Origin of the sequence: Streptomyces albireticuli, from assembly GCF_002192455.1 — a bacterium.
In the GTDB taxonomy this organism is placed as follows: Bacteria; Actinomycetota; Actinomycetes; order Streptomycetales; family Streptomycetaceae; genus Streptomyces; species Streptomyces albireticuli_B.
The window spans coordinates 453,608-511,278 of record NZ_CP021744.1 but is presented as its reverse complement, the minus strand read 5'-3'; the positions used below and the strand labels follow the sequence as shown (position 1 = coordinate 511,278).

The 57,671-nt window shown below is 73.3% G+C and carries 46 protein-coding genes (1 of these 46 cut by a window edge); 34 read left to right on the top strand and 12 right to left on the bottom strand.

Translation table 11 applies throughout. The annotated features are described in order from the left end of the window. The first annotated feature begins 477 nt into the window (after positions 1-477). From SMD11_RS02240 to SMD11_RS02150, 19 genes are all read left to right on the top strand, one after another. Positions 478-2,331, top strand: coding sequence for a phage tail sheath C-terminal domain-containing protein (locus SMD11_RS02240; protein WP_087924794.1), 1,854 nt, complete (start codon positions 478-480; stop codon positions 2,329-2,331). Positions 2,332-2,338: 7 nt separating this feature from the next. Continuing rightward, positions 2,339-2,863 (top strand): phage tail protein, encoded by a 525-nt coding sequence (locus SMD11_RS02235; RefSeq protein ID WP_087924793.1) that lies wholly within the window; start codon positions 2,339-2,341, stop codon positions 2,861-2,863. 11 nt (positions 2,864-2,874) lie between these two features. Continuing rightward, positions 2,875-3,612: a hypothetical protein gene (locus SMD11_RS02230; RefSeq protein ID WP_087924792.1), complete on the top strand. Its 738-nt coding sequence runs from the start codon at positions 2,875-2,877 to the stop codon at positions 3,610-3,612. Continuing rightward, positions 3,605-4,348, top strand: coding sequence for a hypothetical protein (locus tag SMD11_RS02225; protein ID WP_159395186.1), 744 nt, complete (start codon positions 3,605-3,607; stop codon positions 4,346-4,348). Before SMD11_RS02230 ends, SMD11_RS02225 begins: the two co-directional genes overlap by 8 nt. Beyond that, positions 4,345-5,619: a DUF4255 domain-containing protein gene (locus SMD11_RS36145; protein WP_087924790.1), complete on the top strand. Its 1,275-nt coding sequence runs from the start codon at positions 4,345-4,347 to the stop codon at positions 5,617-5,619. Before SMD11_RS02225 ends, SMD11_RS36145 begins: the two co-directional genes overlap by 4 nt. A gap of 48 nt (positions 5,620-5,667) precedes the next feature. Next, on the top strand, positions 5,668-7,626 hold the full coding sequence (locus SMD11_RS02215; protein WP_087924789.1) for an ATP-binding protein: 1,959 nt from the start codon (positions 5,668-5,670) through the stop codon (positions 7,624-7,626). Then, a complete protein-coding gene (locus SMD11_RS02210) occupies positions 7,617-7,928 on the top strand; it encodes a hypothetical protein (protein WP_087924788.1) in 312 nt (103 codons plus the stop codon). Before SMD11_RS02215 ends, SMD11_RS02210 begins: the two co-directional genes overlap by 10 nt. Beyond that, positions 7,925-14,053 carry an eCIS core domain-containing protein gene (locus SMD11_RS02205; protein ID WP_087924787.1) on the top strand — a complete coding sequence of 2,043 codons (6,129 nt, stop codon included), beginning with the start codon at positions 7,925-7,927 and terminating at the stop codon, positions 14,051-14,053. The genes SMD11_RS02210 and SMD11_RS02205 overlap by 4 nt, the downstream gene beginning before the upstream one ends. Positions 14,054-14,085: 32 nt before the next feature. Continuing rightward, the gene (locus tag SMD11_RS02200) at positions 14,086-14,769 is read left to right on the top strand and encodes a hypothetical protein (RefSeq protein WP_087924786.1); all 684 of its coding nucleotides are present in this window, start codon (positions 14,086-14,088) and stop codon (positions 14,767-14,769) included. Continuing rightward, positions 14,766-15,416, top strand: coding sequence for a hypothetical protein (locus SMD11_RS02195; protein ID WP_087924785.1), 651 nt, complete (start codon positions 14,766-14,768; stop codon positions 15,414-15,416). The genes SMD11_RS02200 and SMD11_RS02195 overlap by 4 nt, the downstream gene beginning before the upstream one ends. Then, on the top strand, positions 15,416-15,775 hold the full coding sequence (locus SMD11_RS02190; RefSeq protein WP_087924784.1) for a hypothetical protein: 360 nt from the start codon (positions 15,416-15,418) through the stop codon (positions 15,773-15,775). The genes SMD11_RS02195 and SMD11_RS02190 overlap by 1 nt, the downstream gene beginning before the upstream one ends. After that, entirely contained in the window at positions 15,768-16,910 is a 1,143-nt protein-coding gene (locus SMD11_RS02185) for a hypothetical protein (RefSeq protein WP_087924783.1), read from the top strand. The genes SMD11_RS02190 and SMD11_RS02185 overlap by 8 nt, the downstream gene beginning before the upstream one ends. Before the next feature lie 38 nt (positions 16,911-16,948). Beyond that, complete coding sequence (locus tag SMD11_RS02180) at positions 16,949-17,464, top strand: phage baseplate assembly protein V (RefSeq protein ID WP_087924782.1); 516 nt, start codon at positions 16,949-16,951, stop codon at positions 17,462-17,464. Positions 17,465-17,477: 13 nt separating this feature from the next. Then, positions 17,478-17,810 carry a hypothetical protein gene (locus tag SMD11_RS02175; protein ID WP_087924781.1) on the top strand — a complete coding sequence of 111 codons (333 nt, stop codon included), beginning with the start codon at positions 17,478-17,480 and terminating at the stop codon, positions 17,808-17,810. Then, positions 17,807-18,226, top strand: a complete 420-nt coding sequence (locus tag SMD11_RS02170) for a GPW/gp25 family protein (protein WP_087924780.1) — start codon at positions 17,807-17,809, stop codon at positions 18,224-18,226. The genes SMD11_RS02175 and SMD11_RS02170 overlap by 4 nt, the downstream gene beginning before the upstream one ends. Continuing rightward, positions 18,223-21,438 carry a putative baseplate assembly protein gene (locus SMD11_RS02165; protein WP_234365853.1) on the top strand — a complete coding sequence of 1,072 codons (3,216 nt, stop codon included), beginning with the start codon at positions 18,223-18,225 and terminating at the stop codon, positions 21,436-21,438. Before SMD11_RS02170 ends, SMD11_RS02165 begins: the two co-directional genes overlap by 4 nt. Continuing rightward, positions 21,435-25,343 (top strand): putative baseplate assembly protein, encoded by a 3,909-nt coding sequence (locus SMD11_RS02160; protein WP_087924779.1) that lies wholly within the window; start codon positions 21,435-21,437, stop codon positions 25,341-25,343. The genes SMD11_RS02165 and SMD11_RS02160 overlap by 4 nt, the downstream gene beginning before the upstream one ends. Beyond that, a complete protein-coding gene (locus SMD11_RS02155; RefSeq protein WP_087924778.1) occupies positions 25,340-27,556 on the top strand; it encodes a hypothetical protein in 2,217 nt (738 codons plus the stop codon). The genes SMD11_RS02160 and SMD11_RS02155 overlap by 4 nt, the downstream gene beginning before the upstream one ends. A gap of 113 nt (positions 27,557-27,669) precedes the next feature. Beyond that, positions 27,670-29,145, top strand: coding sequence for a DUF6519 domain-containing protein (locus tag SMD11_RS02150; RefSeq protein WP_087924777.1), 1,476 nt, complete (start codon positions 27,670-27,672; stop codon positions 29,143-29,145). Between the two features lie 93 nt (positions 29,146-29,238). On the opposite strand, the gene SMD11_RS02145 is transcribed toward SMD11_RS02150, so the two are convergent. Then, complete coding sequence (locus SMD11_RS02145) at positions 29,239-30,789, bottom strand: MFS transporter (RefSeq protein WP_107421920.1); 1,551 nt, start codon at positions 30,787-30,789, stop codon at positions 29,239-29,241. Between the two features lie 178 nt (positions 30,790-30,967). Between SMD11_RS02145 and SMD11_RS02140 the strand changes: the two genes are divergently transcribed. Beyond that, on the top strand, positions 30,968-31,960 hold the full coding sequence (locus tag SMD11_RS02140) for an Lrp/AsnC family transcriptional regulator (RefSeq protein ID WP_234365852.1): 993 nt from the start codon (positions 30,968-30,970) through the stop codon (positions 31,958-31,960). Between the two features lie 22 nt (positions 31,961-31,982). On the opposite strand, the gene SMD11_RS02135 is transcribed toward SMD11_RS02140, so the two are convergent. Beyond that, positions 31,983-32,642: a hypothetical protein gene (locus tag SMD11_RS02135; protein ID WP_159395185.1), complete on the bottom strand. Its 660-nt coding sequence runs from the start codon at positions 32,640-32,642 to the stop codon at positions 31,983-31,985. 180 nt (positions 32,643-32,822) lie between these two features. Here SMD11_RS02135 and SMD11_RS02130 point away from each other — a divergent pair, with 180 nt between their 5' ends. Together SMD11_RS02130 and SMD11_RS02125 are read left to right on the top strand one after the other, a co-directional pair. Continuing rightward, complete coding sequence (locus SMD11_RS02130) at positions 32,823-33,659, top strand: EamA family transporter (protein ID WP_087924774.1); 837 nt, start codon at positions 32,823-32,825, stop codon at positions 33,657-33,659. Positions 33,660-33,737: 78 nt separating this feature from the next. Then, entirely contained in the window at positions 33,738-34,394 is a 657-nt protein-coding gene (locus SMD11_RS02125) for an FMN-binding negative transcriptional regulator (protein ID WP_087924773.1), read from the top strand. A gap of 26 nt (positions 34,395-34,420) precedes the next feature. Here the strand turns inward: SMD11_RS02125 and SMD11_RS02120 are convergent, their stop codons facing one another. After that, positions 34,421-35,533, bottom strand: coding sequence for a PP2C family protein-serine/threonine phosphatase (locus SMD11_RS02120; protein WP_234365851.1), 1,113 nt, complete (start codon positions 35,531-35,533; stop codon positions 34,421-34,423). A gap of 264 nt (positions 35,534-35,797) precedes the next feature. On the opposite strand from SMD11_RS02120, the gene SMD11_RS02115 reads away from it, so the two are divergent. Further along, the gene (locus tag SMD11_RS02115; RefSeq protein ID WP_087924771.1) at positions 35,798-36,238 is read left to right on the top strand and encodes a hypothetical protein; all 441 of its coding nucleotides are present in this window, start codon (positions 35,798-35,800) and stop codon (positions 36,236-36,238) included. Positions 36,239-36,341: 103 nt separating this feature from the next. On the opposite strand, the gene rsgA is transcribed toward SMD11_RS02115, so the two are convergent. Further along, complete coding sequence (rsgA, locus tag SMD11_RS02110; protein WP_199843782.1) at positions 36,342-37,376, bottom strand: ribosome small subunit-dependent GTPase A; 1,035 nt, start codon at positions 37,374-37,376, stop codon at positions 36,342-36,344. Positions 37,377-37,618: 242 nt separating this feature from the next. Continuing rightward, positions 37,619-39,136 (bottom strand): glycine betaine/L-proline transporter ProP, encoded by a 1,518-nt coding sequence (gene proP, locus SMD11_RS02105; RefSeq protein WP_087930238.1) that lies wholly within the window; start codon positions 39,134-39,136, stop codon positions 37,619-37,621. Between the two features lie 341 nt (positions 39,137-39,477). Here proP and SMD11_RS02100 point away from each other — a divergent pair, with 341 nt between their 5' ends. Beyond that, positions 39,478-40,287: a DUF899 family protein gene (locus SMD11_RS02100; protein ID WP_087924769.1), complete on the top strand. Its 810-nt coding sequence runs from the start codon at positions 39,478-39,480 to the stop codon at positions 40,285-40,287. Between the two features lie 98 nt (positions 40,288-40,385). Here SMD11_RS02100 and SMD11_RS02095 read toward each other — a convergent pair whose 3' ends face one another. Next, positions 40,386-41,081 (bottom strand): hypothetical protein, encoded by a 696-nt coding sequence (locus SMD11_RS02095; protein ID WP_234365850.1) that lies wholly within the window; start codon positions 41,079-41,081, stop codon positions 40,386-40,388. Positions 41,082-41,252: 171 nt separating this feature from the next. Here SMD11_RS02095 and SMD11_RS02090 point away from each other — a divergent pair, with 171 nt between their 5' ends. Together SMD11_RS02090 and SMD11_RS02085 are read left to right on the top strand one after the other, a co-directional pair. Beyond that, a complete protein-coding gene (locus SMD11_RS02090; protein WP_087924768.1) occupies positions 41,253-42,572 on the top strand; it encodes an aldehyde dehydrogenase family protein in 1,320 nt (439 codons plus the stop codon). 228 nt (positions 42,573-42,800) lie between these two features. After that, positions 42,801-43,562, top strand: coding sequence for a trypsin-like peptidase domain-containing protein (locus tag SMD11_RS02085; RefSeq protein ID WP_087924767.1), 762 nt, complete (start codon positions 42,801-42,803; stop codon positions 43,560-43,562). A 158-nt stretch (positions 43,563-43,720) separates the two neighbouring features. On the opposite strand, the gene SMD11_RS02080 is transcribed toward SMD11_RS02085, so the two are convergent. Both SMD11_RS02080 and SMD11_RS02075 read right to left on the bottom strand, forming a co-directional pair. Next, positions 43,721-44,050 (bottom strand): peptidase inhibitor family I36 protein, encoded by a 330-nt coding sequence (locus tag SMD11_RS02080; protein WP_324614676.1) that lies wholly within the window; start codon positions 44,048-44,050, stop codon positions 43,721-43,723. Further along, positions 44,047-44,598, bottom strand: a complete 552-nt coding sequence (locus tag SMD11_RS02075; protein WP_087924766.1) for a hypothetical protein — start codon at positions 44,596-44,598, stop codon at positions 44,047-44,049. The genes SMD11_RS02080 and SMD11_RS02075 overlap by 4 nt, the downstream gene beginning before the upstream one ends. Before the next feature lie 417 nt (positions 44,599-45,015). Between SMD11_RS02075 and SMD11_RS02070 the strand changes: the two genes are divergently transcribed. Both SMD11_RS02070 and SMD11_RS02065 read left to right on the top strand, forming a co-directional pair. Next, positions 45,016-46,533 carry a serine/threonine-protein kinase gene (locus SMD11_RS02070; protein WP_087924765.1) on the top strand — a complete coding sequence of 506 codons (1,518 nt, stop codon included), beginning with the start codon at positions 45,016-45,018 and terminating at the stop codon, positions 46,531-46,533. A gap of 329 nt (positions 46,534-46,862) precedes the next feature. Next, positions 46,863-47,510 (top strand): DUF4360 domain-containing protein, encoded by a 648-nt coding sequence (locus SMD11_RS02065; RefSeq protein ID WP_087924764.1) that lies wholly within the window; start codon positions 46,863-46,865, stop codon positions 47,508-47,510. 31 nt (positions 47,511-47,541) lie between these two features. On the opposite strand, the gene SMD11_RS02060 is transcribed toward SMD11_RS02065, so the two are convergent. After that, positions 47,542-48,276, bottom strand: coding sequence for a DUF4097 family beta strand repeat-containing protein (locus SMD11_RS02060; protein WP_087924763.1), 735 nt, complete (start codon positions 48,274-48,276; stop codon positions 47,542-47,544). 145 nt (positions 48,277-48,421) lie between these two features. Continuing rightward, the gene (locus SMD11_RS02055; RefSeq protein WP_087924762.1) at positions 48,422-49,234 is read right to left on the bottom strand and encodes an aminoglycoside N(3)-acetyltransferase; all 813 of its coding nucleotides are present in this window, start codon (positions 49,232-49,234) and stop codon (positions 48,422-48,424) included. A gap of 162 nt (positions 49,235-49,396) precedes the next feature. Between SMD11_RS02055 and SMD11_RS02050 the strand changes: the two genes are divergently transcribed. From SMD11_RS02050 to SMD11_RS02030, 5 genes are all read left to right on the top strand, one after another. After that, positions 49,397-50,656: a DUF1266 domain-containing protein gene (locus tag SMD11_RS02050; protein ID WP_087924761.1), complete on the top strand. Its 1,260-nt coding sequence runs from the start codon at positions 49,397-49,399 to the stop codon at positions 50,654-50,656. A gap of 51 nt (positions 50,657-50,707) precedes the next feature. Continuing rightward, positions 50,708-51,475, top strand: coding sequence for an SDR family NAD(P)-dependent oxidoreductase (locus tag SMD11_RS02045; protein ID WP_087924760.1), 768 nt, complete (start codon positions 50,708-50,710; stop codon positions 51,473-51,475). A gap of 26 nt (positions 51,476-51,501) precedes the next feature. Next, positions 51,502-51,873: a MerR family transcriptional regulator gene (locus SMD11_RS02040; protein WP_199843781.1), complete on the top strand. Its 372-nt coding sequence runs from the start codon at positions 51,502-51,504 to the stop codon at positions 51,871-51,873. 173 nt (positions 51,874-52,046) lie between these two features. Next, positions 52,047-54,065 carry a nuclease-related domain-containing DEAD/DEAH box helicase gene (locus SMD11_RS02035; RefSeq protein WP_234365849.1) on the top strand — a complete coding sequence of 673 codons (2,019 nt, stop codon included), beginning with the start codon at positions 52,047-52,049 and terminating at the stop codon, positions 54,063-54,065. A 156-nt stretch (positions 54,066-54,221) separates the two neighbouring features. Next, complete coding sequence (locus tag SMD11_RS02030; RefSeq protein WP_087924757.1) at positions 54,222-55,001, top strand: SDR family oxidoreductase; 780 nt, start codon at positions 54,222-54,224, stop codon at positions 54,999-55,001. A gap of 75 nt (positions 55,002-55,076) precedes the next feature. Here SMD11_RS02030 and SMD11_RS02025 read toward each other — a convergent pair whose 3' ends face one another. After that, positions 55,077-56,081: an L-histidine N(alpha)-methyltransferase gene (locus SMD11_RS02025; RefSeq protein ID WP_087924756.1), complete on the bottom strand. Its 1,005-nt coding sequence runs from the start codon at positions 56,079-56,081 to the stop codon at positions 55,077-55,079. Positions 56,082-56,193: 112 nt separating this feature from the next. Next, positions 56,194-57,123, bottom strand: coding sequence for a hypothetical protein (locus SMD11_RS02020; RefSeq protein ID WP_087924755.1), 930 nt, complete (start codon positions 57,121-57,123; stop codon positions 56,194-56,196). 321 nt (positions 57,124-57,444) lie between these two features. Between SMD11_RS02020 and SMD11_RS02015 the strand changes: the two genes are divergently transcribed. After that, a protein-coding gene (locus tag SMD11_RS02015; protein ID WP_087924754.1) for a carboxylesterase/lipase family protein crosses the window boundary here: on the top strand, positions 57,445-57,671 show its beginning. The gene runs 1,330 nt beyond the window's last position; 227 of the gene's 1,557 nt are visible here — the first part of the coding sequence; it begins with the start codon at positions 57,445-57,447; its stop codon lies beyond the right edge, outside the window.

Sequence of the window (57,671 nt, the reverse complement as noted above, 5' to 3'; positions counted from 1 at the left end):
CCGGCGTGGGTGCCCGTCCTCCGCGCGCGCGGTGTCGCCCACCACCCGGCGCGCTTCCTGTCGCGGGCGCGGGGGTAGCCGGGGTGTGAGGGGTCGATTTCACGACGGCCGAAAAACCCGTCCCGGCTCCCGCGTCGTCCGCGCAGGGATCGGAATTTGGATTTCCGTATTCATGGATCGGCTGTCGCGGAAGTGGATCTACTTCCTCAACTGATCTTCCTGGAAGGTGACTTGACGAATATGCGGGTCTTTCCAGGATCTTGACGTGGCGTTCGTATTCGGCTCATGATGGGCGCGCGCAAAGGCGCCAGGAGTCACAAGCGGGTGCTTGAGTCCCTCGCGGCATGGAGTCGCGAGGTTTATGACGGGGAACGTCCCATTTCGCATTCGCGTGCGCAATTGCGTATGGCGCGACGAGGCCTTATGAAGGTCACCTCCCCTTCATATCTCTTGACGTCTGGAGGAAATGGAGGGTCAATGCCGGTGCAACCGACCTATCCCGGCGTCTACATCGAAGAACTTCCCAGCAGCGTCCGTACCATCACGGCGGTCACCACGTCCGTGGCCGCCTTCCTCGGGCACACCCGCCGGGGTCCGGTCAACCGGCCGGTCACCCTCACCAGCTTCGCGGACTACGAGCGCCGGTTCGGCGGTCTGGCCTCGGACAGCGCGGTCAGCTACGCCGTCCAGCAGTTCTTCCTCAACGGAGGATCGGTCGCGGTCGTCGTGCGGGTGGGTGCCGCGGGCTCGGGGAAATCCGCCTCCGTGACGCTGGCGTCGAACGAGACCGAGACGGCCGCCTCGGCGCTGGTTCTGGCCGCGAAGGAGCCCGGGAAGTGGGGGGATCAGCTGCGCGTCGCCGTCGACTACGACACGCAGAAACCCAAGGAGACGTTCAACCTGCACGTCTTCGACAGCTCCGGCGGGGCGCGGGAGTCCTTCACCGGGGTCTCCATGGACCCGGGACACGCCCGTTACGTCGAAGCCCTGGTGAATTCCGCCTCGTCGTTGGTCCAGGTGGCCTCGGTGGCGGGCCGCGGCCGACCCAATCCCGTCGGCACGGTCTCCAAGGCGTTCGGGGCACAGCTTCCCGACCTGGCCGTGGCGGTCGACGTCAAGATCGGCGCCGTCAAGTACACCTTCAAGATCTATGAAGGGCCGGCCGACGGCGCGGAGCAGCCGAAGAGCGTGGCCCAGCTCGCCCTCCTGCTGGAGCGGAAACTGCGGGCCCTGCCCGACGCCCCGGGCAAGCGCGCGTTCGCGGGCACCCGGGTCACCGCCTTCGGGCAGCGGCTCCAGGTCGTCGCGGGCTCGGTCGACCAGGACGACGTGGTCCGCTTCAGCGGCGACGCGGCGGGCTCGCTCGGCCTGGAGGACTTCGCCCGGCCGCCGGTCTTCGAGCTCAAGGACGGTGTGGACGCGGGCCCGCCGGGACCGGCCGACCTGATCGGCAGCGAGGCCGCGAAGACCGGCATCAACGCCCTGCGCGACGTCCAGGACGTCAACCTCCTGCTCCTGCCCGAGGTCGCCGCCTACGCCGGCCCGGACGACGCCGCCACCGTCCTGTCCGCCGCCGCGGCCCTGTGCCAGGAGAAGCGGATGTTCCTGGTCGCCGACGCGCCCGCCGCGTGGCGCAGCCTCGACGCGGCGCGGGCCGGCCTGGCCACCTTCGAGTCCGTCCCGGGCACCCACGCGGCCCTGTACTTCCCGCACCTGGAGATGGTCGACCTGGTCACCGGGCGGCTGCGGGCCTTCCCGCCCTCGGGCGCCGTCGCCGGGGTCATGGCCCGCACGGACAGCGAGCGCGGCGTGTGGAAGGCACCCGCGGGCACCGAGTCCCGGCTCTACGGGGTGCGGGCGCTCACCGTCCCGATGACCGACCGGGAGAACGGGCTGCTCAATCCCGTGGGGCTCAACTGCCTCCGGTCCTTCCCCGTCGTCGGTCCCGTGATCTGGGGCGCGCGGACACTGGCCGGGGCCGACGTCCTCGCCTCCCAGTGGAAGTACGTGCCGGTCAGACGGCTCGCGCTGATGCTGGAGGAGAGTCTCTACCGCGGCACCAAGTGGGTCGTCTTCGAACCCAACGACGAGCGTCTGTGGGCGCAGATCCGGCTCAACATCGGCGCGTTCATGCACACGCTCTTCCAACAGGGCGCGTTCCAGGGCACGGCGGCGCGCGAGGCGTATTTCGTCAAGTGCGACAAGGACACCACCACGCAGGACGACATCAACCGCGGTGTGGTCAACGTGGTGGTCGGATTCGCGCCGCTCAAGCCCGCGGAGTTCGTGATCGTCAAGATCGAGCAGATGGCCGGACAGATCGAGGTATAGGAGCTCCATGGCCGAGTTCACGGTCAACGCGCAGCGGTTCGACCCGTACAAGAACTTCAAGTTCCTGGTCGTCTGGGACGGGCGCGTCGTCGCAGGCGTCAGCAAGATCAGTCCACTCAAGCGCACCACCGAGGTGGTCAAGCACCGCAACGGCGGTGACGCCAGCTCCCCGCGCAAGTCGCCGGGGCGCACCGAGTTCGAGGCCGTCACGCTGGAGCGCGGCGTCACCCACGACACCGAGTTCGACCGCTGGGCGAACAAGGTGTGGATGGTCGGCGCCGGCCGCGGCTCCGAGGTCTCGCTGGCCGACTTCCGCAAGGACATCGTCATCCAGGTGCTCAACGAGGCGGGCCAGGTCGCGGTCTCCCACAAGCTCTACCGCGCCTGGATCAGCGAGTACCAGATCGTCGGGGAACTGGACGCCAACGCCAACGCGGTGGCGATCCAGAGCCTCAAGCTCGAATGCGAGGGCTGGGAGCGGGACTACGAGGTCCCGGAGCCCGAGGAGCCCTCGTACCAGCAGCCGGCCTAGGCCGGTCACGGATGGAACACCTGGAGGCCGGGGCGCTGCTCGCCGCGTGGGAGGCGGGCCTCGCGTCCGACGACCGTGGGCGCGCCCTCCTCCTGCACGGCCTCGCCCGCCCCGGGGCCGGGGCCGGGGAACTGCTCTCGGTCCCGGTGGGGCGGCGCGACGCCGAACTGTTCGCCGTACGGCGGGCGCTGTTCGGCGCGGAACTGGAGGTGCGCGCGGACTGCGCCGAGTGCGGGGAGGAGATGGAGTTCTCGTTCGACGCGGCGGGGCTGGGCACGGACGGGCCGGGAGCGACGCAGGACGGAACGGTCCGCATCGAAGAGGGCGAGTGGACGGTCGAGTTCAGGCTGCCCACCCCCGACGACCTCGCCGCCGCCGGGACCGTACCGGGCGACCGGGCCAGGGCGGCGCTGCTGGCCCGCTGCGTCGTCCGGGCCGAGCGCGGCGGCGGCCCCGTAACCGGCCCCGACCTGCCCGAGCCGGTGCAGCGACGGATCGCCGCGGCCTCCGAGGCGTCCGACCCGCTGGCCGACGTGACGCTCAACGTCGCCTGCCCGGCCTGCGGGAAGGCCACCCGGGCCGAACTGGACATCGCCTCCTACCTGTGGGCCGAGCTCGACGCCTGGGCCCGCGACACCCTCCTGGACGTCCACCTGCTCGCCACCGCGTACGGCTGGAGCGAACCGGAGATCCTGGCGCTCAGCCCGCTGCGGCGCCGCTACTACCTGGAGCTGTGTGCGGATGCCTGACTTCTTCGACCGCCTCCTGGCGCGCCACGCGCCGGCCCGCGGGGACGCGCCCACCGGCGTGACGCGGCTGCGGCCCCGCCTGCCGGGACCGTTCGAACGGATCGGGACGACGGGGTTCGACGGTCCGGAGCCGTCCGGTGCCCGGACCGCCCCGGCCGCGGGTCCGACGACCCGCACCGCCGAGTCCGGCCTGCGGCCCGCCGCGTCGCGTCCCGCGCCGCCACCGGCTCCCACAGCGCTCGGCCCCGCTGTGGCCCCGGCACGGGAACACTCACCGGCGGCCGTGACGCGGCTGCTGCCCGCGCGGCCCGTACTGGCGGTCCCGGCAGTGCCGCCCTTGCTCGCGTCCCGACCCGAGCGCGATGCCGGGCGGAGCCGGCGCCAGGACGCCCGTCTCGCCGACCCGGCCGAGCGACGCCCCGCCCGTAGGGCCGCCCGCCCCACCGAGCTCCCCGCCCGTACCGCCGGCAAGGCCCCCGCCGCGGCCGTGCCCCAGGCACGTCCCCGGCAGCCCGAACGCGCTGCCGCGGCCGCCCCGGCAGCCGAGAGACGCCGTCGGCACCAAGCGCCCGAGCGGGTGGTACGGGTCAGCATCGGCCGGCTGGAGGTCAACGGGGAGCGGCGGCCGCTCCCCACGAAGCCGGCCGGGCGAGGCGCGCCCGACGGCGGCGGCCGGCCCCGGCCGGCCCTGACCCTCGATCAGTACCTGACCCGGGGGAACGGTGGTGGCGCGTGAGCAACTCCCTGGCCGTCGCCACCGTCACCGAGGCCCTGCGGCTGCTGATCGCGCACTCCGTCGCGCCCGACGTCCCGTTCGCCGTCGACGTCGCGGCCCGCAAACCGCCCGCCGAGCCGCCGACCCAGCCCACCATCACCGTCTTCCTCCACCAAGTCACCCCCAACGGCTCGCTGCGCGGCCATGACCTGCCCACCCGCAGCGGCGACGGCACCCTGCTCAGGAAGCCGATCGCCCCCCTCGACCTGCACTACCTGATCAGCTTCTACGGCGACGAACGCGAACTCGTCGCCCAGCGGATGCTCGGCTCGGTGGTCCGCACCCTGCACGAAGTTCCCTCCCTGCCGAAGGAATTGATCGAGGAGGCGGCGCGGTCCCCCTTCCTGGCCGGCACCGATCTGGCGTCCTCACCGCTGCGGGTGCGGTTCACGCCGACCAAAACGGATGTCGACGAGATGTCCAAGCTCTGGTCCACGATGATCCAGACGCCCTTCGCGACGTCCCTCACGTACCAGGGCACCGCCGTGTTCATCGAAGGCAACGAGGACCCGGTGGCGGGCAAACCGGTGCTCAAGCGCACGGTACGGGCCATCCCCACCAGACAGCCCCTCGTCGACCGCGTCCTCTCCCGCCCGGCCGGATCACCGCCCGGCACCGAACCGGTGGAAGGCCCGGTCCCGGCCGGCCATGAACTCGTCGTCCTCGGCGCCGGGCTGCGCGCCGACCGGGTGACGGCCCGGGTGGGCGGTCTGGACGTGCCCTTGCCGGCGGGCCGGGTGCGCGACGACCGGGCGGTCGTCGACGTACCGCCGGCGCTGCCACCCGGGGTCCACACGGTGCAACTGCTGCACGGACTGGAGCTCGGAATCCCCCCGAAGCCGCACTGGGCACTGGAATCCAACGCGGCGGTCTTCGCCCGTCGCCCCGGGATCACCGGAACCATCCGCGTGGAGGACGCCACCGGGACCGACGCCGTCGACGCGGTCCTGGTGCTCGACCTGGACATGCCGGTCCGCACGGATCAGCGGGTACTGCTGCTGCTCGACGAGAAGCGGCCTCCGTCGGACCGGCCGGCTGCCGGATACCAGTTCCGGGCCCCGTTCCCGCTGGGCGAGCGGCCCGACCCGAGCGTCGTCCGGATCCGGATCAGGGGAGTGCGCCCCGCCGTCTATCTGGTCCGGGTCCAGGTGGACGGGGTGCAGAGCGCCCTGACGCTGTCCGCGGAGGGGACGTTCGACGCACCCGCGGTCGACCTGTCCGACACGAACTGACGAGACCGGGAACTGGACACGATGGCCGGAGGAGAGGGGGTGAGGCCGATGGGCCGGTACGAGGAGACCCATCAGCGGGCCCTGGCCGCAGCCGTCCGGGAGGTGCTGGACCGTCTGGACGCGCACGCCTCGCCGTCGTCGGAGCCCACCCCGGCGGAGGCCGGTGGTGGGCCGGCGCGCCCGGCCGTTCAGGCGGACCGGCCGGAGACCGCCCTGGAGACCGTGGTGTCCTGCTTCTGTCTCAGCCCTTTCGAGCGCGATGTGCTGGTCCTCGCCGCCGCCGCCGAGACCGACCCCACCACCGGGCCCCGCTGTGCCGCCGCCTGCGGTGACCCGGCCCGGGCCCATCCCACGTTCGCCCTGGCGCTCGCGGCCCTGGACGACCCTCACTGGAGCGCCCTCACCCCGGTCGGACCGCTGCGGCGCTGGCGGCTGGTCGAGCTCGCCGACGAGACCGCGCCGACCACTTCCCGGTTGCGCGTCGACGAGCGCATCCTGCACTTCCTTGTCGGAGTGCCCTACCTGGACACCCGGCTGCACGGGCTGGTCCGACGCCGGGCCGCGAAAGAGGACGAACTCCCTCCCGCTCATCTGACGGCCGCCGACCGCGTCACCGGGGCCTGGGGCGCCGCCGACGTCGAAGGACCTCCCCAGGTCGAGCTCGTCGGCGCCGACCGGGAGACCCGGTGGGACGTCGCCGCGGCCGCCGCCGAACAAGCGGGCCTCGCCCTGTACACCGCGTCGGCCGACGACCTGCCCGCCGAGCCCGCCGAGCGGGACGGCCTCGCCAGGCTCTGGCAACGCGAGGCCATCCTCCTCCCGGCCGCCCTGCTGGTGGAGACCGGAGACCAGCAGGCCGGTGAGCGGCAGGGCGAACGGCGGGCCGTGGTGGAGGCGTTCCTCGCGGAGCTGGCCGTGCCACTGATCCTCTCCAGCGACGACCCCCGGCCCGGCGGATGGTCCGTACGCGACCGGGTCACCGTCGAAGCGCTCACCCCTCAGGAACAGCTACGGCTGTGGACCGGCGCCCTCAAAGGGGTCGAAGGGGTGCGGGAACAGGACATGCGTGACCTGGTCGCCCAGTTCTCGCTGCCCGCCCACGTCATCCGCGCCGCGGGCGCGGCCGTACGCCGGGCCCCCGGGGGCGACGCCAAACGGCTGGCCTGGACGGCGGGCCTCGCCGAGGCGCGGATGTCCCTGGACGAGCTCGGCCGCAGGATCGAGCCCCGGGCGAACTGGGGCGACCTGGTGCTCGGGGAACGGCAACGCGACGTGCTCCAGGAAGCGGTCGCCCACGTCCGGCAGCGGGCCACCGTCTACCAGGAGTGGGGGTTCGAAGCGGTGCTGCGCCGCGGACTCGGGGTGACCGCCCTGTTCGCCGGGGGCTCCGGAACGGGCAAGACCCTCGCCGCCGAGGTGATCGCCGGCGAGCTGGGCGTCGATCTCTTCGTCATCGACCTGTCCCAGGTGGTCAGCAAGTACATCGGCGAGACCGAGAAGAACCTGCGCCGCGTCTTCGACGCCGCCGAACGGGGCGGGGCGCTGCTGCTGTTCGACGAGGCCGACGCGTTGTTCGGCAAGCGGAGCGACGTCAAGGACAGTCATGACCGCTACGCCAACCTCGAGGTCAGCTACCTGCTGATGAGGATGGAGGCCTACCGGGGCCTGGCCGTGCTGACCACCAACATGAAACAGGCGCTCGACCCGGCGTTCATGCGCCGCATCCGCTTCGTCGTGGACTTCCCGTTCCCCGGGGTCCCGGAGCGGGCCGAGATCTGGCGGCGGGTCGTCCCCGAGCAGACACCCAGCGAGGGCCTGGACGCCGACCGCCTGGCCCAGCTCACGGTGGCGGGCGGCTCGATCAGGAACATCGCACTGGCCGCGGCGTTCCTGGCCGCGGAGGAGGGTACCGCGTTGCGCATGCGGCACATGCTGGCAGCCGCGCGCACCGAGTACCTCAAGCTGGAGCGCTCGCTGACCCCCTCGGAGGTACGCGGATGGGTGTGACGGATTCCGGGCGCGTCGACATCGAGATCGGTGAGCTGGTCCTGACCGGCTTCGACCATCTCGACCACGACCTGGTCACCGAGGTCTTCCGGCGCGAACTCCACCGGCTGGTCCAGGACCGCGGCGTCCCGGTCGCCGGGGACACCGACCTGGCGGTGGACCTGGTCCGCGACCTGCCGCCGTTGCCCGCCACGGCGTCTCCGCACCGGCTGGGCACGGCGCTGGCCCGGGCGGTGCACACCGGTCTGACACGCGGCGGCGCGGGGCCGGACCGGGCCGCGGACAGGGGGAGGCGGACATGAGCGGGACACGGACGCACCGCCAGGAGACCGCGCGGGACGCGAAGGACGCCACCGGCCGGCAGCGTGGTCGCAAGGCCCGGGCGCCCAAGGCCCGCCGGCCCGAGCCCAAGGAGATCATCACCGGCGCCGGGCAGCCCCTCGACCTCGGCCTGCGCCGGGAGATGGAGGAGCGCCTGGGCCATGACTTCGAGCGGGTGCGGGTCCACACCGACCGGGACGCGGCGGCTCTCACCGACCTGCTCGGCGCCGACGCGGTGACGGTGGGCGAGGACATCTTCTTCGCCGAGGGGCGGTTCCGGCCGGGCACGGAGGACGGGCGGCGGCTGGTCGCGCACGAACTGCTGCACACCGTCCAGGCGCCCCATGCGCTGGGCGCCCTGCGGGCGGGCCGTGACCTCGGGGCCGTCAGTCTGCCCCGGGACCCGGTGGAGGTCCAGGCGGAGGACGGCGCACGGTCCGGGCGACGGCCCGAGGTGAGCCGGAGCGCCACCCCCGGCTGGCTGCGGTACGCCCGGGTCAGGGCCGACCAGTTCCGTACCGAACAGCTCGATCCGGCGACGCTGGTGGACCGGCTGGCGGCGGGCATCCTGCGCTCGCTGCGCGGCGACCCCACGGACTCCTCGGGGCGGGTGCGGCTGCAACTGGCCGGCTTCGCTCCACAACTTCAGGACGCCGTGCTGGAACGGCTCGCCCTGCGGCTGCCCTCCTCCGATCATCAGCGGGTGCTCGAACTGGTCCAGGAGGCCGAGACCTCCCCGGAGGGGAAGGCGTCGGGTGGTGCCCCGGAATCACTGGGCACCGCCGACGAGACCCTGTCGGACGAGCGGCGGAGCGAGCAGGACGACCAGCGGGCCGAGAACGAGCGGCAGGAGCGATCGCAGTCCGAGGAGCGAGAAGCCGGACAGCGGGAACGGCAGGACCCGGAGGAGCCACGGGACGCCGAGAGCGAGCGGGAGCGTCGCGACCGGGAGAGGCCGGGCGACGAACGGGCCGAGCGGGAGCGGGACCGGCAACGCGAGGCGGAACAGGAGCGGGCCCGGGACCGGGAGACCTCGGACGAGGACCGGCAGAAGGAGGCCGATCCGCGGCAGCGCCCTCCGGCGGAGGACCAGGACGGCAGCGCCGCCGAAGGGGAGCGGGCGCGGCGGAGCGAACAGTCACAGGCACAACAAGCGGCGCCTCCCGCCATGGCCGCGGTGGGTGCCGCACGGCCGCCGGGTGAACCGGGCGCTGTGGCACCGGTGTCCCGGTTCGCCGTCGTCGGAGCCGTCCGTACCGCCCCGGCGGCCGGTGCGAAGGCGGGGCACGAGAAGGTCGACGAGAACACCGTCGAGACCGTGGCCCTGGACCCCGCCGGCCCCTTGGCCAAGCACGGCCTCGCCAAGCAGGACGACTGTTCCGAGGAGCCGTCCCGCGAGGAGGAACCGCTGGGCATGGAGCCCGGCGCCCGGGACGAAGTACCGCTCCCCCCGGTCGAGACCGGCACAGCGGAGGAGGACGAGGAGCCGGCGCAGCCGGAGCCGCAGCAGGCACCCGCCCCCGCCGAGGAGACTCTGTCCGGCGACAAGCAGCCGGCCTCGCCGGACCCCGACCGGACGGACTGGGACGGTCCCGGCCCGGCTCCGGCCGTTCCCGACCCGGAGCCCGCCGAGACCTCGCCCGGCGACGCGGACGCGGAGGCCGAGGCCGACGCGAGCCCGGACGCCGGTGAGCGGAGCACCGCCGAAGCACCGTCGCAACAGCGTCCCGAACCCGAACCCGGGCCTCGGCAGGCCGACGACGAACTGTCCGACCGGGGGCTGGAGGACACCGTTCCGCCGGCCGGGAGCACGTGCGCCGACCCCGCGGCCCGCTCCGCACTGGCCGCCCCCGAGCCGGCGCCGGAACCCGCGGTCGCCCAGGCTCCCGAACCCGAGGAGACCGGAGAGGGCGGAGAGGCGCCGGAGGCCGAAGAACCTCTGGCGGCCTCACGGACAGCGGGTGGTGGGGCCTCCCTCGACGCGGGGCCGGGAGCGCCGGCCGGAGGGACCCCCGGTGGTGACGGTCCGGAACAGGTCGGCACCGACCCGGTCGGCGCGTCCGGCGGACTGGAGTCCGAGGCGGACGCCGACGCCGGGGCCACCGCATCCATGCCCGCCGACGCCTCCTTGGAGGACGGGGGTGGCGGCTGCGAGGGAACACCGGATGCCGCGCCCGGCGCCGCGATGGGTGGCGCCGCGCCCCGCGTCGGCGGGGGAGGCGGGGGCGGTGGGGCGCCCGCGGCACCGGCCAAGCGGGAACCGCCCGCTCCCGATGTGTCGCAGGCGGCGCCGGAGGCCGGGCTGACCACGCTGGCCAAACTCAAGCCGCACCAGGCGCGGTCGGCTCTGGGCGGGGTCAACCGGTCGGTGGGCCGTACGGTCGGCCGGGAGCGCTCCGCGGTCGAGGACAAGCCGCCCAGGATGCGGCGGCCCTCAGGTGCCCCGGGAACCCTGCACGGCCCCGCGAGGGTCGCGGCCCCCGGCGAGTACTCCAAGGACGCGGTGGGCAGGGTCGACGCCCCGCAAGGCCGTACCCCCGATGTCGAGGGCGGCACGGTGCCGAGCGGTGAGAACCCGGCCGAGAAGGTGGAGGAACCGGGCTGGTTCGACGTCGCCATGGGCATCCTGGGCAAGATCGCCAGCGCGTTCGTCTCGATGGACGACCTGACCGAGTCGCTGAGCGGGATGCCCACCCGGGACAAGTCGCTGAACACCACCGTGGGCAAGGCGTCCAAGGTCCCGGTCACGGAGGACGCCGACCCGGGGCGCACGGACCGGCAGCGCACCAACCTGACCGACAAGGGCCGGGAGCTGAGGACGGCGGGCCGGGAGGACGCGGCCAGGCCCATGGGCGAGGACCGGATCTTCCCCGACGTGCCCGAGGAGACGCTCACCGGCGAGGTCCCGAGGGGACACGGGCAGGAGCGCGGAGGAGCGGGCGCCGGGGGCGCCCCGGCCGGCCAGGTCCCGGTGGAGGCGGCGTCGGTGGTGGCGGAGCAGGAGAAGGGGCCCGAGATCCAGGCCGGGTTCGGCCGGGGCAAGGAGGCAATGGGCACCGAGCGCCGGACGAAGGACACCGGTTTCGAGGAGTCGCAGGCCCAGCACCGCAAGGACGTGGACGCCGAGATCGCCGCCGACACCGAGGCCCAGGCGGGAGAGCGCGGGCAGGCGGTGTCGGCGGTCTCCCAGGCCCGGGAGCAGTGGCAGCGGGAGCAGGACGACAAACTCGCCGAGATCGACGGCAAGACCGGCACGGAGCATGAGAAGGCCCGTAAGGACATCGAGGACAAGCGGACCAAGACCGACGCCGACGTCGAGAAGCGCACCAAGGACGACAACGACAGGATCGGGAGTGAGCGGGAGAAGGCCGAGAAGGGCGCCGAGGCCAAGCGCGACGAGGGTAAGAAGGAATCGGGGAACTGGCTGAGCCGGGCGGTCGACTGGGTCAAGGACCAGTTCACCAAGCTCAAGAACGCCATCGTCGACCTGTTCAACGCCGCCCGTCGTGCGGTCACCGGCATCATCAACGAGTTCAAGAAGGCCGCTTTCGACCTCATCGACGGCGCCCGGAAGTTCATCGTCGGGGCGATCAACGTCTTCGCGGACGTCCTGATCGGCTTCGGGAACGTCCTCCTGGCCGCGTTCCCCGAGGCCAGGGACAAATGGCGGAACTTCATCAACAACAAGCGCGACGCTGCCATCAACAAGGTCAACGAGTACGCCGACCGGTTGAAGAAGCGTGTGGGTGAGCTGCTCGACAAGCTCGGCAAGGCGCTGACCGCACTGCTCGACGTGCTGGAGGCCGGCCTCCTCGCGGCCGTGAGCATCGTCGAGAACGCCGTCGTCGACGCGCTGAAGTTCGCCGAGTTCGCGCTGAACACCCTCGGGGAGTTCGCGGCCATAGCGATGGACATCGCCAGTGACCCCGGTGGCTGGATCGGCAAGCTCAAGGAATCCGCCGTCGACGGCGCGAAGAACCACCTCTTCAACGAGGTCCAGCGTGCGGTGAAGGCATGGTTCGACCAGAAGGTCCAGGAGATCGTCGGCGTCCCCAAGCACATGTTCGACGTCCTGCTGAAGGGCTGTCTGACCGTCGCCAAGATCGGCCGGATGGCCTGGGAAGCGGTGGTGGCCAACCTGCCGCTGATCATCGGCGAGCTGGTCATCGAGAAGGTGGTGGCGAGATTGATCCCGGGCGCGGGCTGGGTCCTGGCCATCATCGACGGCATCAAGACCGCCTGGGGCGCCCTCCAGGCGATCCTCTCCGCGATGAACCTCGTGCTGGGCTACCTGAAGGCGGTCAAGGCGGGCAAGGCGGGCCCGCTCTTCGCGAAGGCGGTCGCCGCCGGTGTCGTGGCCCTGCTCGAAATGCTCTACCAGTGGCTGCTCAGCGGCATAGCCAAGTACGTGAAGAAGGTGACCTCCAAGCTGAAGGGCCTGGCGGGCCGGCTTCTCAAGGGCTTCAAGGGCGGTCGCCCGGCCGCGCGCAAGGGGCAGGGCCTCCGGGTCAACCAGGTCCGCAGGGACCTCCGGGGGGCGGGCGAGGCCATCCGCGACCCCAGGTCCACCGTCCCCGGGGCCAAGCCCCGGCCCGGCCGGCCGAAACCGCCGCGCTTGAGGCCGCCGCGCCTGAGGCCGTCGCGGCCGAAGCCCGCGCGCCCGGCGGCCCAGCGCCCCACGAGGCCGGCCAGGCCGAAGGCGCCGCCGAAGCCGAAGCAGAGGCCGAGGCGTTCGGGGTTGCCGTCGAAGTTCACCCTCCAGCGGGTCAAACAGCGGGCGAAGCGCGCTCTCGGAAAAGTGAAAGCCGGACTGAGGTCACTGGGCGGACGGCTGCGCAACAGCAGGATCGGCCGCGCCTTCCGGGAGAACGCGGCCCGGTTGAGGGACATGCTGAAGCGGCAGCGGGACGCGTTGCGGCGGCGCTGGGAGAAGCTGACGGGGAAGGGGAAGGGGAAGGACAAGGACAAGCCGAAGCCGCCCGGCGAGACCATGACGGATCTCGATCTGCCGAAGGCGAATTTCCGCGGCGACGACCGAGTGATGCACACGCTCCTGTTCGATTCCCGGGGACGCGGCGCGCATCTGGTCGTCCACAGCAGCCCGACGGGGGTGGCGCGGTTCCTCCGGGAGTGGAAGCAGGACATCGGTGCCCTGGAGCCCGGCACGAAGGCATCGGATCAAATGGCCGCCTGGCGTGCGGCCTATGCCGCCTACCGCAACGCGAAGAGCATCCAATCGCGACTTCCGCGCAAGATCCCCAAGGGAGGCGGCGGAACCAAATGGGCGGACGACGTCATGGCGCTCCGCTCGCAGTTGAACATTCTGGCCCATTCACTGGCGCTTCGGGAGCACGGTGCGGAGAAGCCGCCGTTGCCTCCGACGATCCTGCCCGCCTTCGCGGACGGCGTCCGGGCCCCGCGCTACACCAAGGCGTCGTACATCCAGCCGAAGACGCCCCTGGGAGAGACGTCCGACAAGGCGAAGGACGGCAATCCGCTGGGGTGGAAAGCAATCCAGGCCGCCTCGCTCTCCGGTCCCCCTGAGCGCTGGTTGCGCATGCACCTCCTTCCGGAGCGGATCGGCGGCAAGGCAACAGGGTCCAACCTGGTGCCGGCGCCACTCGCCGTGAACAACCACTTCAAGGACAAGGTGGAACTGGCCGCCGACGAGGCGAGGTCGAAGCCGAGCATCGAGGACATGATCTGGTACCGCGTCGCCGTCAGCTTCTGGCCGACGCCCGGGCACTATCCGCAATCCATCCTGGCCATGTGGGGCGGCTACCGGGTGAACGCCGGCAAGTGGGAGGAGAAGAAGCCCTCCAAGTCGCGGACCTATGGCGAGGCCGTTCATCAGCCGGGCGCGGGGGATCCGAGGCTCAACGTGACCACCGCCGCCGACTCCGAGATCGCGGCCAAGTTGATGACCACGCCCGGATTCGCGCGGCGGATCATCCAGCTCCGGCCGTTCCTCAACGTCGGCCAGGTCGTCACCAAGCTCCAGTCCTACGAGGCGTCGAAGCCTTCCGGTGTTCAGCCCTTGCCGGATTTCCAGACGGTCATCGACCGCATCAATGATCTGATCGCGAAGAAGGACCTCATCGTCTAGGGAAAGTGCCCCCTTGAGGGAGAAGGGTTGACGTGAACGATCTCACGCAGTGCGAAAGGGGGCTGGTGGCCATGCTCGACGAACTGAGAGCCTGCCCACCGGTCGATCTTCACCGCGACGACCTGTGGCCTGCCGATGAGAGCTTCGGCGACGCCGACACCGTGTTCGGCAGGGTCGCGGAGTGGTACGGCGTGACGCTGGACCCGGCGCTCAAACGGTGCTTCTTCCGGTTCTCGGGCATCATGGCCCACTGGTCCGCGGACGCGGACGGCCGGGAACTGTCCGGCGAGTTCACTCTCGGCGACCTCCTCTCCCTGGTGGCTGACCAACCGCCTGACCTCGGTGTCGAGTACGGCTCGGATTTCGAGCGCGAACTGGAACCCCAGCTCCGGGTCATGGACGACACACGGTTCACCGGTACCGGAAAGCTCACCGCGTTGCGGATCCAGCCCGGCACTCCCAATCCCGAACTGTGGTTCTTCGACGTCTCACGGGGCTTCTTCAAGCTGGATGTCGACTACTGCGGATACCTGGCGGCATTGCCTCTCACCAAGGGCGTCCACGGCTGGCAGTACCTGTTCGCCGACGTCCGCCTCGGGGACCAGGAATTCAGCGGTGTGCTCGCCGACATGAGGAACATGCTCGACGTCCTCCCCAGGCTCTTCCCCGACCACGACTACACCGCCCTCACCGACCGATTGGCCCAGCGCCTATGACCCGCTACGCGGATCTCCCCAAACCCATCCGCTCCGGAATCGTCATCATCGATCCGCAGCGCGGAACCCCGCGCGGCATCATCGTGCTCCAGTTCAACCCGGACACCCTGGAGCGCTCGCTCGCCCCCAACGCGGCCGGTGCGGACGGTGCCGGGGACCGGACCGAGGTGCTGCGGCTGAAGGGGCCGGCCACGGAGACCTGGAAGTTCACGGCCGAGATCGATGCCACGGACCAGCTGGAGCTGCCCTGGTCCGACGGGATCGCTCCACAGCTGGCCGCCCTGGAGACGCTGCTGCACCCGCCGAGCGCGGTGCTGAGGGCGAAGGAACTGCTGGCGTCCTTCGGGACCTTGGAGATATCCCCGGTGGAGGCACCATTGACGCTGTTCACCTGGGGAAGCAAACGGGTCATGCCCGTGCGCCTGACCGAGCTGACCATCACGGAGCAGGCGTTCGATGCCGAGCTCAATCCGATACGCGCCTCGGTGGGCATCGGGCTGCGGGTGCTGACCGTCAACGATCTGCCCACCGGGCACCGGGGCGCGGAGCTGTACCTGGCGCACCTGGCGAACAAGGAGCAGCTGACCGGGACGGCGACCTCCGGCAGCCGTAGGGTCCTCGGGCTCGGGAACGCGGGGGGTTTCTGATGACGAACGGCAGTGACGCTCCCCTCGAAGCGATCCCGGCCCCCACCTCCTACCCCCGCTCCAGCCGCTACCACGACACCCCCGTAGCCCTGCACGTGGACCCCGACGGCCGGCAGACCCCTTACCTCAAGCGGCGCCTGCTGCCCGACCCCGCGCGGCTGGGGACCCTCGCCGAGCACACCGTCAGCGTCGGTGACCGCCCGGACCTGCTCGCGCACCACTACCTCGGCAGCGCCGACCAGTGGTGGCAGATCGCCGACGCCAACCCCGTCGTCGACCCCAGGGAGCTGACCGCGACCCCCGGCCGCAGGCTGCGGATCGCGCTGCCGGCGGGCGTACCCGGAGCCGTGGATGGCTGACGCCCCGGTCACCACGGGACCGATCCGGCTGACCCTGATGATGGGGCGCCGGATCCCCGTGCCCGTGCCGCAGCCCGTCACCGACGCCCTGCTGTCCGCCCAGGTCACCGTGGCCAGCGGGCAGCGCAGCGGGTTCCAGCTGGCGTTCGACCTGTCGAAGGGCGGGCTGATCAACACCGCTCTGCTGCCCGCCGGGTTCTTCGACCCCGAGACCAGGGTCGTGCTCGTCGTCACCGTCCAGGGCACCCCGACCGTCCTCATGGACGGCGTGCTCATCCGTCAGGAGGTCGGCATCAGCAACCAGCCCGGCCAGTCCACCCTCACCGTCACCGGCGAGGACCTGACGGTGCTGATGGACCTGGAGGACCGTACCGGTGACTCCTTCCCGGCGCTGTCGCCCGCCGGCCGGGTCGCGGTGATCCTCACGCGCTACGCCTCCTACGGCGTCACGCCGCTGGTCGTTCCCGAGCTGATCCCGCAGATGTCGCTGCCCACACACCGCAACGAGGCCCAGAACGGCACCGACCTCGGCTACATCAGCGAGCTGGCGAAGGCCAACGGCTATGTGTTCTACCTCGACCCGGGGCCCGTGCCCGGCATGAGCCGGGCCTACTGGGGGCCGGAGGTGCGGCTCGGCGTGCCCCAGCACGCCCTCAACGTGAACATGGACGCCCTGTCCAACGTCGATCAGCTCACCTTCGCCTTCGACGGCACCGCACGCGAGGAGCCGAGCGCCCGGGTGCAGATCCCCACCACCAAGCTCTCGACCTTGCTGCCCCTGCCCGAACTGAGCATCCTGCGGCCCCCGCTGGCCCTCAAGCCCGCGCCCGCGCTGAAGAAGACGAAGGTCAAGGACGCCGCCAAGAAGGAGACCGCGCCGGCCCTGGCCGAGACCCTCGCCAAGGCCATGGAGTCGGCCGACGCCGTCTCCGGCTCCGGACAGCTCGACGTCGTCCGCTACGGCCACGTCCTGCGGCCCCGCGAGCTCGTGGGCGTACGCGGGGCGGGGATCACCTACGACGGCCTCTACTTCGTCAAGAGCGTCACCCACAACCTCCAGCGAGGCGCCTACACCCAGAACTTCACCCTCGCCCGCGAGGGACTGATCTCCCGCACGCCCGTCGTGCGCCCGTAACCCCGCAGAGCGAGAGCCCCCAGCACAGGAGCAGACGCATGGCCACTGAACCCACCCGCTACCTCGGGAAGTACCGGGGCACCGTGGTGAACAACACCGATCCCGAGCGGAGGGGCCGCATCACGGCGCTGGTGACGGACGTCCTCGGTGACAAGCCGTCCAACTGGGCCATGCCCTGCTTCCCGGTGGCCGGCCGGGGGATGGGGCACTACGCGGTGCCACCGGTCGGGTCCGGGGTGTGGATGGAGTTCGAGCAGGGCAACCCCAGCGACCCGATCTGGTCCGGCTGCTATTACGGGCACGAGAGCGAACTGCCCCCGCAGGCGCTCACCGGCCTGCCCGTCGCCCCCAACCACGTCATGCGGACGACGCTGGGCCGGCGCACGCTGGTCCTCTCCGACGACCCGGTCACCGGCATCACCCTCAAGTCCGCGACGGGCGCCTCGATCGTGATCAACGACTCCGGGATCGAGATCGACAACGGCCAGGGAGCGAAGATCACGCTCATCGGCCCGACCGTGACCATCAACCAGGACGCCCTGAGCGTGACCTGAGAGGAGGGTTCCCTTGTCCGGCAATCTCTTGCACGTCAACGCGACGGTCACCTGCCCGCACGGGGCGCGGGCCACGATCCTGCCCGCGCAGACCAGGGTGATCGTCGGCGGCAACCCCGCCGCCTCCGTGGCCGACCTCGACACGGTCACCGGCTGCCCGTTCCCGCCGTCCGGCCCGCCGCACCCCTGCGTGACGATCCGCTGGGTGGCGCCCTCCACCCGGATCAGGATCAACGGCTCGCCGGCCGTCCTGCGCTCCTCCACGGGGCTGTGCCTGGCCGCCGACCAGGCACCCCAGGGGCCGCCCAACGTGTCCGTGGTCCAGCAGCGGGTGGTGGGCCGGTGACCGGGGCGCGCGGGAACCCCGGCCTCCGGACGCCCGGATCCGGGCCGCGCCGGACCGACATCGCCTTCCCGTTCCGGATCGGCACCCGGGGCCGTACCGCGGACGCCGGCTACGACGACCACGTCCGCGACATGATCGAGCAACTGCTGTTCACCAGCCCCGGCGAGCGCGTGACGCGCCCCGACTTCGGCTGCGGGCTGCTCGACCTGGTCTTCGCCCCCAACAGTCCCGAGCTGGCCTCCGCGCTCCGGCTGACCGTGCAGGCGGCCCTCCAGCGCTGGCTCGGCGACGTGATCGAGGTGGAGTCGCTCGACGTGGTGAGCGAGGAGAACGTGGTGCGGGTGCACCTGGTCTACGTGGTGCGCCGGACCGGCTCGCACCGCGTCGAGGAGTTCGAAGGACGGGGAGCGGCGTGACAGGCGGGACAACGGCGCAGAACTGCGCCACGGAACGCAGACGGGACGACGTCCGGGCCGCCGACCTCAACGGGCTCGACGGCATCGAGGTGAGCGACGACGGCCGCACCCTCACCGTCACCTTCCTCGGCAAGGCGCCCTCACCGTGCCACATAGGCCCGCGGAACATCCGCGTCGACGGCGGCCGCCGCGTCACCGGCATCCGCGCCGTCGCGGTCACGGTGGAGACCGAGGAGGACCCCGAGCTCGACGACCGGATGCTGGTCACCGTCGACAAGGCCGGCGACACCTCCCACTACACCCTGGCGGTCGTCGAGGCCGACGCGTACGGGCGGCCGGGCGACCGGCCGTACCGCGGCTTCGACCCGCGCTACCACCGGGCCGGGTTCGCCTTCGGCCCGGCCTGCCCCACCCCCTTCGACTGCCGCGACGAGGAGACCTGCCCGCCGGAGCCGGGGCCGCGCCCGGTCATCGACTACACCGCGCGCGACTACGACAGCCTGCGGCGCCTCGCCCTGGACCGGATGACGCTCACCACCCCCGACTGGGCCGAGCGGCACGTCCCGGACCTCGGCGTCACACTCGTCGAGCTCCTCGCCCACACCGCCGACCAGATCAGCTACCAGCAGGACGCGGTGGCCACCGAGGCGTACCTCGACACCGCGCGCCGCCGGGTCTCCGTACGCCGCCACGCCCGGCTCGTCGACTACCCCATGCACGACGGCTGCAACGCCCGCGCGTACGTGGCCCTGGAGGTGGACACCGCCCTGACGCTGGAGCCGGGCACCTTCCGGTTCGCCGCCGTGGACATCAGCGGACTCGAACCGCAGGAACGCCCCGACCTCGGCACCGTGATCCCCGACGAGGAACTGGACACGATCGCCGAGACCGCCCTCGTGGAGGTCTTCGAACCCCTCGACCGGTGCGACCTCGACCTGCGCCCCGCGCACAACGCCGTCCGCCTGTGGACCTGGGGCGACGAGGACTGCTACCTCCCGAAGGGAGCGACCGGGGCCACCCTGCGCGACGCATGGGTGTGCCCGGACGAGGGCGCCGAGGGTACGGACGGTGGCCAGGAAGAGGAGGAACGGGAGCGCGTCCTCGCCCTGTGCCCCGGCGACATCCTCCTCATCGAGGAGGTCCTCGGCCCGCGCACCGGCGCCCCCGCCGACGCCGACCCCGCACACCGCCAGGCCGTCCGGCTCACCTCCGTCACCCCCCTCGTGGACGAGCTGTACGACCAGCCCGTCGTCGAGGTGACCTGGGCCGCGGCCGATGCCCTCACCTTCCCGGTGTGCCTCTCCAGCCGGGCCGGCACCGACTGCGCGCCGCTCACCGACGTCAGCCTCGCCCGGGCCAACGTCGTCCTCGTCGACCACGGCCGCTCGCTCACCCACTGCTGCGGCGAACCCGAGTACGTCACGGTGCCGCCCGCCCCCGTCACCGTCCCCGGGTGCGAACCGCCCGGCTTCGGCTGCGGCGACCGGGCGGAGACCACCGGGTCCGCCGCCGCCGTCCACGACATGCTCGACCGGGCCCGCGAGGGGTACCAGCTGGAGCCCGGCCAGGTCCGCGAGCTCCACCGCCTGGTGGGCGAGGCGGCCGTGGCCCGCGCCGGACTCGACATCCACCTGGCCTCCGGCGCCGGCGACGAGGAGCGGGTGGTGCCGCCCGGCGCCGACGCGCAGGCCGCCGCCCTGGAGACCCTGCTCGCCCAGACGTCCTACCCGGGGCTCCCGGCGCGCTTCCGGCCCGTACTGCCGTACGCGCCCGTCACCCAGGCCGCCCCCTACCCGGCGCCCGCACGGGTCGCCGCGAGCCAGGCCGACCTGCTCGCCACCGTCCCCGAGCGGCTGCGCGTCCGCCTGGAGGAGCTGTGGGCGCAGGCCCACGACGGCGAGGAGCTGACACCGGACCAGGTGGCCGAGCTGACCGTCGTCTTCGGCGCCCGCACCCTGGACCGGTTCCACCTGACCGAGCGGCCCGCCGAGGCCCTGCGCGAGCTCATCGCCCGCCGCCACCGGCTGCTCGCGGGCAAACTGCGCCGCCTCGCGGTGCTCGTGGCCCGCGCCCGCGCCGGCGGCGTCCTCGACCGGCGCGTCACCTGGGAGCTCCGGCACAGCTGGGGCGAGGAGTACGCCGACGGCCTCCACCCGGCCGACCCCCGGCTCGCGGGCCCCGCCGCCGGCACCGGCCAGGACCCGCGTACGGCCCTGCCCGCCGTCGTCGTCACCGGCGAGCCGGCCCAGGACCCGGAAGGCGAGCCGGAGGACGCGGCACCCACCTGGCTGCCCCGCCGCGACCTGCTCTCCAGCGGCCGCAGGGACCGCCACTTCGTCGGCGAACCGGAGGATGACGGCAGGCTCGCCCTGCGCTTCGGCGACAACCGCCACGGCGCCGTCCCACCACCCGGCTCCACCCTGGAGATCTCCTACCGGATCGGCAACGGCCCCACCGGCAACGTCGGCGCCGAGGCCATCAACCACCTCCTCCTGTGCCGCGCCGGCTCCCCGGACGTCACCCGCGTCCGCAACCCGCTCGCCGCCGCCGGAGGCACCGCCCCCGAGTCCCTCGACGACGTACGCAGGCTCGCGCCCCTGGCCCTGCGGCGGACCCGGCTGCGCGCCGTCACCGCCGGGGACTACGCCGAACTGGCCGCCCGCGTCCCCGGGGTGCAGCGCGCCGCCGCCGACATCCGCTGGACGGGCGCCACCCAGGAGGTCCACGTGGCCGTCGACCCGCTCGGCACCGCCGCGCCCGGCGCCGTCCTGCTGGAGGCCGTCGGGCACGTCCTCGACACCTACCGGCGCATCGGCCACGACGTCGTCGTGCGCCCCGCCCGCCTGATCCCGCTCGACATCTCCCTCACCGTGTGCGCCGCCCCCGGCTTCCAGCGCGGCCACGTCCTCGCCGAACTGCGCCGGGTCCTCGGCACCCGCACCCTCCCCGACGGGCGGCTCGGCTTCTTCCACCCCGACGCCCTCACCTTCGGCGAACCCGTCCGCGTCAGCCGCCTGGTCGCCGCGGCCGCCGCCGTCCCCGGCGTCGTCAGCGTCCACACGACCCGGCTGCGCCGGCTCCACCAGCACGACGACGGCGAGCTGGAGGCCGGACTGCTGCGGCTCGGCCCGCTGGAGATCGCCCAATGCGACAACGACCCCGACTGGCCGGAGAACGGCCGACTCGGCATCGAGATCGGAGGCGGCCGATGAGCGGCCGATGCGACTGCGGCTGCCGGGGCACCGCGACGGCGACACCCACCGAGGTGACCAACCCGCCCGGCCTCACCGCCGTCCGCCACCGGGTGGGCACCTACGGGGAGTTCCTCTCCTCCATGCTCGCCCGGCTGTCCGGACCCGCCTACCCGGCGCTGCGCGACCTGACCGTACGCACCCCCGACGACCCGGCGATCGCCCTGCTCGACACCTGGGCCGTCCTCGGCGACCTGCTCACCTTCTACTCCGAGCGGATCGCCAACGAGGGCTATCTGCGCACCGCCACCGAGGACGGCTCCCTCGCCCTGCTCGGCCGGCTCGTCGGCCACCGGCCGCGCCCCGGCGTGGCCGCCGACACCGTCCTCGCCTACACCCTCGACCGCGACCCGGACCCCGGCCGGGAGACGCCCGTACTGATCCCGCGCGGCGCCCGCAGCCAGAGCGTGCCGGGGCCGGGGGAGGAGCCGCAGTCGTTCGAGACCGCGGAGGAGCTCGCCGCCCGCTGGTCGTGGAACGAACTCCCGGTGCTGCGCCGCCGCCCTTACCAGGTCACACCCGACCTGCTGGCCCGGCGCACCGAGCTGTTCCTCGCGGGCACGGCCAACAACGTCAAGCCCGGCGACCAGCTGCTGTTCGTCTTCAGCGCCGAGGAGTCCGCCCGGGACAAGCGGTTCCTGCGCACCGTCCCCCACGTCCGCCTGGACCGTGAGAACGACATCACCGAGATCGGCCTCCCCGTCACGGCCCGGCCCTCCTTGAAGGGGCTGCGGGAGGAACTGACCAAGTGGCTCCCCCCGCAGGACAAGGACCTGCCCACCACGCGGCCCCGGGGCAGCCGCCTCGTCGACCGGTTCGACGAGGACGTCCTGGGGCCCCTGCGCAAGGACCTGGCGGACCTGAAGACCGCGTCCGCCTTCGTCGACCGGCTGACCACGGACAAGCGGCGCGTCGCCGAGGCCCTCGAACTGGCCGCCCCGTACCCGCGCATCGTCCCCTGGTTCGACGCCCTGGCCGGGAAGTTCACCGAACTGATCACACACGCCCGGACCCTGGAACCACCGCAGCCCGCCGCGGACAAGCCGAAACCGCCCTCGTCACCCGGCGGCGCGCACGAGCCGCTGTTCGACGGGCTCCGCCTCGGGGACGACCCCACGAAGGAGCACGGCGGACACGAGGACGCCCCGGCACCGACCGCCCCGGCGGGGCCCGCCCACCCGGCCTTCCGCGGCCTGGGCGCCCTGCTCCCCGCGCTGCGCACCGCGCCCGCCCGGCCCCCGGTCAACGCCCGCCACCTCGCCCGGGACCCCGAGCGCGCCTACGCCCCCGGCTCCGACATCGGTGCCCAGCTGCTGGCCGCGCTCGACGCCAGGATCCGCGAGGGCCTGCACGACGCCTGGCGGAAGGTGGACCTGACGGCGCCGCTCGCGCTCGCCACCGTGCAGGTCATGAGGGCCACCGCGACGCCCTTCGGCGCGACCGCGCCCATGCCCGTCAAGCCGGGGGGTGGGATCGACTACGACGACTGGCCGCTCTCCGGTGTCGCCGGGATCAGCACCACGGTCACCTACGACAGCGCCGCCACCGTCCCCGCGCACATCGCCTTCGCCTACGCGGTGGCCAATTCCACGACGTCGACCAAGGACCTCCAGCTCCCCGTCGACAAGGCGCTGCCCCCCAAGGACGTCGAGGGCGTCGGCCCGGGCACCGCCCGGGTGCACACCACGTTCCCGCCGCGGGAACCGGACCCCGGCTCCGGCGGGACCGGAGACGCCGGCGCGGCCGCCCCGGCGGATCCCCCGGACCCGCAGAAGTTCGGCGTCACCGCCCAGTTGCTGGAGAAACTCCCCAAGGCCACCGTGTTCGTCTCCCGGCCCGGCAAGGACCAGAGGGTGCGGGTGACCGTCACCAACGGCACGGACCCCGACGTCTCCTTCCTCCTGGGCCCCACCGACAGCCCGCCGAAGCAGACCCTCGGCAGGCTGGACGTCACCGCCAAGCGCAGTGCCCTGGAGGGCAAGCCCGCCACCGTCGAGGTCGTCATCACCACCCAGCTGGAGGTCACCGACCGGAACAGGCTGGCCCTGGACGCCGTCTACGACGGCATCGCCCCCGGCAGCTGGGTCGCCGTCGAGCGCCCCCGCAAGGGCAGCCCCGGGCAGATACCCGGCAGCAAGGAGTTCGCCCACGTCGTCACCCGCGTCACCGACGCGCGCGTGGTCTCCCGCGCCGCCTTCGGCATCACCGGCAAGGTCACCGAACTCACCCTCCAGGACGACTGGCTCGACGAGTTCGACACCTCCTTGGCCCACATCAGGGACACCACCGTCCTCGCCCGGGGCGACACCCTCCGCCTCGCCGAGGAGACCGTCACCGAGGACGTCCAGGGCAACGAGATCGAGCTCGCCGGACTCCACGAGGGGCTGGCACCCGGCCGCTGGCTGGTGTTCAGCGGCGAGCGCACCGACATCCCCGGCACCACCGGGGTCATCGGCACCGAGCTCGCCATGGTCGCCGAGGTCCGGCAGGGCGTCACCCCCGCACTGCCCGGCGACACCGTGCACACCACCCTCGTCCTCACCGCGAAGCTCGCCTTCCACTACCGCCGCGACACCCTGCGCGTCCACGGCAACGTCGCCCGGGCCACCCACGGCGCCACCCGCGACGAGCCCATCGGCAGCGGCGACGCGAGCAGGGCCAACCAGACGTTCACCCTCTGGCAGTCCCCGCTGACCTGGCTCGCCGCCGACAACGCGCTGGGCGCCGAGAGCACCCTGGAGGTCCGGGTGGACGGGGTGCGCTGGCGGGAGGTCGACAGCCTCGCCGGACGCGGGCCGCGCGAGCGGGTCTTCGTCACGCACACCGCCGACGGCCCCGGCGGCCGGACCACCCTCACCTTCGGCGACGGCGTGCACGGCGCGCGCCTGCCCACCGGACAGGAGAACGTCCGCGCCCGCTACCGCATCGGCGTCGGCAGGGCCGCCAACGTCAAGGCCGGCCGCATCACCCAGCCGACCACCCGGCCCCTCGGCGTCACCGGCGTCGTCAACCCGCTGCCCGCCACCGGCGGCGCCGACCCCGACGGCCCCCGGCTCGCCCGCCGCAACATCCCCCTCGCCGTCACCGCCCTCGACCGGCTCGTCTCCGTGCCCGACTACGAGGACTTCGCCCGCTCCCGGGCCGGCATCGGCAGGGCGAGCGCCCGGCAGATCTTCGACGGCACCCGGCGCACCGTCCACCTCACCGTCGCGGGCGTCGACGACATCGCGCTCACCGACGACTCCGACATCGTGCGCACCCTGCGCACCGCCCTCGCCGCCCACGGCGACCCCCGGGTGCCGGTCACCGTCGCCGTACGCGAACTGGTCCTGCTCATCGTCGCGGCCGACGTCAAGGTGCACCCCGACCACTCGTGGGACCTCGTCGAACCGGCGCTGCGCCGGGCGCTGCTGGCCCGGCTCGGTTACCCCGCGCGCGAGCTCGGCACCCCCGCGTACCTCTCGGAGGTGCTGGCCACCGCCCAGTCCGTACCGGGCGTGGAGTACGTGGACGTCGACGTGTTCACCGGCGTCGCCGGCAGCCTCACCCCACAGGGCCTGGAGAAGCTCCCCGAGCAGCTGACGCGCCCTCAGCCGGTGGTCGGCGCCCGGCCCGCCACGTACGAGGAGGCCCGCTACACCGTCTCCCCGCCGGGCCAGGAGACCACCGAGACCCTCACCGAGGTGGCCGCCAGGAACGGCATCACCGTCGCCGGACTGCTGCGCCTCAACCCCGACATCACCGACACCCGGCCGCTGCGGAAGGGGCGCGTGGTCGTCGTCTTCCGCGGCATCCGCCCGGCGCAGTTCGCGCTGCTCTCGCCGGACGTGCCGGACACACTGATCCTTAAGGAGGCGCGGGCGTGAACCGTGACCCCGACGGCCTGCTGGCACTGCTCCCGCAGTGGCACCAGCTGCGAGACGCCGAGGCCGGGGAGCCGCTGCGGGCCCTGCTCGCCGTGATCGCCGAACAGGTCGACCTGGTGCGCTCGGGAGTGGAACAGGGCTACGAGGACTGGTTCGTCGAGACCTGCGCCGACTGGGCCGTGCCCTACCTCGGCGACCTCGTCGGCTACCGCGTCCTGCCCGGCTACGAGGAGGTGCTCACCACCGGCCTGTCCGCGGGCGGCCCCGGCGGCGGCACCGCCGAGTCGCGGCGGCGCCTCGCCGCCCGGCTCGCCCCCCGCCGCGATGTCGCGGACACCGTCGCCAACCGGCGGCGCAAGGGCACCCTGGCGCTGCTGGAGGAGCTCTCCGCGTCGGTGGCCGAATGGCCCGCCAGGGCGGTGGAGTTCTCCCGGCTGCTCGGCGCCCACCAGCCGGTGCGCCTGTTCGGGCCGGCCGGGGAGGCGGCCGCCGCGACCCGGCTCACCCGGGGCCGGCTGCTCGACGTCCGCGACGGAGCCGCCCTGGACCTGCTCGGCGGCGCCTTCGACCCGGCCGCGCACAGCGTCGACGTACGGCGGGCCGGATCCGCCCGCCGGCGGGGCGGGTACACCCCGTCGGGCGTCGGCCTGTTCGTCTGGCGGCTCAAGCCCTACCCGGTGACGCGCGCGCCCGCCTACTGCATCGACCGGGCCCGCAACCTCTACACCTTCTCCATCCTCGGCAACGACAGCCCGCTGGTGGCCAGGCCCGAGCCGGAGCCCTCGGCCTCCCACCTGGCCACCATGGACAACGTCCCCGCCTTCATCCGCCGCAGGCAGCTCGCCGACGGGCTCACCGACCACTACGGCCCCGGCCGCTCCTTCACCGTCTGGCGGGACGACGACGAGGAACCCGTACCGCCCGCCGAGATCGTCGTCGCCGACCTCTCCGACTGGACCTACCGGGCCCGGCGCGGCCAGGTCGTCGTCGACCCCGAACTCGGCCGCATGGCCTTCGGCACCCGCTGCGCGCCCCGGCACGGCGCGTGGGTCAGCTACCACTACGCGTTCGGCGACGACACCGGCGGCGGTGAGTACCCGAGGGAACGCGACACCCCGCCCCGGGCGACCGTCTACCAGGTCGGGCCGGACCGGCCGTTCGAGCGCATCATGGACGCCTACGAGCAGTGGCGCTCCGACGGCGGCGCGGAGGCCGTCATCGAGCTCACCCACAGCGGCGCCCACCAGGAACAGCTGGACTTCGACCTGTCCCCCGGGGAGCGGCTGGAGGTGCGCGCCGCCGAGGGCGCGCGCCCGGTCATCCGCCTTCTCGACTGGTACAGCAACCGGCCCGACGCCCTCAACATCCACGGCAACCCCGGCGAGGGGCCGGGGCCGCGCGTGGTCCTGGACGGGCTGCTCGTCACCGGCCGCGGCATCAGCGTGACCGGCCCGGTCGGCTCCGTCGTCCTGCGGCACTGCACCCTGGTGCCCGGCTGGTCGCTGGAGCCGCGCTGCGAACCGCACTCGCCGCAGGAGCCCAGCCTGGTCCTGGAGTGCACCACCACGTGCGTGCAGATCGAACGCAGCGTCCTCGGCACCATCGAGGTCGTCGGCGACGAGGCCGGCACCGACCCGCTGGAGATCCACATCGCCGACAGCATCGTGGACGCCACCGGCTCCGGCCGCGAGGCCCTCTCCGGGCCGGAGTGCCGCCACGCCCACGCCGTGCTGCGCGCCCACCGCACCACGGTGATCGGCGAGGTCCACGTCCACGCCGTCGGACTCGCCGAGGACAGCCTCTTCACCGGCCGCGTGCACACCGCCCGGCGCGGCATCGGCTGCGTGCGGTTCTGCTACGTGCCACCGGGCTCGCGCACCCCGCGCCGCTACCACTGCCAGCCGGACGAGGTGCGCGCCGCCGTGCGGGAACGCGCCGAGAAGGGCGAGATCCCGTGGGACGACGTCCCCGGGCTCCAGGACGCCGAGTCGGCCCGTGTGCGGCCGGTGTTCACCAGCGTCCGCTACGGCACCCCGGCCTACGGCCGGCCGGCCCGCGGCTGCGCGCCGGAGATCACCCGGGGCGCCGAGGACGGCTCCGAGCTCGGTGCCTTCCACGAGCTCTTCCAGCCCCAGCGCGAGGACAGCCTGCGCGCCCGCCTGGAGGAGTTCTCACCGGCCGGCACCGACGCCGGGATCATCCACGTGACCTGACCCCGCGTCACCCACCGGCGCCGGGCCGGTCCCGTTCCGGCCCGCCGAGGTCCCTCGCCCGACGGCTCTCCACGCCTTTCACGCTTTCCACGCTTTTCGAGGGGAACCAACCCATGCACGCAGACCTCTCCCGCCTCACCTTCCGGCCCGCCAAGCACTACTCCGGCGTGCTCGCCCAGCAAGGCCGGGTCCAGCTCGACGCCGACGCCAACGAGCAGGCGGCGATCACCCGGCACCAGGCCCGCACCCTGGCCGCCGACCTGATAGGGCAGCACGGCGGCCCGCACGGTGCCACCGGCTTCCGCATCGAGTTCCGGCAGGGCGAGAACACGCTCGACGACCTGGTCATCCACGGCGGCCGGTACTACGTGGACGGCATCCTGTGCGACGCCGGCCGCCCGCCGGCCGGGACGCCCGCCGAGCACGAGCCCACCGGTGCGGCGGACGCCCCCGCCGGCGCCGAGGGGCCGGAAGGCGACGCCGGCGGTGAACAGGGCCCGCCGGCCGACGGCGTCTGGACGTACTGGGACCAGCCCGACGCCTACCGCGACGCGGAGAAGCCGGCCGACCGGCTGCCCGCCCAGCTGCCTTACCTCGTCTACCTCAAGGTGTGGGAGCGTACGGTCACCGCCGCCGAGGACCCCGAGATCCGCGAGGTCGCCCTCGGCGCCGCCCTGCCCGACACGGCGGCCAGGATCAAGACCGTCTGGCAGGTCCTGCCCCTGACGGGTACCGACCTGGGCGCCCCGGAGAGCCCGACGTCCGACCAGCTGCGCACGGCGTTCCGCGCCTGGGCGGACAAGCAGCGCGCCCCGGCCGCCGCGGCCGCCTTCCGCACCGAGCGCCCGGCGCGCACCGACGAGGACCCGTGCGTGACCCCGCCCGACTCCCGCTACCGGGGCCCGGAGAACCAGCTCTACCGCGTGGAGGTCCACACCGGCGGGACGTCCGGGACCGCCACCTTCAAGTGGTCGCGGGAGAACGGCTCCGTCGTCTTCCCCGTGGCCGCGCTCGACGGCACCTGGGTGGAACTCACCACGCTCGGCCAGGACGACAAGCTCGACCTGAACGCGGGGGACCGGGTGGAGCTCGCCGACTCCGCCTACACCAGCCGCGGCGAACCCGCCGACCTGCTGCGGGTGGAGGAGGTCGACCTGCCCGGCCGCCGGGTGCGGCTCGACGCCGAACCGGGCCCGGGCACCGGCAGGCTGCCCGGTCTGCACCCCTTCCTCCGCCGCTGGGACCACCGGGCCCCCGGCGGCCGCGGCACCGCCCGGCAGGACCGGGACGGCGGCCTGAAGCTGGTGGAGGGCGCGTGGACCGACCTGGAGGACGGCGTCCAGGTCTGGTTCGCCCCCGGCGGCCGCTACCGTCCGGGCGACCACTGGACCGTCCCCGCGCGCACCGCCACCGGCACGGTGGAGTGGCCCGCCACGGCGGACGCCCGGCCGCTGCTCCAGCCCCCGGCGGGCATCGAGGCGCACTACGCCCCGCTGGCCTGGGTGGTGGGCGGCGAGGCGTCGCAGACCGACCTGCGGTTCAGCTTCCGGCCGCTGGCGGCGCCGGTCGAGGCCGTCGCGGAGCGGTGACCACCCGCCGTCAGCCGTACGCCGCAGGGCCGGGGCCGGGAGCCACCGCGGGCTTCCGGCCCCGGCCCTGCGGCGGGGAGTCGTGACGACGCGTCACAGACGGGCGGGCTCGGCCGCCTCCGCGCGGGTCGCCGCCGGTCGCTCCGGCCGGCGCGCGGCGGGCGTCGAGGGGCGGCGTACGAGCGCCAGCGCGACGAGGCCGCCGAGCACCCCGAGCGCGCCGGAGACCAGGAAGGTGTGCTGGAGCCCGGTCGCGAAGGCCTCGTGCACCAGCCGCCCGGCCGCGGCCCGCTCCGCGGGGCCCGCGTGGGCGATCACGGCGCCCGCCTGACCGCCCGCCAGGGCGTCGGCCGTCGCGGCGGGATCGGCGACGGAGCCCTTCCCGTGGTCCCGGAGGGCACCGGTCATCCCGGCGTGGAAGACGACGCCCAGGACGGCGATGCCCAGGGCGTTCCCCAGCTGGCGGGCGGTGTTGACGGCACCGCTGGCCATCCCGCCGCGCTCGGGCGCGACCGAGGCCAGCGCCGCGGACGCCAGCATGGGGGTGGCGATGCCGACGCCGACGCCGGTCACGGCGAGGCCCGGCACCAGGACGGTCCAGCTGGAGTCCGCGTCGATCGTGGCCTGGAGGAACGCGCCCGCGCCGATCAGCAGCAGGCCCGGGCCGACCGTCCAGCGCGGCGAGGCGCCGTGCAGGAAGCGCCCGGACAGCGACGCGACGAGGAAGGCCGCGAGGCTCATGGGCAGGCAGGTGAGGCCCGCCGTGACCGGACCCATGCCGCGTACGGACTGGAGCCACAGCGAGGTGTAGGCCAGATAGGAGAACGCGGCGACGGACAGCAGCACCGCCGCGACCATGAGCCCGGAGAACGAACCCTGGCGGAAGAGCGAGAGGTCCAGCAGCGGCTCCCGCCGGCGCTTCTCGATCACCAGGAACGCGAGCAGCGCCACCGCGGCGAGGCCGAAGAGCCCCAGGGTGGTGGCCGATGCCCAGCCGTTGTCACTGCCCTTGATCAGGGCGTAGGTCGCGGCGCCGGCCGCGACGGTGAAGGCCGCCATGCCGGGCAGGTCGACGCCCCGGGACCGCCGCGCGGGCGTCGCGGCGACGAACCGCAGGGTCATCGCGACGGCGAGCACGCTGAGCGGCAGGTTCACGTAGAAGATCCAGCGCCAGTCCAGGTGCTCGGTCAGCAGACCGCCCAGGACCGGCCCGGCCGCCGACGCGGCGCCGCTGACGGCACCCCAGGCGCCGAACGCCACCCCGCGGTCCCGGCCCTGGTAGATGCTGCTGATCAGGGCCGTCGTCGTGGCCAGCATCGCGGCCCCGCCTATGCCCTGCACCCCGCGGAAGGCGATCAGGGCCGCCGGGCCCGTCGCCAGCCCGCAGGCCAGCGAGGCGAGCGCGAACAGCGCCAGGCCCACGACGTACACCTGCCGGTGGCCGACCCGGTCGGCCAGCGAACCGACGCCCAGCAGCAGCGCGGCGAGCGCCAGGGCGTAGATGTCCATCACCCACTGGAGGTCCGCGAAGGAGGTGCGCAGGCTCTCGGCCATGTCGGGCAGCGCCACCACGACGATCGTGACGTCCACCAGCAGCATGAACGTTCCCAGGCACACCGCTACGAGCGGCAGCCACTTACGCATCCGAACCTCCAGAGCTCTGTCACGAACGAGGCCGGGAGTGCGACAGGCTCCCCGGGCGGTACCCGGGGAGCCGCGCTCCCGGCCGGTTCGAAGCTCGCATCGGCCGGGCGGTTTCCGGAAACCAGCACGGCCCGGATGACGGAATCCGACACACCTCCCGTATGAGATGCTCGAAAATATGAACGACCATGGATTCGATCTCCTCGACCGGCAGCTCGTCCAGGCCCTGATGATCGACGGCCGGGCCGCCTTCAGCCGCCTCGCCGCGGCCCTGGAGACCACGGACCAGACCGTGATCCGCCGGTACCGCCGCCTCCGCGGGGCGGGACTGCTCCGGGTGCTCGGCCTGCCCGTGGGCGACCGCGTCGGCATGCACGAGTCCCGGCTGCGCATCCAGTGCGTCCCGGGCTCGGCGGTGGCCATCGCCGAGGCGCTGTCCCACCGCCCCGACACCGGCTGGGTGAAGATCCTCGCCGGTGGTGCCGAGGTCGGATGCATGGTGAGCTCCCGCACCTCGGAGGACCACGAGGCCCTCCTGCTCCAGAAGCTGCCCGGCACCCGGCAGGTCACGGGGGTCTCGGCGCAGAGCCTCCTCCACCGGTACACCGCCGGCCCCGGCCACTGGCTGGGCCCGGCCGAGCTCGGCGAGGAGCAGATACAGGCCCTGCGGCCGCCGGAGGTGAACCGCGAGGACACCGTCCGGCTCGACGACTTCGACCACGCCCTGCTGGCCGTGCTCGCGCGGGACGGCAGGGCGGGCTACCCCGAACTCGCGAAGGCGACCAGCCGTTCGGAGTCCACGGTGCGCCGCCGCCTGGAGTATCTGCGGGGGACCGGAGCGCTCACCTTCGAGGTCGAGATCCTCCCCGTCCACCTGGGCTACCGGACGGAGGCCGCGCTCGCCGTGACCGTGGCCCCCAGCGTCCTGGCCGAGGTCGGCCAGGCGCTCGCCGACCACCCCCAGGTCCCCTTCGTCGCGGCCATGACCGGCACCAGCAACCTCGCCGCCTCGGTGCTCTGCAAGGACCGGCACGCCCTGTACAGGTACATCACGGAAGAGATCGGCGCGCTGACGTCCGTGCACCAGCTGGAGGTCGTCCCCGTGCTCCGCCACGTCAAACGGGCGGGCCTGCTCAGCGACGGCAGTCGGCTTTTCGACCCGCCGCGCTGAGCCGCGGGCCCGGCCGCCGCGCTCATTTCACGGAGGCGCTCTCCAGCACGGCGTCGACCTCGTGGCGCTCGTCCGGCCCGGCCGGCAGGGCGATGCCCAGGAGGAAGGCGGAGCGGCCGGCGTCCACCTGGACGAGCGTCATCCGGAGATGGCCCGTACCGCCCTCGCCGTCCTCCAGCCTCAGCACCACCGTGTGCGCCGGACGGCCGCTCACCTTCGTCGCCCGCGACTCCTCCAGCGTCGACCGCCCGTCCGGCGAGAAGAACACCGCGTTCGACCGGGCCGCCCTCTCCGCCTGCGGCTTCAGCGCCTCCTCGGGTACGGGCCCGGCCCGCCCGGCCAGGACGGTGCTCCCTCCCTCGCGCTCGGCACGCTCCGGGCCGACCGACGAGGTGAAGGCGCCGATCAGCTTCTCCCGGCCGCTGTCCTTCCACCCCTCGGGTATCGCGTACGACAGCCCGGCCGCGCTGTCGGTCACCCGGGGCCGGCCGGCCAGCGGATCCCCGTCGCTCCGCGTCAGCCACCACGCGGCGCCCCCGCACAGCGCGAGCACCAGCACCGCGACGGTGCCGGCCACCAGCGCCCCGCGCCCGCGGGGCGCCCGGCCCGGGAGCGGGGGAGGGGAGGCCGGGAAGGGCGGGTACGGCTGCGGCCGCGGATCGGCGAGAGGGGGCGTTGTCATGCCCCCAGCATCGCGGCCCCGGCCGGCGGGGCCCTGAGCGCTCGTACTCAGCCACGTACTCAGATGTGGCGCTCCGCCCGTGCGGCCGGTCATCCTGATGCGCTTTGCGGTCGTTCTGTTGGACCGATCTGGTCATTTCGATATACCCTCCGGTCATTAAGTCGAACGAGAGGGAGTGTCGTGATCGCGTTGATTCTGGCCCTGGGCAGCTCACTGGCCTACGGCTGCGCCGACTTCCTCGGCGGACTCGGGGCCCGGCGCGCCCACGTGCTGCGCACGGTCATGATCGCGGCACCCGCCAGCCTCGCCGTCGAACTGCTGCTGTGGCCCGTCCTCGGCGCCCGCTGGAGCGCGGCCGCCCTCGGCTGGGGCGCGGCCTCCGGTGTGGCCTCGGCCGCCGCCTTCGCCCTGCTCTACCGCACGCTGGCCATCGGCCCGATGAGCGTGCTGTCCCCGGTGACGGCCCTCGTCTCCGCCGTGCTGCCGGTCGGCGTCGGCCTCGTGCAGGGCGAGCGCCTGGGCGTCGCGGGACTCATCGGCGTACCCCTCGCCCTGGTCGCCGTCGTCCTGGTCAGCGCCGGCCCCGGCACCCGCTCCGCCCGCCCCGGCCGCACGGCACTGCTCCTCGCGTGCGGCGCGGGCGCCGCCATCGCCCTCCAGCTCGTCTGCCTCCACCAGGCGCCCGGTGACAGCGGAGTGGCACCGCTGGTCGTCGGCAGGGCCGTCTCCTCCGCCGTGACCCTGACCGCCGCCGGTCTCCTGCGCGGGCGGCTCGGCCCCGAACGGCCCTCGCTCGCCCTCTCGGCCGGGGCCGGCGCGCTGGACTCCCTGGCCAACCTCGCCTTCCTCTTCGCGGCCCGCGGCGGCGACCTGGCCGTGGTGGCCGTCGTCACCGCCCTCTACCCGGCCGGTACCGTCCTCCTCGCCCGTACCGTCCTGTCCGAACGCGTCCACCGGGGCCAGCTCGCCGGACTCGGCGCCGCCGCGGCCGCCGTCAGCCTGCTCGCCCTCGGCTGAGCCGGCGCCACGGCCCGCCCCCCGCCCGCCCGGCTTCGCCGCAGGTGACCGCTCCCCACCCGTCAGGAGAACCCCGCCATGCTCGTACACCCCTGGGACGCCGCCCTCGACGCCGCCGAGTGGCGCGGCTGGATCGACGACGGCCACGACTTCGGCCAGCTCGTCGTCAACGGGGTCCCCGGCGAGCCGCCCGCCGTCGTCCCCACCCACTTCTGCGCCGACGGCACGACCCTGCTCGTCCACCTGGCCCGGCCCAACCCCGTCTGGCGCGCCCTGGAGCGCGACCCGCGCGTCGTGCTGAGCGTCGTGGGCGACTACGCCTTCGTCCCCGGCACCTGGCGGGCCCCGGCCGGCACCCCGCCCGAGGACGGCGTCCCCACCAGCTACTACTCCGCCGTGCAGTTCACCTGCCGGGCCGAGATCGTCGACGGCGCGGCGGACAAGGCCGAGCTCCTGCGGCGCCAGCTCGCCCACTTCCAGCCCGCCGGGGACCACGCGGACGTCCATCCCGGCCGGCCCCCGTACGGGCGGATGCTGCCCGGCATCCGCGGGCTGCGCCTCCACGTCTCCTCGGTGCTCGCGAAGTTCAAGTACGACGACCACAAACCCCTCCGGCACCGCGAGTCCGTGGCGGACCGGCTGAGCGCCCGGGACCAGGGCCTGGACGCCCCGGCCGCCCGCCGCCAGCGGCGCCGCCTCGACCGGGTCGGCGCGTGGGACCCCGAGGGGCGCTGACGGGCACCCCGGCCCGCCCTCCGGCGTCACGCGCTCCCGGGGCCGGCGTCCCATGTCACCGCGAGCAGTGCCATGTCGTCGGAGATGCAGCCGCCCGTGTGCCTGCTGACATCCGTGAGAAGTGCGTCGAGCAGCGCGTCCGGCCCCGGGAACTCACGCCCGGTCAGCCCGGCGACGGGGTCGTAGAAGACCCCGGCCCGGTCGCGCGCCTCGGTGAGCCCGTCGGTGTACAGCAGAAGGGTCGACCCCTGGGGGAACGGCACCGTGTCGATGCGGTCCTCGCCGGTGCCCAGCCCCGCGAGCCCCAGCGGAAGGGCGGGCTCCGACGGTTCCGCGCAGCGCACCCGGCCGCCGTGCAGCAGCAGCGGCGCCGGGTGGCCGCGGTTGACCAGTCGCAGCTCCCCGCCCGAGTGCGGGATCTCGGCCAGGGCGCCGGTGACGAACCCCTCGGTCCGCTCCAGCCCCGCCCGCCGGTCCGCCTCCCGCCGCAGCGCCCGCTCCAGCCTGGCCGCGACCCCCACGAGCGTGGGCTCGTCGTCGGCCGCCTCCCGGAACACCCCCAGCGCCACGTCCACCGCCTTGACCGCGTCCATGCCCTTGCCCCGTACGTCGCCCACCAGGCAGCGCACCCCGTACGGGGTGTCCTGCACGCCGTACAGGTCGCCGCCGATCTGCGCGTCCCGCACCGCCGCCTGGTAGCGCACCGCGATCCGGAAGGACCCGACCGAGGCCGGCGGCTCGGGCAGCACGGCGCTCTGCACGGCGAGCGCGACCTTGCGCGCCGACTGGAGCCGCACGTCGCTGTAGTACATGAGGCGGTTGACGAGGACGGCGAAGGCCGAGACGGTCGCGACCGCCGCCAGCTCGCTCCGCCCGCCCGAATCGTCCATGAAGCCGAAATGGGTGAGCAGCGCGAAGTCGGCGACACAGGCGCCGATGCCCGCCAGGACCGTCGCCCGCAGCGACAGCAGCGCGGCGGCCGTCATCGGCGCGGCCGTGTACAGCGCCTCGGCGCTGAAGTGCGGAGCGGTGTGGTAATCGAGGAGGGCGCCTCCGACGAGCAGGAGGAGCGGCAGCCACCCCACATGACGCAGGCACCAGCGCCACACGCCGGTAGGGCCCGCACTCGGTGACCTCACGCGCCAGCTCCCGCTCTCCTGTGCCGTACAAAGCCGGACAACACGCTCAAGCATCCCCGGGCCGGATTGCGGCTGCCAGTCATGGCGCGGCTGTACGGGTACCCGTCGGACGGCCGCCCGGTCCCGCACGGGAGCGGTACGGAAGAGGCGGGCGGGAGACACGCGGCGGTACGCACCGGCCCGGCGCCGGCCCCGCGTATCGGAGCCCGTTCCGAGGGTAGGCGCAGGGAGCACGTCCCGACGCGCCGGTGAAGGGGAAGCATCATGTCCGATCACAAGACAGCGCTCGCGTCCGACGGCCTCGCCGATCCCATGGCCAATCCCGAGGTCAAGCACGCCAGGCTCACACTGAAGCAGTCGGAGGACGGCACGCTGACGCTGACGGTGAGCGAGGGCAACGCCATCGCCAAGGGGATCCGCGTGGAGGACGAGGCGGGCAAACTGCTCGCGGCCTACGTCGCCCTGTCCGTCGACGACCTCAGCGTGGCCAAGTCGATGCAGAGCGCGGTGTCCGGAGCGGTCGCGCACACCATCGACGGCATATCGGAGAAGCAGGCCGCGAAGGCCGAGGCACCGTCAGGCATCATCGTCGGCCAGGCGGGCCCCGACACGCCCGTGAAGCTGAGCCCGGACGAGTTCCGCGAAAAGGTCGTGGCCACCTTGGCGAACGACCTCGTCGACCTGTCACGCGACCTCCGCCGCTGACCGCGGCCATGGGGCACCGCCCGTACGACGAGTACGCCTCCGGCACGCCGGCCCGCTCCCGGTCGTGCGCGCACCTGTCACCGGGTGCGCGCACGGCGAAGGGCTACGGGCGGTTCCTCCCGCGCATGGACTTGTGGATGATCTTCCATTCGCGGGTCTTCTCCGCCCTCAGCCGGGCGTCGGTGCGGGAGGCCGCCCAGGCCGCCTCCCGCTGGAGCTTGCGCCAGGAGGCCAGCCGCCGTTCGGGCAGCTCACCCTCCTCGACCGCCGCCAGCACCGCGCAGCCCGGCTCCGCCTCGTGGACGCAGTCGTGGAACCGGCACCGGGCGGCCAGCTCCTCGATCTCCGAGAAGACCTGGGTCAGGCCTTCCTCGGCGTCGTAGAGCCCGACGCTGCGCAGTCCGGGCGTGTCGATGATCAGGCCGCCGTCGGGGAGGACCAGCAGCTGGCGGTGGACGGTGGTGTGCCGGCCGCGCCCGTCGGCCGCCCGGATCTCCTGGGTGGCCATGCGACCGGCCCCGGCCAGGGCGTTGACGAGCGTCGACTTGCCCGCGCCGGACCTGCCGAGCAGGACGGCCGTCCGGCCGGCCGGGAGCCGCACCTCCTCCAGGCCTTCGCCCGTGGCCGACGAGACCGCCCGGACGGTCGCCCCGGGCGCGGCCGCCTCCACCTCGGAGAGGTCCACCGAGGCGAGGTCGGCCTTGGTGACCAGCACCACCGGCTGGGCGCCGCTCTCCCAGGCCAGGGCCAGGAAACGTTCGATCCGGCCCAGGTCGACCCCGGGCACGGCCGGTTCGGCGATGTAGACGACGTCCACGTTGGCGGCCAGTACCTGGCCGTGCGAGACGCCCGGGGTGACACCGGCGCGGACGATCGCGGTCCGGCGCGGCAGGACCTCCTGGATCTCGCCCTGGAGGGCCACCCAGTCGCCCACGCAGGGGAGCGCGACCGGGTCGGCGGCGGCGGCCCGCTTGAGCGCGCCGCTGTGGGCCGCGCGTGCCTCGCCGTCGGCGGTGAGCACGTCACACGTGCCACGGTCGACGCGCGTGACCCGCGCGGGAAGGTGATCCGGCTTCAGGGACGCGGCGAAGCCGTCGTCCCAGCCGAGAGTGGAAAGGTCGTGAGAGACAGAAGCCAACGGAGTGGCGCCCTTCGGGAAGACGGGCAGCCCCCGGAGCGACGGCTCAGGCGGGTGCCCGGGAAGACAGGACTCGGGACGGGCCTGCCACAGCGACGTTCTTCATCCGGCCCTCCAAGGTGTCCGTCCGCGCTTCCCGCGGCTCTCGTCCACGCTATCCGGGCCGCCCCGCCGAGAGCGAACGATTTTCGGTGGGCACCCGGGTCGCCGCGCGCCCGCCGCGGCGGCCCGCCCGCCCGGGATCAGTGCTCGTCGTGATGCCGGCGCCCCGGGTGCCGCAGACGCATCCAGATGTCCCTGGCGTGCCGGCCGGCTTCTGTCCGGCTGCCGGCGACCAGCAGCCGTGCCTCCTCCGGCGTCTCCACCATCGGCCCCGAGCCGCGCAGCGGCCGGCCCGCCGTCTCGTGGAGGAAGAACGCCGAGACGAGCCCGATCGCCCCCGCCGCCATCAGGTAGTACGCGGGAACCATGGTGTCGCGCGTCGACTCGAGGAGGGCGGACACCGCCAGGGGAGTGGTGCCGCCGAAGAGCGACACGGAGATGTTGTACGAGACGGACAGCGCCCCGTAACGCAGCCGGGTCGGGAAGAGCGCCGGCAGCGTCGCGGCGGAGGTCCCCGCGAAGCACACCAGCAGCAGCCCGAGGATCAGGCAGCCGAAGGCGGGGAGGAGGGCCCCGCCGGCCCGGACCAGGAGCATCGAGGGGACGGCGAGCGCGATCAGGGCGGCGCTGCCCGCCATGAACATCGGCCTGCGCCCCCAGAGGTCGGAGGAGCGGCCCACCACCGTGATGGTCAGGGCCACCAGGACCATGGTGCCGAGGATCAGCAACTGCGCGGTCGTGGGGTCCTCGCCGAGCGTCTGGGTCATGTACGTCGGCAGGTACGAGGTGACCATGTAGCTGGTGACGTTGTAGACGACCACCAGGCCCATGCAGATCAGCACCGCCTGCCAGTGCCCGGTGAAGATCTCCTTGAGCCGCCCGCGGCCGGACTGGCGCGCCTCCTCCACCTCGTCGTCCCCCGTGCCGGCCCCGGCCGTACGCTCCCGCGCGGCCTCGGTCTCCGCGCGGAAGGCGGGCGTCTCCTCCAGGCGCATCCGCATGTACAGGCCGATCAGCCCGAGCGGCCCGGCGACCAGGAACGGCAGCCGCCATCCCCAGTCCGTCATCCCGTCCGTCCCCAGGACCACGGTGAGCACCGTCACCAGACCCGACCCCAGCGCGTAACCGACGAACGTCCCGAAGTCGAGCCAGCTGCCCAGGAATCCACGGCGGGTGTCGGGCGCGTACTCGGCGATGTACGTGGTGGCCCCTGCGTACTCGCCGCCCGTCGAGAAGCCCTGCACCAGACGGCAGACGAGCAGCAGCAGCGGTGCGACGAACCCGGCCGTCGCGTAGGCCGGCAGGAAGCCGACGGCGAAGGTGCTCACCGCCATCATGATCATCGTGGCGGCGAGCACCCGCTGGCGCCCGATGCGGTCGCCGAGCGGCCCGAAGACCAGGCCGCCGAGCGGCCGGACGAGGAAGGCGGCCGCGAAGGTGGCGAAGGTGGAGATGACCTGCGCGCCGGACGAACTGGAGGGGAAGAAGACCTTCCCCAGGGTGACCGCCATATAGGCGTACACCCCGAAGTCGAACCACTCCATCATGTTGCCCAGCGCGGCCGCGAGCACCGCCCGGCGGACCTCGGGGCGGTCGGTGACCGTGACGTCCTCGATGCTCAGCGACTTCTTGCGACGCCGCAGCAAGGTGCGGAGCATCCTGTCGGTGGCCACCGCGCCGCCGCGCGAGGGGGCGGCGCGTCCGGGCTTCGGGGTCTTCCTGCGATCGGCGCTCACGGTCACCTGCCGGTGGGTCGGGGTACAGCTCCTGGGGCTCCTGGGGCGTTCACATACTCATGGGCCGCATCTTGCGGTTCATGCATTGAACCCCGCCCGGCCCTCCGCGCGGCCCCGACCCGCCCGGGGCCCGGCAGCCGACGGACGGTTGGTCCCGGCCGGTGCCGGCGACCGCCGTGTTCCGGCCGGCCGGAAGCCTCTTCTGGTATGCGTCGTAGGACGTCTCACGACGCCGCCCGGCACAAGACACCCCGGAGGACGCCATGACGAGCACGCCGAGTGACCCGGCCGACGCGCTGCCCGGCCGCCCGCCCGTCGCCGATCTGGCCACCTGGCAGGCCGCCCGTGACGCGCTCCTGGCCCGCGAGAAGGCCCACACCCGCGAGGGCGACGCCCTCGCTGCGGCCCGCCGCCGGCTGCCGATGGTGGAGTTCGACGGGACGGCCGAGGTCATCGGGGACGACGGCCCGGTCCCGTTCCTGGACCTGTTCCAGGGCCGTGACGAGCTCGTCGTCTACAAACACATGTGGTACGACGGCGCGCCGCACCAGGGACAGTGCGAGGGCTGCACCACCACGGCCTGGCACATGAAGGACGCCGTCTACCTCAACGCCCGCGGCGTCTCGTTCGCCCTCCTCACCACCGGCCGTTGGGACGAGGTGGTGCCCTACGTCGCGTTCATGGGTTACACCCAGCCCTGGTACTCGGTGCGGGGCGTGGAGGAGCCGATCGGCGGGGAAATGGGGCACATCGCCTGCTTCCTGCGCGACGGCGACCGCGCGTTCCTCACCTACTCCACGACCGGGCGTGGCAACGAACCGGTCAACGGGTCGCTCGGCCTGCTCGACATGACGCCCTACGGCCGTGGCGAGGCGTGGGAGGACAACCCCGAGGGACGGCCCGTGATCGGCGACGTCCGCGAGGGGTACCCGTCCGTGGGCCGCCAGGCCTGCTGGTACTGGCGCTCGGACGCGGACGGGAACGCCACCTGGGGCCCGACCAGCCGGCCCGTGCCGCAGTGGACCCGCCCCGGCGCGACCCCCGTGGAGACCCTCGGCCGGCACGAGCACTGACGCGCGTTCGCGGCCGGGTCACACCTGACGTCCGGTCGGATCGGATCCTCCCGGCCGCCCGCGCCACGTTCGGTACACCTCTGCGGGGCCCGCCGGCCTCAGGGCCGGAGTGCGAGGTGGTACTCGGCGGCCCGCCGGTCGGTCGGGGTGAAGCCCAGGGCGCGCATCGCCTCGACGAGCGCGTCGTCGCGGGAGTCCGCGTACGCCTCCGCCTCGCCGGCCTCGGGGTGCTCGGCGCTCACCTTGCCCAGCACCGCGGCGAGGAGCTCCGTGAGTCCGGCGGCCGTCCCCTCCTCCTCGCGGTCGTGTGCCAGGACCGCCGTACCGCCCTCGACCTCCACGTCGAACAGGGCGCCGTCGAGCCCGAGCCGGAAAGCGGCGCCGTCCGGGGCGGGCAGGCTCCGCACCGCGTCCCCGGCCGGGCCCGTGCGCGCGGCCGGCAGGGTGAGCCGCCACCAGCGGTAGATCTCCCCGCCCTCGGTCGCGCCCAGTTCCGCCACGGCCCGCTCGGGCATCCCGTCGGTCTCCGCGACCCACCGCAGCACCGTGCCGCCGGCTTCCCGCGCGACCCGCGCCGCCTCCCGCATCAGCGGTACCCAGGTGTCGTCGGTGGCGTCCGGCAGCGCGACGATCCTCAGCGCGCTGTCCTCCGCGCCCAGGTCGAGCAGCGCGACCGAGCCGACGACGGTGTCCCCGTCGCGGGCCACGGCGACCGCCAGCGTGCGGTCGTCGTCGGGCCAGTGACCGGCGGGGGCGGTGTCGCGGTCATGAAAAGTCTCGAAAGCGGAAGTCATGCCTCCAACCTCTCATATCGATCGAACAGATGTTCCGACCGACACTCCGCCCAGGCTTCGGAGGTACAGGAATTACTTGACTGGCTTAAATGTTGGTGTTTACATCGAAGTGGTTGCTTGAGGACATCAAGCAAGCGTCGTTCCAGCCCCACAACCGCGATCGAGGCTCCCGTGCACCACCCCGCCCCCGAGCGGCCCGCCCAGGCCGTCGCCCGCCTGCGCGCCACCTTCCGCACCGGCCGCACCAAGCCCACCGAGTGGCGCACGGCCCAGCTGCGCGGCCTGCGCGCGATGCTCACCGAGCGCGACGCGGAGCTCACCGCCGCCCTCCACGCGGACCTCGGCAAGAGCGCGTACGAGGCCTACCGCACCGAGATCGACTTCACGATCCGCGAGATCGACCACACCCTCGACCACCTCGACGCCTGGCTGCGCCCCGAGCCGGCCCCCGTCCCGCCGCACCTGGGCGAGGCCACGGCCTGGACGCAGTACGACCCGCTGGGCGTCGTGCTGGTCATCGCGCCCTGGAACTACCCCGCGCAGCTGCTGCTCGCCCCCATGGTGGGGGCGCTCGCCTCCGGCAACGCGGTCGTCGCCAAGCCCAGCGAGCTGGCGCCCGCCACCTCCGCCGCCCTCGCCCGCCTCCTGCCCCGGTACCTCGACACCGACGCGGTGGCCGTCGTCGAAGGCGGCGTCCCCGAGACCACGGCCCTGCTCGCGGAGCGCTTCGACCACATCTTCTACACCGGCAACGGCACCGTCGGCCGCATCGTCATGGCGGCCGCCGCCGAGCACCTCACCCCGGTCACCCTGGAGCTGGGCGGCAAGTCGCCGGTGTTCGTCGACCGTGACGCCGACCTGGCGACCGTCGCGGCGCGGCTCGCGGCCGGCAAGTTCCTCAACGCCGGCCAGACCTGCGTCGCGCCCGACTACGTCCTCACGGATCCCGGGACGGCCCGCGCGCTGGAACCCGCCCTGGTGGAGGCCGTCGAGAAGCTCTACGGGCCCACCCCGGCGACGTCCGACGCCTACGGGCGGATCGTCAACGAGCGCCACTTCGACCGGCTGACCGCCCTGCTCGGCTCCGGCCGCGTCGTGACCGGCGGCGGCAGCGACCGCGCCACGAAGTACATCGCCCCGACCGTCCTGGCCGATGTGTCCCCCGAGGCGCCGGTGATGCGGGAGGAGATCTTCGGACCCATCCTGCCGATCGTCACGGTCCCAGGCCTGGACGAGGCCATCGCCTTCATCAACGACCGCGACAAGCCGCTGGCGCTGTACGCCTTCACCGAATCCGCGACGACCCGCCGCCGCCTCGCCGCCGAGACCTCCTCCGGCGGCCTCGGTCTCGGCCTGCCGCTCGCTCACCTCACGGTCTCCGACCTGCCGTTCGGCGGTGTCGGTGAGAGTGGCATGGGTAACTACCACGGCCGCTACTCGATCGAGACGTTCAGCCACCGGAAGGCCGTTCTGGAGAAGCCGCTGTCCTGAGAGGCGTACGCGCCCTGGGAGTTCGGGCGCCACCGTGCCCCGGGCCCTGTGGTGCCGGGACCGCCGGCGGCGGCGGTCCTGAGGCCGCCGGGTGAGCCGGGGGAGCCGTGCCCCTACCGGTTGGTAGCCGAGTGTGATCCCCTGTTGCCTGCCCGCCGGCCCGGCGGGCGACCGGAGTTGGAGATTCCGCTCCGGTCGCTGTCCCCAGCCCACACGGGAAGTGATCGTATGCTGCGCGCGTTGCGTGCCCTCGGCCTCGCCGCCCTCCTGGCGGTCGTGCCTCTCGCCGCCGCCACCCCGTCCGCGAGCGCGGACGCCCGCACGGCCGTCGGTGGCGGCACCGGACTCATCTTCCGGATCTCGCCGACCCCGGAGGCGCCCACCAGCTATCAGATATGCACCCTCACCGCGGTCGGCCGTGACACGGCCGGCAACCTGGTGGGCCTGACCAACGCCCACTGCTTCATCGACGACAAGGGCAACAAGCTGGTCGGCGAGAAGGTCTACCGCGACTCCTCGCCCGCGGGCACGGCCGCGGCCCCGGCACCGCTCACCGACAGCCGCCCCGACCTGGAGGCGGGCGTCATCGGCACGGTGACGTACGTCAGCACGCCCAACAACCTGCTCAACACCGGGCCCAAGGGCCTGGACTACGCGGTGATCAAGCTGGACGAGAGCAGAGTCGCGCCCACCGCGACCGTCGGCGGGGTGACCATCAGCTCGATCGGAGCCCCGCCCGCCAACGGCGTCCGCATGTGCAAGGAAGGCCACCGCACCGGCCTCACCTGCGGCATCAAGCTGGGCACCAACGGCATGTGGTTCACCCACCTCATCTGGACCAACGGCGGTGACTCCGGTTCCCCCGTCGTGGTCGGCCAGACGCTGGTCGGCAACGCCTGGGGCGCCCAGCACAGCTCGCCGATCCTGAGCATCATCGCCGAGATGAACGCCAACGGCGGCGTCGGCGCGGGCTTCCACCTCGCGACCTGATCGGCTCCCGCGCATCCACGGGCCCGTCCCGGCATCCTCGCCGGGACGGGCCCGTGGCCGTTCCCCCGCCCGGGTCCGGGCGGGGGAACGGGCGTCAGCACGGTCCTCGGACCGGTCTCAGCAGCCGGAGGCCCAGGTGTGGGAGCCGCCCTTGTCGTTCACGTCCCCCTGTAGCCGACCTCCTGGCCGGGGGCCAGACAGAGGTTGACACGCCCCAGCAGCTTGCGGCCCTCGTAGACCTTCACGTGGTCCTTGACACCCGGCCCGGAGACGCCGTGGTTCGCCCAGGAGGAGTCGTGCTTGAACATGTCGCCCTCCCACCAGTGGTCGTCGCCGCTGTGCTCGATCTTCATGCCGTCGAAGTTCGCGTTCGTCCAGACGCAGAAGTAGCCGCTGCGGCAGTCCGCCGCCTGAACGGTGGCCGAGGTGGCCAGGACGGCGCCGGTGGAGATCAGGGTGGCGGCGAGGAAAGCGGTGAGGCGCTTCATGGTCGTGGTTCTCCCGTGGGTAGTGGTTCGTCGAGAAGGGCAGTGGCTTCGGAGAGGGCGTGCGCGCGCAGCCGCCGCCAGTCGGCGATCTCGGCACCGTGCGACGCACGGACCTCGGTGAGGCTGCGGTGGGTGTGTTCGGCCTCGGGCCGGAGGTTGTTGACGACCACCGACGTGCGGAACCAGCGGCGCTGGTCGCCGTAGAGCCGCCGCTGGGCCGCGGCCAGGCAGCCGTCGGTGTGGGCGCGGACGACATAGCCGGTGGGCAGGGCGACGGAGAGCTCCGTCCGGCCCGTCCCGAAGAGCGCGGCGTTCACCCGCCGTTGCTCCGCCGCCGGCGACGGGCCCTGTCCCGGACGCGGCGGTGCGAGGCCCTGACGCGTGAGACAGACGTCGGTCAGGCGCTGGGTCGCGGCCTTGACCACCTCGTCCGGAGCGGGCCGGTGGGCGGGCTCCGCGCATCCGGTCAGGAGGCACGCGGCCATGAGAAGGCCGGCGAGGAGCGGGAGGGCGGCCGGCGGACGGGCCGGCCGGGTGCGAGGGCGCATGTGCGGATCAGCCCGGCTCACGCCCCCAGGCGTCTCCCGGGGCCGGTCGGTGGAGCTCCGGCCGGAGGTGCCTCCGTCCCGGTGGTACGTCCTCGTCCGCGGGCGTGCCCGCAGTCGTGGTGCGAGCCGTGCTGGACGTGGCGGAGGCGGTGACGGGTCGGCGCATGTGCGGAGGGTCCCCCGAGAGGCGGTGATCGGCCTGTGCACGGCCACTCTCCCCAGCCGTGACGGAGCCATGCGCCCTATCACCCGTAAAGGTGACTATAGAGGCAGGATGTGCGACAGAGCCTCTTCGTGCCCTTTGGGTTCTCCGAGTTCTTCCGGCGACGGGCGCCGACGGCGCCGTGAACCCCCGAGGGCGGTCCGATCCCGCCGGACGCCTGCCGGGCCGCCCGTCCCCGGTCTAGCCTGGCGGCCATGAACGTACCGGGGGACATGGTCGACGGCCGGTTCGAGCTGATCGCGCGGCTCGGCGCCGGCGGCATGGGAACGGTGTGGCGGGCCCGGGACACGATGCTGGACCGCGAGGTCGCCCTCAAGGCCGTCCGGTCCGACACGGCCCCCTCCCACGACACGCGCGAACGCGTACTGCGGGAAGCCCGGGCCCTCGCCCGCCTCAGCCACCCGCACGTTGTGACGATCCATCACATCGTGGACACGGAACCCCACCCGTGGATCGTGATGGAACTCGTCGGCGGCACCTCCCTCCAGGAGAGACTCGGCACCGGCCCCCTGTCCCCGGCGGAGACGGCGCGCATCGGCCGGCAAGTGCTCTCCGCGCTGCGGGCGGCGCACACCGCGGGCATCCGGCACCGGGACGTCAAACCCGCCAACATCCTGCTGCGCGCCGACGGCACCGCGGTCCTCACCGACTTCGGCATCGCGGCACTGAGCGGCTCCACGTCGCTCACCGCCACCGGCGAACTCATCGGCTCACCCGAGTACATCGCACCCGAGCGGATCCGCGGCCAGGACGACGACCCCGCGTCCGACCTCTGGTCCCTGGGCCTGGTGCTGTACGTGTGCGGCGAAGGCGTCAGCCCGCTGCGCCGGCCCACCACCCTGGCCACCCTGGCGGCGGTGCTCGACGACCCCGTGCCGCCGCCGGTGCGCTCCGGGCCGCTCGCCCCCGTCCTCCAGGCGCTGCTCGTCCGGGACCCGGCCGCCCGCCCCGACGCCGCACGGCTCGACGCGATGCTGGCGCAGGCGGAGTCGGGCACGGCGCCTCAGTGGGCGCGGCCGACGGTCACCGCGCCCGCGCCTCCGGCACCCGCCGGGCCCATACCGCCCGTGCCCACCCGGCGCGACGGCCCACGGCCGGCGCCGGCGTCCGGGAACACCCGGGGCCGGCCGCGCGGCCGGACGGCGGTCGTCCTCGCCCTGGCCGCGGTCCTGGTCATCGCCGCGACGACCGCGCTCGTACTCACCCTGCGCGGCCAGGGGGACGACCGGGTGTCCGCCGGCGCGAGCCCCTCCGCCGCCGCGCCACCGGCCGCCTCGGCGCCACCGTCCCCCGCCCGGCAGCAGAACCCCACGCCCCGGCGGACACCCGACGAGGAGCCCGCCACGTCCGCCGCGCCGCGGCCGTCCGTACCGGCCGTGACGCGGGACCGCTGGATCGCCCAGCTCTTCTCCGAGCCCCTCGGCTCCGGCACCGCCGCCCGCGACCGGCGGCTCGCCGCCGTCCGGCGGACCGTGCCCGAGGCGATCCACCTCCGCAGCGACGACTACGCCTCGCTGCGCCCCGGCTACTGGGTGATCTACGCCCCGGGCCCGTTCGGCGACGGCCGCGCGGCCCTGTCCTTCTGCGACGCGCGCGGTCTGACCTCGGCCAACGCGTGCATCGGCCGCTATCTGAGCCTGAGCGCGGACGACTTCGGGCTCCAGTGCCGCCCTCCGGCGTCCAGCCCGAGAGGCCGCTGCACCCGCGCCTGACCGCGCCTCCGCCGCCGGGAACACCGCGCTCCGCCGCCGGCCACCCGGCCGGGCCCGGGCATCAGCTCGTGCAGAAGCGCTTCACCGCCTTCAGGAACTCCTCGGGGTCGATCCGCCCGCTGCCGTCGGCGTCGAGCTCGGCGATGCCACCCCGGGCCCGGCGAGCGGCTTGCGGTCTTCGCTCTGACGGGTGAACACCATCCGTGTCCGGTACGGCACTTGACCCGGTCTCGGGCCTGTACACGCCTCGTGCGCGGTGGTGGCATGGATGCCGCGCGGCGGTCCTGCGGAAGAACGGAACAGCGGAAGAGCGACGGAAGGGGTTCCCCTTGTTCACTCCCGTGCTGATCGCCGGTACCGCCGCGGCCTTGGTGGCGGCCGCGCTGTCACCCGCACCGGCCGCCTCCGGGGAGCCGCCTCCGTCGGGCAGGGTCTTCATGGAGATCAGGACGGTCGTGGGCCACTGTTCCTCAAGGTATATGTCGGTGGCGGTCTCGCCGGACAACACCGAGTTCACCGTCCGGTCCGGTGGCCTCTCCGTCCGGGTGGCCGCCGGCTCGAAGCCGTCCGACGCCCGCAAGAACTGCCAGATGACCCTGGACGCGGATCTCCCGCAGGGCTACACGTACGCGATCGCCGGGACGCGCTACGGAGGCTTCGGTTCCTTGGAGAAGGGGGCCGGAGGTCAGGTGAAAGCCGGCAACTACTTCCAGGGCTCGCCGTCGACGACCTCTGTGTCCCACCCCTTCTCCGGCCCGTTCGAGGGCGGGTGGGAGGAGTCCGACGTCACCGATGAGAGGAACCTCGTCTTCGCCCCGTGCGGAGAGGACCGGCTTCTCAACCTCACCATGGCGTTGCAGGTGGACGCGGGTACCTCCAGCCCTTCGGCGACCGGCAGTCACCTCAATTTCGGCGCGACGCCCGACAGCGCCGACACGGTCTACCGCCTCGCCTGGAAACGCTGCCCCACGACCTGAGACGGGACCGCCCCGGTGCGGCCCGGCGCGCTCAGGAGCGCTTGACCGTGATGGCCCCGCTGCCGGTCTTCAGCTGGAGCCGGCGCGTGCCCGACGGGTCGTTGGGCACGGCGATGTCCTGGCCGCCGCTCTTGGTCTCGGCGGTCACCTGGTACCGCCCGCTGCCCGGGGTGGTCAGGGTGACGGCACCGCTGCCGGCCTCCGCCCGTACGTCCTGGGGCGAGGAGACGGTGAGCGTGATGGCACCGCTGCCGGTCTCGGCCTCGACGGGCCCGCCCTTGAGCCCGCGCCCGGTGATCGCACCGCTGCCGGCCCGCACGTCGACCGGACCGAGGGTGTCGAACAGGTCGATGGCCCCGGAGCCGGTCGTCACCTTCACGGCGCCCGCCCCGGACAGCTTGACCGCGCCGCTGCCGGTCCCGCCCGTCACCGGCAGCCCCGCCGGCAGGTCGATGTCGTAGGCCACCGAGCAGTCCTCGCCGCAGCCGTTCAGGATCAGCACACCGTTCTCCACGCGGTGCGTCGCGCCTTCCGGGCGGTCCCCGCCGTACTCCACGTACCGGTGCATCCTCACCTCGGTGGCCCCCTCCTTGCCGCGCAGGGTCACCCCGCCGGAGCCGGTGTCGAGCCGCACGGAGGTGATCTTCTGCGACAGGGTGGCGTCGTCCTCGAAGTTCTCCCTGGTCAGGCCGCAGGCGCTGAGGCCGCCGACGGCGATTCCGGCCGTCACGACGGCGGTGAGCAGACGCAGGGGACGCGCACGCATGAACTTTCCACCATTCCTGGGATACGAGGGTCGCCGTCGGACGTTCCGACGGGAACCCCGACGAGGCTACGTGCCCGCCCGCGAGCGCGGACATGGGGTAAACCCCCGTATGCGGGAGGGCACGCTCACCACCACCGCGGCGCGTTCAGGCGGAGGCCGTGGGCGGCCGGTGCGCGGCCAGCCGGTCCTCCGCGTACGCGACGGCGTCGGCCAGGGGGAACAGCCGGGCCTCGGCCGCCCCCACCGCGCCCCGTACCACCGGCCGTTCCCTCTCGAAGGCGGCGCCCAGCCCGGCGAACCCCTCCTCGCTGATCGCGGTGTCGCGCACGGTGCTCCACCGGCGGCCCCGCGGCGTCATGACCGCGAAGGAGTTCTCGATCAGCGGCGGCTCGGGGAGCCGGTACTCGGCCAGATGGAACGCCGTGCACGAGGCGTAGCCGGCGCCCAGCAGGAGGACCCGTGCCCCGGCTTCCTCCAGCCGGGCGAGCGGGCTGCGTTCCCCGAGCCGGCAGTCGAGGGCGTGACCGTCCACCAACGCGGTGGCCCGCGGGCCCACGGCGGCGAAAGAGGTCTGCGGATGGGCGCTGCGGACGGCGCCCGGCCAGGTGCGGACGGTCTCCGGGACGATCCCGATGCCGTAGCCGGGGGTGGTGCGCGGGTCGTAGGCCGGGATCGACGCGCGGATGTCCTCCCACCACGCCTCGGGCACGGGCGGGTTGCACCATTCCGAGGGGTCGGAGTTGTCACCGGAGTGCGTGGGCACCACGAGCGTCCCGTCCTCGCCCAGGACGTCGAGCAGTGCCAGGACGACCGCGGGCGCGCCGCCGGACACCCACCCGAGCGAGCTGAGGGAGGTGTGTGCCAGGAGCGTCTCACCGGGGCGTACGCCCAGCGCCCGCAGCTCGGCGGCGAGCGACGCGCGCGTACACAGGGGGCCGGTCACAGGAGTCGTCGACATAACGGCCGAGTGTGCCCGAGCCCGTCCCCACAAACCACTGTATTTCTCGACAGCACCTCCTGCCCCGGCCGCCCCGGGTCCTTGTCCCACCCGGGGCGCCGCTACCGTACGTATCCGATCTTGAGGCCGGTACCGGAACGGGGCCGGGACGGAAGGGAATCCATGCGCACGGCAGCCGAGGACGAGATGCACGACGAGTTCTTCCCCCTCGTCCCGGCCCCCGAGGACGGCGCCCGCTGGCAGGCGCCCACCGATGTGGAACAGCACCTGTACAAGCTGAGCCGCAAGGGCGACCCCGACGCCTACCTGCGCACCCTCGCGATCGAAGGCGTCTACTACCCCGTACGCCTCGACCACGCGCAGGCGGCGCCCGCCGGCACCCACCCCATGCTCACCACGGAGACCCCCGACGGCGCCGTCGTCGCCCAGGTGTACACCCCGGGCCTGCTGCCGCGCCCGCACCCCGTCCTCGTCTACGAGTACGTCACCCTCGGCGCCCTCGCGCAGATCCTCCGCGACGACGTGGACATCCTCGCCGTCAACCCGGCCACGCCGTGCGAGCAGTACTTCCCGGCCGGCGACGAGGACCGCGACGCCTGGTTCGACCTCCACGGCGAACTGTTCGACCCGGACGCGCTCATGGACCGCGTCGTGACCCGCCGCACCGGCGCCCCCGCCCCCGGGCCGCTCCTGCACGGCCTGGCCTGCGGCGCGCACCTGTGCTTCACCAACGGCGACGCGTGGAACACCGCGCACTGGCACGGCATGGGCTACCGCGGCGAGCGCGAGCGGATCGCCGACGACTGGGGCGTCCACGACCGCGACGACTGGCTCGCGATCGAGGAGCGCCTCCTCGACCGGGAGGTCAGCCCCTGGTACTGGGACTTCGTCCTCGGCGCCCGGCACGCCCTCACACGGGCGGCCCCCGGCGCCCGCGTCGACCCCGAGCGGTGGCGTGACACCGTCGAATCCACCCTGCGCGTCCGCGCCCAGGAGACCGGCACCCCCACCGACGACCGCGAATTCGGCGAATTCACCGGCCACCTGCGCGCCCTGGTCGGCGAGATCCTGCGGTACGAGGCCCGCTTCCGCGCCGACGGCCTCCTGCCCCCCGACGGCACCGTCCGCTCCGTCGCCGCCTGGGACCTCGGCCGCGCCTCCAAGATGGCCCGCTGGGGCCGGGGCGCCCGCTACGCCACGGAATCCGAGATGCGCACGGCGATCGAACGCGCCTCCGCCGGAGCGCGGGACGTCTACGACTCCTGGGAGGAGTTCTCCGCCGGATACGTCCTCGGCCGGTGCCTCCACTTCGACGAGGAGCGGTTCGGCTCCTGGTACACCACGGTCCTCGACGCGCACCGCGCCCTGACCACGGACCCCGACAGCCCCTGGCGGACGGTTCCCTTCCACCTCGTGCCCTGAACCGGCTTCCGCGCGGCGGTTTGACCTTGCCGCTGGCGGCAGGGTTGCACGATGACCGGCATGAACAGCACCGCGCAGCAGAACAGCAGGATCGTCGCCGTCACCGGAGCCGGCACCGGCATCGGCCGGGCCACCGCCCGCGCCTTCGCCGCCGAGGGCGCCCACGTGGTCGCGATCGGGCGCCGGCCCGAACCGCTCCGGGAGACCGCCGACGGGCACGACCGGATCAGGCCGCTCCCCGCCGACATCACCGCCGACGGCGAGCCGGACCGGATCGTGCGGGCCGTGCTGGAGCGGTACGGCCGGCTGGACGTGCTCGTCAACAACGCCGGCATCGTGCGCGGCGGCGCCCTCGGCACGCTGACGCCGGAGGCGATCACGGCGCAGCTCGGCACCAACCTGATCGCCCCCGTCCTGCTGACCCAGGCCGCGCTCCCGCTCCTGGAGACGGCCGGCGGTGCGATCGTCAACGTGAGCACCTCGGTGGGCCAGCGGGCCTGGCCCGGCAGCTCCCTCTACGCCGCGACCAAGACCGCGCTGGAACTGCTCACCCGCAGCTGGGCGGTCGAGCTGGCGTCGCGCGGCATCCGCGTGGTCGCGGTCGCCCCCGGAGCGATCGACACCCCGATCGGCGAACACCAGGGCCTGACCCCGGAGCGCATGGCCCAGGTGCGGGAGTGGCAGCTGGCGCACACCCCGCTCGGCCGGATCGGCCGGCCCGAGGAGGTGGCCTGGGCCATCACCCAGCTCACCTCGCCGGGCGCGTCGTTCGTCACCGGGGTCGTACTCCCGGTCGACGGTGGGGCGGTCGTGGCGTGATAGGAGTGATCCGTGAGGTGGAACGGGTGAGGATCGGCGAACTGGCCGAAGCGGCGGGGACAACCGCCCGCGCGCTGCGGCACTACGAACAAGCGGGGCTGATCTCCTCCGAGCGCGCCCCCAACGGCTACCGCGTCTACGACGAGCGGGCGGCGGTACGGGTCCGCAACATCCGCTACCTGCTGGCCGCCGGACTCACCCTCGACGACGTACAGGTGTTCCTGCCCTGCCTGGACGGCGACGTGACCGCCGCACCCCCGTCGGACAAGGGCCTGCGAGTCGCCCTGGAACGACTGGCGGTCCTCAACGAACGCATCGCTGCCCAGACCGAGGCCCGCGACCGCCTGGAAGCGGCGCTCCGCCGTACGGCCGGCGACCGGATCCGCCCGGCGGCCTGACCGGTCGTCCATGCCCCGGCGGGAGTCCGGGCAAGTGCGGCCGCACCCCCCGAGCCCACTCCGATGCGTTATACGATCATTACTTTACGTCCGGGGGCGGCGAGGGGGCGGACATGGGCGCGGGGGGATCGGCGTGGAAGAGGGCGCAGGAGGCCCGGCGGTACGAACGTGAGTTGCGTGAGCAGCTCAAGGCCGCGCAATGGGACGTCCGCAACTGGGAAGCGGCCAGTGAGGGCGAACGGAAGGTCGCCGCGAAGCTGCACGTCCTCACCCGGCGCGGGTGGCGGCTGCTCCTCGACCGGCGCTGGCCCGGGACGCGCGCGGCCAACGTCGACATGCTGCTCGTCGGACCCGGCGGCGTCTTCGTCATCGACGTCAAGAACTGGCGACACGCCCCCGAGGCCGTCGACGGACACCTGACAGCGGGCGGCCGCACGTACGACCGTGAGATCGGCAAGCTGCTCAAGGTGACCCGGCTCGCCGAGAACGCCGTCTCCGCGCGGAACCTCTCGCCCGTGGCCGTCCAGCCGCTCATGGTCTTCGCCGGCCGGTCCCTGGACGCCGCCCTCGGCACCGTACGGCTCCTCGGCGAACGCGAGGTGACCCCGGCGCTCATAGCCGAGCGGACCCGGCTGCGCCCCTCCGAGGTGAAGGCCGTCGCCGACCACCTGGAGCGCACCTTCCCCGCCTACGAGGACACCTCGGCCCGTACCGGCCCGGCGGCCCCCGCCTCGCCCGTGCCCGCGCCGGACGACGCGCTCTTCGACGTCGAGGGCATACGGAACGCGGCAGTGGAAGCCGCCCGCAGCGCCCCGATCGAACAGTGGATGACGTTCCTCCACCCGGACCAGCTCGCCCTCGTACGCCGCGACTGGTCCGGCCCGGCGCGCGTCAGCGGACCGGCGGGCACCGGCAAGACGGTCGTCGCCCTGCACCGCGCCGCGCACCTCGCCCGCCGCACCTCCGGCCGGATCCTCTACGTGACGTTCGCGAACAACCTGCCCCGCGTGCAGGGCACGTTCCTCAAGGCGATGGCACCGGCCGTCGCCGACCGGATCGACTTCCGCAGCCTGCACGCGTGGGCGGGCCAGTTCCTCCGCGACAGGGGTGTCGCGACCCGGCTCGACCACGACAAGTCCGTCGACGCCTTCAGCCGCGCCTGGCAGAGCCACGGCCGCCGCACGGTCCTCGAAACCCTCGACCCCGCCCCCGGGTACTGGCAGGAGGAGATCGACTACGTCATCAAGGGCCGGGGGATCACGTCCTTCGAGCAGTACGCCCCACCCCTGCGCCGCGAACGCCGCCGCACCGTCCTGCGCCGGACGCACCGCGAGGCCGTGTGGGCGCTGTACCAGGAGTACGAGCGCAACCGCACCGCCAAAGGTGTGCACGACTTCAACGACATCCTCGCCCTCGCGCTCGCCGAGGCCCTCGCGCACCCCGGCGCCACCCCGTACACCTCGGTGATCGTCGACGAGGTGCAGGACCTCACGTTCGTCGGCGTACGCCTGCTCCACGCGCTCGTCGGCGACGCGGCCAACGGCCTGCTGCTCGTCGGTGACGGGCAGCAGGCCGTCTACCCGGGCGGATTCCGCCTCTCCGACGCGGGCATCGACGTCCGCGGCCGCGGCCAGGTGCTGCGCGCGAACTACCGCAACGCGAAGGAGATCCTGGACGCCGCGCTCGCGGTCGTCGCCGACGACGCCTTCGACGACATCGACGGCACCCCGACGGCCGGGCGCCGCGACGTCGACCTGACCTACGGCGACGGCGGCCGGGTCACCAGGTGCACCGCGCCGACCCGCACCGAGCACGACGAGGCCCTCCTCGCCGCCCTGCGCGCCCTGGGACCCGAGGCGTGGCCCGACTCGGCGGTGCTCTGCCGCACCGGAGCCGAGCGGGAGCGCTACCGGCGCCTGCTCACCCGGGCCGGCATACCCGCGGTCACCCTGGAGCAGTACGACGGCCGCCCGGTGCCCGGCGTCAAGCTGGGCAGCTATCACCGGGCCAAGGGCCTGGAGTTCAAGCACGTGCACCTGCCCGACCACGACGCCCCGGCCACCGCCGCCCCTGGCGACGGCACCGACGACGGCGTCGCCCGCGAACGCCGCGAACTCCACCGCAGCCAGCTCTTCGTCGCCATGACCCGGGCCCGCGACACCCTGTGGCTGGGCTCGTTCGGCCGCCCGTGACGCGCCACCGCAGCGGACGCCGACGGCGCGTCCGGGCGGCCCGGGACGCCACGGCCGGGCCGCCGCCGAAGTGACCGGTACCCGCCCGGCGCCCGGCCCACGAGATCGTTCATGCTTGTCCCCGACAGAGCGACCGGATCCGGAGACAGGGGAGTAATGGACAGGCCGATCCTGGTGACCGGCGGCACCGGCACCCTCGGCCGCGCCCTCGTGGCGCGGCTCCTCGCCGACGACGTGCCCGTACGCGTGATGAGCCGCCGGCCGAGGCCGTGGGACGACGACCGGCCGTGCGAGTGGGCGGTGTGCGACCTCGCGAAGGGCGAGGGCCTCGACGCGGCCCTGAAGGACGTGCGGGCGGTGGTGCACTGCGCGACCGACGCCCGTGACGACGCCGCGACGACCCGCCGTCTGACCGAGGCCGCCGCGCGACGGCCCGAAGGCCCGCACCTCGTCTACATCTCGATCGTCGGCATCGACGAGGTGCCGCTCCCTTACTACCGGTCGAAGCGGACGGCGGAGCGGCTCGTCCAGGGGGCGGGCCTGCCGTGGACCGTGCTGCGCACCACGCAGTTCCACGACCTGGTCGCCACCCTGACCACCGTGCAGCGGCGGCTGCCGTTCGTCCTCGTGCCGGGCGGCCTGCGCTGCCAGCCCGTCGAGGTGACCGAGGTCGCCGATCGCCTCGCGGAGCTCGCCCAAGGGCCGCCCGCGGGGCGGGTGCCCGACATGGCGGGGCCCGAGGTGCGCGACGCCCGCGACCTCGCGGCCGCCACGCTCCGGGCGGCGGGCCTGCGCCGCCGGATCGTTTCCGTACCGCTGCCGGGAAAGATCGTCCGGGCTCTGAAGGCGGGAGGCAACCTCGCCCCGGACCGGGCCGTGGGCAGCGGAACGTACGAGGAGTACCTGGCCGCCCGTGCGCGGGCCGGCCGGTGGTGAGTGCGGGAAGCGGTGCCCGGCGGTCGGGCACGTGGGGGACCTGACCACAGCACCCCCGGCTCCTGAGCGGTCCCCTCAGCGCAGGAGCAGGGCCGCGTACTGGAACTCCTCCTCCACCCAGTGCCCGCGGCACCGGAACCCGAACGACTCCAGCTCCCGCACGAGTTCGCTCAGCTCGAACTTGTGCAGCACATCGTGGAAGAACGTCTCGTCCTCGGCGAAGTCGAGGACCGTGCCGATCCGGGGGAGGGTCACACGCTGCCGCCGGGTGCTGCGGATCTCTCCCCGCACCTGCCGGCGGGTGACGTCGTAGACCACGTCCGGCGCGAAGAACGCGGGGTCGAAATCGGCCCCGTACTCCCTGTTGAGGTGCGCCAGGGTGTTCAGGGCGAACAGCCGGCGCACCGGGCGTTCCCCCGCGCAGCCCGCCGTGTACGCCCGGCGCACGGTGTCCACGGGCTGGAAGAGGTCGGCGCAGAGCAGGACGTGGTCACGCGGGCCGCACGAGGCCCGCAGGGCGCGCAGGAAGGCGGACCGCTCGGGCGGCGTCAGGCACCCGAAGGTGCTGCCGAGCATCGCCATGAGACGCCCCGTGCCACGGTCCCGGAGCCACGGCAGGGCGGTGGCGAAGTCGCCGTGCACGAGCGTGACACGGGCCGTCGGCCACCGGGCGCCCAGGCGGCGGGCGGCGTCCCGCATCGGCTGGAGGCTCACGTCGATCCCCGTGTAGGCGCCGAGGAGCCCCCGCGCGTCCATGGCCGCCAGCAGGATCTCCGACTTCTCCGCGCTGCCCGCCCCGAGGTCCACCAGCTCGGCGGCGCCCGACAGGCGCGCCATCTCGTCCCCGTGGTCCCGCAGCAGCGTGCGCTCCGCACGCGGGGGGTAGTACGCGGGCAGGCGGCTGATCTCCTCGAACAGCCGCGAGCCCACGGTGTCGTACCCGTAGCGGTGCGGGATCCTGCGCGGCCGCTCGGCGAGGCCCGCCCGCAGTTCGTCCTCCCCGCCGCCGGGCCGGTGTTCCGACGCGAGGGCGACCTCGACGACCTCGGGCCCGGGACGTCCGGGGCTCTGCGCGCTCATCCACCGCTCCTGGGTTCGGGCCGTCCCCCGAACCCTTCCTACACCGCCCCGCGTACGTGGCTCGCGTACGACACCACGAACAGCATCCGGATCCCCACGGGCGCGAGCGCCCTCACCGGATGACGGCGGAACGGCCCATGTAGAAATACCCGCAGGCGTCGCTGTACGGGCCACGGTTGGCGGTGTCCGGGTTGCTGATGCGGACACCGCTGTTGTCGTAGTTACGGGCGGTGTCGCGTCCCGGCTTGTGCCCCCAGAACAGCTCCTGGTGCTTCCGGTAGAAGTGGAAGTCCGCGCCCGGCCAGATGACCATGGCCAGGAACCACCGGGGGTTCTCGCTGTCCGGCAGGCACTGGGTGCTGCGCACCAGGCCGTCGATGAGGATGGCGTTGCTGACGTCGAGACAGGTGTAGGCCCGGAACTCGGAGCTGTGGGCGCGGCCCGGCTGGGCGAAGGTGTCGGTGCGCCGGTCGCCCGCGTAGTTGTAGCAGTTGTTGTTGGGCTGCACCTCGGGGCGGTTCCAGAAGGCGGGGTTGTAGTTGCCCAGTTCGACGAGGCAGGCGGCGGCTGAATCGCCGTCCCCGTCCGGAGCCGTCCTCACCGAGGGGTGGGAGGGGAGCCTCGGGGGCCGGAAGAAGGGCGGGGGCGCGTCGGCGAACCGCTCGATCTCCCGCATGACGAGGTCACGCATCGGCTCGTCGACGGGCGTCAGCTGGTGCTCGTACAAGGGCGTGCCCGCGTAACGGGTCATGCCGGAGACCACCCGCCGGGCCAGCTCCGTGGAACGGGCGACGTCGCGCGCACCGGTGGTGCCCAGGGCGAACTCGCGGGGCACGGAGTCGGGCCAGGCCTGGTCGTCGCCGGTGGCGGACAGCACCACTTCGCGGTACCCGAGGCCGTCGAACCCCTCGCCGGGCAGTCCCACGACGTCCTCGGCGGCTTCGGCCACCTCGGACAGGAGCGTACGGACCGCGCCCTCGTCGGTGATGATCCAGGCGGGGTTGGGGCGCCCGGAGAAGATCTCGACTTCCACTCGCAGCATCACACTGCTCCTTCGGATCCGTCGAGCGCTTCGGGCGGCTCGGGCCGGTGTGGCCTCCACATACTGGCAATACCATCAAATGAGGGGCAATGCGCTGAATGGGTGACGAGGGGGCAAAGACGGCGAGTCGCTCAGAATGAGTGTCCGACCGCTCGGGGTTCGGACGCCTCCACCGCAACACCCGTTTCCCAGGCCCCAGACGTGGCCCACGCCGTCCATAAATGGCTGGCGCGCCTCGCGGACGCGGCGGGATGCTCCGGTGTGTCCGGGCCGGCGCGACCCCAGCGAGCGCGCTCCGAGTCGCCCGGCGGGGGAGTGGTGATGAACGTTGTCGCGTCCGGTCCGACCGATCCGTCCGAGCCGTCCGGGACCCGGCCCGAGGTCCGCGTGGTCGCCGGGGCGCTGCGCGGCAGCCGGGAGGGCGGGGTGGCGGTCTTCCGCGGTGTCCCGTTCGCCGAGCCGCCGGTCGGTGCGCTGCGTTTCGCCGCGCCACGGCCGGTACGGGGGTGGGACGGGGTGCGGCGGGCGGTGTCGTACGGGCCGCCGCC

Coding starts and splice junctions, on each gene's coding strand:
- SMD11_RS02020 (WP_087924755.1), bottom strand. CDS start 57,123: ATGCTGCGAGTGGAAGTCGAGATCTTCTCCGGGCGCCCCAACCCCGCC.
- SMD11_RS02145 (WP_107421920.1), bottom strand. CDS start 30,789: ATGCGTAAGTGGCTGCCGCTCGTAGCGGTGTGCCTGGGAACGTTCATG.
- SMD11_RS02240 (WP_087924794.1), top strand. CDS start 478: ATGCCGGTGCAACCGACCTATCCCGGCGTCTACATCGAAGAACTTCCC.
- SMD11_RS02205 (WP_087924787.1), top strand. CDS start 7,925: ATGAGCGGGACACGGACGCACCGCCAGGAGACCGCGCGGGACGCGAAG.
- SMD11_RS02125 (WP_087924773.1), top strand. CDS start 33,738: ATGCTCGTACACCCCTGGGACGCCGCCCTCGACGCCGCCGAGTGGCGC.
- SMD11_RS02080 (WP_324614676.1), bottom strand. CDS start 44,050: ATGAAGCGCCTCACCGCTTTCCTCGCCGCCACCCTGATCTCCACCGGC.
- SMD11_RS02050 (WP_087924761.1), top strand. CDS start 49,397: ATGCGCACGGCAGCCGAGGACGAGATGCACGACGAGTTCTTCCCCCTC.
- SMD11_RS02085 (WP_087924767.1), top strand. CDS start 42,801: ATGCTGCGCGCGTTGCGTGCCCTCGGCCTCGCCGCCCTCCTGGCGGTC.
- SMD11_RS02115 (WP_087924771.1), top strand. CDS start 35,798: ATGTCCGATCACAAGACAGCGCTCGCGTCCGACGGCCTCGCCGATCCC.
- SMD11_RS02070 (WP_087924765.1), top strand. CDS start 45,016: ATGAACGTACCGGGGGACATGGTCGACGGCCGGTTCGAGCTGATCGCG.
- SMD11_RS02195 (WP_087924785.1), top strand. CDS start 14,766: ATGACCCGCTACGCGGATCTCCCCAAACCCATCCGCTCCGGAATCGTC.
- SMD11_RS02210 (WP_087924788.1), top strand. CDS start 7,617: ATGGGTGTGACGGATTCCGGGCGCGTCGACATCGAGATCGGTGAGCTG.
- SMD11_RS02075 (WP_087924766.1), bottom strand. CDS start 44,598: ATGCGCCCTCGCACCCGGCCGGCCCGTCCGCCGGCCGCCCTCCCGCTC.
- SMD11_RS02025 (WP_087924756.1), bottom strand. CDS start 56,081: ATGAGCGCGCAGAGCCCCGGACGTCCCGGGCCCGAGGTCGTCGAGGTC.
- SMD11_RS02180 (WP_087924782.1), top strand. CDS start 16,949: ATGGCCACTGAACCCACCCGCTACCTCGGGAAGTACCGGGGCACCGTG.
- SMD11_RS02215 (WP_087924789.1), top strand. CDS start 5,668: ATGGGCCGGTACGAGGAGACCCATCAGCGGGCCCTGGCCGCAGCCGTC.
- SMD11_RS02095 (WP_234365850.1), bottom strand. CDS start 41,081: ATGACTTCCGCTTTCGAGACTTTTCATGACCGCGACACCGCCCCCGCC.
- SMD11_RS02190 (WP_087924784.1), top strand. CDS start 15,416: ATGACGAACGGCAGTGACGCTCCCCTCGAAGCGATCCCGGCCCCCACC.
- SMD11_RS02235 (WP_087924793.1), top strand. CDS start 2,339: ATGGCCGAGTTCACGGTCAACGCGCAGCGGTTCGACCCGTACAAGAAC.
- SMD11_RS02060 (WP_087924763.1), bottom strand. CDS start 48,276: ATGCGTGCGCGTCCCCTGCGTCTGCTCACCGCCGTCGTGACGGCCGGA.
- SMD11_RS02055 (WP_087924762.1), bottom strand. CDS start 49,234: ATGTCGACGACTCCTGTGACCGGCCCCCTGTGTACGCGCGCGTCGCTC.
- SMD11_RS02140 (WP_234365852.1), top strand. CDS start 30,968: ATGAACGACCATGGATTCGATCTCCTCGACCGGCAGCTCGTCCAGGCC.
- SMD11_RS02160 (WP_087924779.1), top strand. CDS start 21,435: ATGAGCGGCCGATGCGACTGCGGCTGCCGGGGCACCGCGACGGCGACA.
- SMD11_RS02100 (WP_087924769.1), top strand. CDS start 39,478: ATGACGAGCACGCCGAGTGACCCGGCCGACGCGCTGCCCGGCCGCCCG.
- SMD11_RS02150 (WP_087924777.1), top strand. CDS start 27,670: ATGCACGCAGACCTCTCCCGCCTCACCTTCCGGCCCGCCAAGCACTAC.
- SMD11_RS02225 (WP_159395186.1), top strand. CDS start 3,605: ATGCCTGACTTCTTCGACCGCCTCCTGGCGCGCCACGCGCCGGCCCGC.
- SMD11_RS02230 (WP_087924792.1), top strand. CDS start 2,875: ATGGAACACCTGGAGGCCGGGGCGCTGCTCGCCGCGTGGGAGGCGGGC.
- SMD11_RS02045 (WP_087924760.1), top strand. CDS start 50,708: ATGACCGGCATGAACAGCACCGCGCAGCAGAACAGCAGGATCGTCGCC.
- SMD11_RS02135 (WP_159395185.1), bottom strand. CDS start 32,642: ATGACAACGCCCCCTCTCGCCGATCCGCGGCCGCAGCCGTACCCGCCC.
- proP (WP_087930238.1), bottom strand. CDS start 39,136: ATGCTCCGCACCTTGCTGCGGCGTCGCAAGAAGTCGCTGAGCATCGAG.
- SMD11_RS02030 (WP_087924757.1), top strand. CDS start 54,222: ATGGACAGGCCGATCCTGGTGACCGGCGGCACCGGCACCCTCGGCCGC.
- SMD11_RS02185 (WP_087924783.1), top strand. CDS start 15,768: ATGGCTGACGCCCCGGTCACCACGGGACCGATCCGGCTGACCCTGATG.